Below are 56,900 nucleotides of genomic sequence, written 5' to 3'. Positions count from 1 at the left end.
ACCCATGGGCTGCGCCTGGGGCATGCGCACGTTCTGCGGTATCTCGCCGTCATCATCACCCTGCAGCTGGTCAACGCACTGGCCGTGATCCCCGGGGTCAAGGCGCTATTCACCTTGGCCTTGGAATCCTGCGGGCTGTCGAACCTCACCGATCGCAATTTGCCGGTGATGCTTGCGGACCCGAGCGCCGTCTTATTGCTCCTGTTGATCGCCGTCCTGGTGCTGCTCGCGATGGGCCTGCAGTTCTCTGCCCTCATCGTCATGGTCAATCGACAGCAAGCCGGCCTGCCACCAACCATGCGCGGCATAGTCAGCGAGACCTGCAGCGCCTTGGGCCGCTTTGCCCGGTACCCCTCGCCGCTGATCATGGCCTACCTATTCGTGGTGCTTCCGCTCGGTGGGCTCGGCCTGTCTTCCGTGCTCATCCAAGGCATCGATATCCCGCCGTTCATCACCCGGGAGTACCTGAAGACACCACTGAGCGGCAGCTTGTATGCCGCCATCATCGGCGCAGTGATCTACCTCAATCTGCGCCTGATGCTGACGCTGCCAATGTTCGTGGTGGGCCGGCGACGGCCCTATCGCGCGATCGTCGAGAGCCTGCGTGCCACCCGGCGGACTTTCTGGCGCTCCGCGGCGCTGCTGGGTGTTCCGGTGCTGGCTTCCGCCCTGTTGATGTCATTTATCGTCGAGTTCCTGGTGTGGGGCTCGGCCGCCGCTGGCGGATTCCTGGAGGCCGAAGGGGCGGCCTGGGCCGCTTCGCTCAGCATCGGTGTTGGCCAGGGCCTGGGATTCCTGGTCATTGGCGCAACGACCGTGGTCATCATCCAGGTGCTCGTGGCAGCTACCCGGTCCCGGCTCGGGCTGCCAAATGATTTGGCCAGCTTGCGGGAACCGGCGCCCGCCATTGGGTCAAGGCTGCTCCGTGCGATGGGAGCCGCGGCTGCCTGCGCACTGGTGCTCGCCGGAAGCGTGAATGCGGCCCCGGTTATGGCCGGCACCTTTTCGCGTGCCGCCGACACCGCCATTCTGGCGCACCGTGGATTCTCCGGCGGCGGAGTGGAAAACACCATCGGCGGGTTGGAAGCCGCCGCAAAGCTGCAGCCGGACTACGTCGAGGCAGATTTCCAGGAGACCAAGGACGGCCACTTCGTGGCCAGCCACGATACCAATCTGCTGGTTGTCGCCGGACGCAACGAGAACATTTATGACATGAGCGTTGCCGAGGTCACCGCCGTGACCCAATCCGTGGGAGGGTTCACCGGCAAGATTCCCACCATGACCGAGTACCTGAACCGGGCAGCGGAACTGCAGATCCCGCTGCTGGTTGAACTCAAGGTGACCGGGCATGAGTCCGCCGGCTACCTGGATCGTTTCCTCGCCGAGGTGGATGCAACGGGGAGTGCCGAGGCGAATATCTATCACTCGCTGGATCCAGAAGCCGTGCGCGAGATCAAGCAGCGCCGCCCGGAACTGCAGGTGGGGCTGACGATTGCCATGAGCATCGGAGCCATTCCCGACGTCGCAGCCGACTTCATCGTCGTGGAACAGGCCTCCTTCAATCCAGCGGTGCTGCGCGCGGCTCAAGCCGAAGGCAAACCGGTCTTTGTCTGGACGGTTAATGACGAGGCGACCATCCGCGAACTATTGAGCCTCGGAGTGGACGGCATCGTGACCGACAGCGTTGACGTGGCCTTGCACGACAGGGAACTGGTCTCCAGCAGCCCGCGCTCCGCCTACCGGGTGGGGGTAGCCCTGGCCCACCTGGATCTGTTCCGGTAGCCAGGACCCCCACCGGGCCAACCCGGGTGGGGCCTGCCCGGCAAGCGGCGGATCAGACGCGGATCGCGTCGACGATGCGTACCCGGGCGGCCACCAGGGCGGGCAAAACGCCGGTCAACGCGCCGACGGCAATGGACACGCCCATGCCCAGCAGCGCGGCCTGCACCGGGAACCCGGGCATCTCATCCAGCCCGGTGGCCATCACGGCATTGATCAGCTTCGGGTTTGAGACCAGGGCCACGGAGATCAGCACCCCGAGCCCGCCGGCCACGGCGGTGGCCACCACGCTTTCCATCATCACCGAGAAGAACACCCGACCGGTGGTGGCGCCGAAGCTGCGCCGGATCCCGACCTCGCGGATCCGCTGCTTCATCGTCACCATGGCCACGTTGAGCAGGCTCAGCGAACCCAGCAGCAAAATGATGCCGGCGATCGAGCTGACCACCAGGGCGAACTGCTTCAGGGACTCGTCGTTGCCCCAGGCCAAATAGTCCTGGCGCTGGGAATCGACGACGTAGCCGGGAAGTTCCGCCTGCATCTGCCGGGCGAAATGACTGGCCAGTTCCTCGGAGCCCTCGATGGGCACCCACATGGCATAGCTGACATCGCTGAGCGGGGCGGCGGCCGCGAACCAGTGCTCGTAGGTCTCGGGCAGCATCCACATTTGCCCCATCGATCCGTAGCCCCGTGTGGAGGTGGCGCCGATGACGGTGACCGAAACGTCGCCGCCGAGGCCGCGCAGCTCGATGGTCGCCGGCAGCGTGCCCTCTTCCATGCCCAGCGCGCTGAGCGTGGTCTTGTCCACGACCACCGCGGGGGAGAGGTTCTGCGCGTCGGCGTCCTCCAGCCAGCGTCCGTGCTGGGCGAAGATCCGGTGCATCGGGCCATAGTCCGGGTCGACCACCTGCATCTCGGTATCCACCGACAGGCCCTGGCGGACCGCCTGCGTCCCGAAGGTGCGGCCGATCAGCGAGGTGTACTCGATCTTGAAGCGCTCGCTGGTTTTCTCGAAGGCCGCGGTGATCTCCGCGGAGCTCTGCGGCGGTCCTTGGCTGGCGGGGTCCATGGCGTAGGTGCTGATCATCGCCGGACGCCCGTTGCGCTCGAGCTGTTCGGTCATCAGCTGCTGGGCCATTTGCGCTCCGGCCACCGCGGTGGTCAGCGAGGCCACCGCGATGGTCACCCCGATCAGCGAGAGCAGCACCCGCAGCCGGTGGATGCGCAGCTCCTGCCAGGCCTCGAGCAAGGCGGCGATGAATCCGGTGAAGATGCGGGCCAGGGTGTTCATCGCGCGGCCTCCTGGCTCAGCGGATGCAGCCGTCCGCCGTCGAGGCTCAAGCGCTCGCGGGCCAGCGCCGCAACATTGGAATCGTGGGTGATGGTGATCAGCGCGGCGCCGGATTCGACGGTGGCCGCATCCAATAGCTCCATCACCGCGCGGCCGGTGGCCACGTCCAGCGCGCCGGTGGGCTCATCGGCGAGCACCACGCGCGGGCGGCGGACCAGGGCGCGGGCGATGGCCACGCGCTGCTGCTCGCCGCCGGACAGGGTCTGCGGCATGGAATCGAGCCGGGCGCCAAGCCCCACCCGGTCCAGCGACTCGGCGGCCAGCCTGCGGCGTTGCCAGAAGTCGCGGCCGCTGGAGTACATCAGCGGCGCCATCACATTCTCCAGCGCGGTGCGTCCGGGCAGCAGGTTGAACTGCTGGAAGACAAAACCCAGGTCCCGGCCGCGGGCCGCGGCGGCCTGCCGGGCGCTGAGCTTCGTGGCGTCCTTTCCCCGCCAGGCCAGGGCGCCGGAGGTCGGCCGGTCCAGCAGTCCGAGGATGTTCAGCAGCGTGGACTTCCCGGTGCCCGAGCGCCCGACGATGGCGATATGGTCGCCCTCGGCGACGGTCAGGTCGATGCCGGACAAAATGCGCAGTTCGCTGTCATCGGGCAGCCGGACGCTGCGGGTGACGTTCTCAAGCTTCAGCAGCTGAGCAGAACTCATCAGGGGTACATCTCCATTCCCGGGCCTTCAGCCGGCTCGGGAGCGGAGCCCGGAACGTAGCGCAGCACCTCGGCTCCGGCCTCCAGCCCGGAAGCCACCTCGACGACCTTGCCGTCGGTGACCCCTAGCTGCACCTCGGTGCGGATCTCCTTGCCGTTCTCGTCGAGCAGCCACACGGCGCCGCTGCCGACCAGTCCACGGACCGCGGTGACCGGTACGGTCAGCACTTCTTCGGCGGTTCCGGCTTCGATGTCCATGGCCATGGACAGCCCATCGAAGACGACGGTGTCCGCCGGAACGTCGCAGGAAATTTCGCTGCCCGAGGCGCTGGAACCCTGCCCCTCGGAGGACATCGGACCCATCCCCGGGTCTGGCTCCTGCTCCGCGGAGTCGGCGTCCACCGTGGCCGAGGCGGTATCGCCCACGCTCAGATCCTTGCAGGTGAATGGCTCGGGCCCGCCCTCGATGGTGATCGTGGCTTCGAGAGTTCCATCCATGAGCCGGTAGCGGTCCAGCGGGCTGATCGCCCCGACCGCCTTGAAGTGCTGCGGTTGCACCTTGGCCAGGTCGGCGCCCTTGGTGACCTCGTCATCGAGCTCGATAACAAATTTGCCGACCTTGCCGGTGGCCGGGGCGTACACGTCGTGGTAAGTCACCACGGGCTCGGCGGCCTGCGCCGGTTCCTCCCCGGCGGAGGATTCTTGATCGGACTCGGTGGTCTCGGCGGCTTCGGGTTGGGATTCGGCGCGGATCTGGAAGATCCGGTCGCCCTTGCTCACGTGGTCACCGGGTTTCACGAAGGCCCAGTTCACTACGCCGTCGAGCGGGGCGTTCAGCGGCTGCGCCGCATCGAGCTTGATGCTCCCGGAAATCGACAGGGTGTTCTCCACGGTGCCAGTTTCCACCATGATTGTTTCGGCCGGCACCTCGCCGGTGGGATATAGCTGGTCCTCGGCGGCCGAGCTGCTGCCGGTGAAGGCGAGCTTGACGAGGCTGACGGCGATGAGGACGCCGATCAGCAGCCAGGCGGAAGGAAGGATGAAGCGGCGGAAGATGCGGCGTTGGCTCATGCAGTAACTCTTTTCACCATTCAATGAATAGCAAAGCGTCCAGCAAATACCAAGCTTATTTGCGGAATAAGCCCATCTTTAACCGAAAATGTTGGATTTTTACTCTACAGGTCAGCTACGACCTGCTTCTGGAGTAAAAGTACTGCGCCGCGGTTCACGGGTGCCGTTGGCGGTGGCGCGGCGCGCTGCGGGCGTCGTATCGCTTAAGCTGGCGACATGCATCATGAGCTCGTCGAGAATCTCACCTCCGTGTGGTGGATCGCCCTGGCCGCGGCGGTGGCCCCACTGCTGGCCATTGCGACCCGGCGCTATGCGCCCGATGTCGTGTGGCTTCTGGCCTTCGGCACCTTGATCGGGCCGAACCTGCTTGGCCTGGCCGAGCAAACCGAAGCGGTGGGATTCCTGCGCGAGCTGGGCATGGGATTCCTGTTCCTGCTGGCCGGATTCGAGGTCAACACCGCGGACATGCGCGCCGCGCAGGGCAAGCGGGCGGCTGCCACCTGGATGATTTGCGCGGCCCTTGGCATCGGCGCATCATTTTTCATCGTGCAGGGGGATTGGCCCGCCGCGATCGCCTTCGGCATCGCCTCGACCTCCACGGCGCTGGGCACCTTGCTGCCGATTCTGAAGGATTCGGGCACCATGGACACGGCGCTGGGCAAGGCCGTGATGGTGCATGGCGCCTATGGCGAATTGCTGCCGATCGTGGCCATGTCGTTGCTGCTGTCCACCCGGGGTACCTGGGTGGCGGCCGGGCTGCTCGTGCTCTTCGCGCTCATCGCCGTAATGGCCATCGCCATCCCGGCGCGTTTCTTCCGGCGCGTGCCCTTGCTGGCCCGCGCCTTCTCCAAGGCCTCGAATTCCACCATGCAGACGATGATGCGGCTGACGGTGCTGCTCCTGGTCTCGCTGATGCTGGTGACCGCGGTCTTCGAGCTGGACGTGGCCCTCGGCGCGTTCGCCGCCGGGATCCTGGCCAATGCGGTGCTCAAGGCGGTGAAGGCAGAGCATGCCGCAGAGGTGATGCACAAGGTGGAAATCGTGGGATTCAGCTTCCTGATCCCGGTGTTCTTCGTGACCAGCGGCATGAATATCAACCTCGCGCAGGTCGCCGCGCAATGGCCGATGCTGCTGGGATTTGTCGCGCTGATCATCCTCGTCCGCGGCCTGCCGGTGTTCCTGCGCGAACGGTTCGCGCCGCGCAGCTCGGGACGCGGCGGCACGCGCGAGTCGCTGGCCTTGGGTTTCTATGCCGCCACCGGGCTGCCCATTATCGTCGCGGTCACGCAGCTTGCGGCCTCCAGCGGGATTCTCTCCGAGGTGACCGTGTCCGTGATGGTCACCGGTGGTGCGCTGACGGTGCTGATCTTTCCTGCGGCCGCGAAGCTGCTGGCCCGCTGATTGATTTGCCCGGGAGCTTCGCGGCGCCGGAGAATCGCGCACCGCGTGCCTGCCCGATTCGGCGTAAGGTGGTTGCACCAGCGCGAAGTAATGCGTTTCGAGCTTTGAGCATTATGATGCTTGACTTGTGTCTTCAGCTTGTCCAATAATTCATCCAAGATTTGAGGAGCACCCGTGCGCCCCAGCCTCCCCCGCCGGTCGGCATCTGCCCGTTCACCCAAGCTCATAGTCGCCGCGAGCCTGGTTGCGACACTTTTGCTCGCCGGATGCGGCTCGGACTACCCGTTGGGCGAAGCGCAGCGGAATGCCGCCGAGGGCAATACCTCGAATCTCAAAGGCACGCTGACCGGAGGCGGATCCACGGCGCAGAACTCCGCCATGAACGCCTGGACCACCGAATTCGCCACGCTGCACCCCAAGGTCCAGGTGCAGTACGCCTCGGTGGGCTCCGGCGCGGGGCGCGCCGGACTGCTCGCCGGCGGCACCGAATTCGCCGGATCCGATGCGTACCTCAAGGAGGAAGAGGTCCAGCGCTCGATCGAAACCTGCGGTCCGCAGGGCGCGATCAACATCCCCGCCTATATCTCCCCGATCACCATCGCCTTCAACCTGCCCGGGATCAGCGAGCTGAATATGGACGCAGAGACCGTCGCCAGGATCTTCTCCGGCGAAATCCGCTCCTGGCAGGACCCAGCCATCACCGCGCTGAATCCGGGTGTGGAGCTGCCCGATGTCCCGCTCACCGGGGTGGCCCGCGCCGATGACTCGGGTACCACCGAGAACTTCACCGAGTACCTGCACAGCGTCGTCCCTGAAGCCTGGGACCATGAGCCCGATGGCGGCTGGCCGGATGCGACCGGCCTGGAAAAGGCCCAGGGCAACGCCGGCGTGGTGACCACGGTAACCCGTGCTGTGGGCGCGGTGACCTATGCCGATGACTCCCTGGTGGATGAGAACCTGGGCAAGGTGAAGCTGAAGGTCGGCGGCGAATTCGTGGCCGTCAGCGGCGAGGCCGCGGCCCTGGCGGTAGCCGAATCCGAACGCGTCGAGGGCCGCAAGGAGCACGACATCGCCCTGGAGCTGGACCGGAAAACCACCGCCGAGGGCGCCTACCCGCTGGTGCTGGTCTCCTACCTGCTGTTCTGCAGCAGCTATGCTGATGCGCAGACCGTGGAACTGGCCAAGACCTTCGGCCAGTACGTGGTCAGCGACAAAGGCCAGAAGGTGGCCGCCGACTCCGCCAAGAGCGCCCCGATGCCCGAACGGCTGGCCGAGGAAGCCCGCACCGCCATCGATTCGATAACCGCCAGCTCCTAGCCGCGGCGGACCCTAAGCATCCCGGGGCTGGGCCAGCGCGTGCAGGGAAACCACCCGGTGGGCCGCCGCAATGGTGTCCGGGCGATGGGCGATAAGCAGCGTGGCACGCCGAGTCGGCTTCTTCAAGAGCGCCATAATGGCCTGATCCGCGTCGGGATCCAGCGATGCGGTGGCCTCGTCGAGGATCAGCACCTTCGGGTTGCGCAGCAGCGCGCGGGCGATGGCGATGCGTGCGCGCTGCCCGCCGGAGACCCCCGACCCGTGCTCGCCCAGCACAGTATCCAGGCCCAACGGCAACCCGGCGTGCGCCTCGAGAAGTCCGGCGTCCCTGGCGGCCGCTTCGACCTGCGCCGCGCTGGCCTGCGGATCGCCCAAGACGATATTCGAGCGGATGGTTCCGCGCAGCACCGGCGAGGACTGGGGCACCACCGAAATCCCGGCGCGCAAGTCCCGCTCGTCCAGGCCGCGCAAATCCGCGCCGTCCAGCCGGATGCTTCCCGAGTCCGGGTCCCACAGGCGCAGCGCAAGACGCGCCACGGTGCTCTTTCCGCTGCCGGAGACCCCGGTAAGGGCCAGGATTTCACCCGGCGCCAGGTGCAGGTTGAAGTCCTTGAGCACCGGGAGGTCCGCGGTGTAGCCGAAGCCCACCTGCTCGAAGACCAGGCCTTGTTCGCCCGGCCGGGCGGGGGCCGCTAGATCCGGGGAAATCTGCGCGGACTCCGGGGCGGCGGAATCGAGCAGCTGCGCGATGCGCTCGGCCGCGGCGCGCAGGGTCCCGGTATTGCGCAGCAGATCGGAGATCTGCGCCGCCGGAGAGATCCCGGCCACGGCGATGGCGATGGCCAGCGGAATATCCGCGGCCGCGATGCCGGAGCGCTGGGCCAGGACCACCAGGATGGTGCCGAGCACGGATAGGCCGATCAGCAGCTCGCCGGCCGCGCGTTCGGCTCCGATCCGGGAGGCCTCGCGGAGCTGGATGCGCGCCAGCGCGCGGGTGTCCCCGGTCAGCGAGTCCCATTGCCGTTCCAGCGCGCCGGCACCGCTCAGCTCGCGCAGTCCGCGGACCGTGTCCACCAGATCGGCGCGCAGCCGCGCCGCGCCGGCGGCCAGCCTTGCGCCGTCGGTGCTGGCCCGGCGGTCGGTGAGCCAGGGCAGCACCGAGGCCAGGATGAGCAGCGGAACCCAGACCAGCAGCAGCCAGCCGCTGACCTGCACCGAGAGCACCACCCCGGTGCCCAGCACCAGCCCCGCACCGAGCAGTTGCGCCACGGTATGCGCGTAGAGCCATTCGAGCGTTTCGATATCGCCGAGCACCGTGGTGGCCAGGTCCCCGCTGCGCCGGGGGCGCCGGCGCTCGGGCAGGATGCGCGCCAGGACCGCGAAGGCCCGCGCGCGCAGCACCCCGATGATCCGGTAGGCCAGATCGTGGGACACCCAGGATTCCCGCCAGGCCAGCAATGCGCCCAGCACCCCCGCGGCGCAGAGCGCAGCCACTAATCCGGACAGCCCGGTCAGCTCGCCGGCGAGCGTGTGCCCCACCGCATAGGACAGGCCCAGCGCAATGCCCAGGGTGAGCAGCGCGCTGAGCACATTCCACACGATGGCTTCGAGAAAGAGGCCGGGGCGGGCGGCGATGACCGGAAGGAGATTCAGCACCGATTTCATGGGTTCGTCCTTGCCTGCAGGTCCGCGCCGGGGAGCGCTCCGTCGCCGGTGCGCAGCAGGCTTCCGGCGCTGAAGTAGGCCCAGCCGGTTGCGTGGCGCAGGGCGCTGGGCCGGTGCGCGATCAGCAGCAGCGTGCGTTTGCCGGCGAATTCGGCCACCGCATCCATGACCTCCGCCTCGGTGGCCGCGTCCAGCGCCGAGGTCACCTCGTCGAGCACGAGCAGCGGCGCGGGGCTGAGCAGCCCGCGGGCGATGGCCAGCCGCTGGCGCTGGCCGCCGGAGAGCTGCTCGCCGTTTTCGGACAATACCGTGCCGTACCCGGCGGGCAGCCGCCGGATCGTCTCGTGGATGCCGGCCGCCCGGGCCGCCGCTTCCAGCTCGGCGGCGCCGGCCGTGGGGTTGTAGAGGCGCAGGTTCTCCGCCACTGTCCAGGCGAAGAGCACCGGGTCCTGGGCGATGACCACCACGCTGCGCGCGCGGGCGGCCGCGGTGTAGTCGCGCAGCGCGACGCCGTCCAGGCTGATGCTTCCGGTCTGCGGGTCGATCTCCCGCTCCAGCAGCCGAGCCAGCGTGCTCTTCCCGGAGCCGGAGGGGCCGATGATGGCCAGCCGCTGGCCGGAGGCGACGTGCAAGTTCACCGCGTGCAGGCCGCCCCGGGTGCGCGGATAGCTGAAGGACAGCTCCGCCAGCTCAAGCCGCCCGGAGTGCGCCGGGTGCGGCCAGCTGCCGGTTTCCGCGTGCCCGGGGGTGCGGGAGAGCAGGTCCTCCAGCCCGTCCACGGCGCTGAGCCCCTGGTAGCCGGCATGCCAGCAGGTGCCCAGCTCCTGAATGGGGCGGAAGCATTCGCGGGCGAGCAGCAGCACGGTGAGCGCGCCGACCGCCTGGATCTGCCCGGACATCACGGCGGCCAGGGCGGCACCGACGACGAGCACGGTGCCCAGATGCAGGGCCATGGTGCTCAGCGCGGTTTCCACCAGGGACAGCCGCAGCTGGCGCATGGTGCGTCCGCGCAGCTCTTCGTCCTGCGCGGCCAGGCGCTGGCCGGTGCGGGCCGTGGCTCCGAAGCTGCGCAGCAGCGGGATATGCTGCAGGGATTCCAGGTAATCCGAAGAGAGCCGCGAGAAGGCCGCCCACCGCCCGCGCCCGTTCTTCAGCAGCCGGGCATCCCAGGCGCGCGGGGCGAGCACCGCCAGCGCGGCCGCGCCGCCCAGCAGCAGGCCGGCGGCCGGCGAGGCGAGCGCCACGAGCAGCACGACGGCGGCCGGAACTATGAGGACCGTGAGCAGCTGCGGCAGATACCGGGTGTAGTAGGCCTCCAGTCCGTCCACCCCGTCGATGATCGTGGCGGTGGCCGCACCGGTATCCCGTTCCGCGGCCGGCACCGCGTTCAGCTGGCCGAAAAGCCGGGCCCGCAAGCGGATCCGCACCCCGGCGCCGAGGTAGGCCGCCAGCCACTCGCGCAGCCACAAAACCGCGGAGCGGGCCAGCAGCACCACGCCGAGGAACCCGAAGGAGCCCAGCAGGTCCGCCTCCTCGGCCATCAGCGCCCGCAGCCCCTGCGCGGTGCCCCAGGCGAAGGCGATGTGCAGCGCGCAAATGAGCAGCGACAACCCCGCGAGGGCGAGGATGGCCGGCCGGATGGCTCCGGCCAGTTCGAGCAGCCGCCGGTGGATCATGGCCTAGAACGCCTCGGGATACAGCTGTTCGGCGATGTGGCTTACCGCCTTGACGTTGCCCAGCGTTCCGGGGAACACATCGGTGCTGGAGACCGCGATCAGCCGCTTATGCTTCACCGCGGGCATCTGCGGGAAGGTCCGGGCCAGGTATTCGCGGGTGCTCGCCTCATGCTCCGGGTCGTGCACGGTGAACACCAGCGCCTCGGGTTCTTCCGCGGCCAGGGCCTCCGGGGTGATGGTGGCGGCGAAGAATTTATCGAAGGCAGGCTGTTCGGGGGTGAAGATATTCTCCGCCCCGGCCAGGCGCAGGATGTCGTATTCGATGCCCGCGCCGATGCCCTGCAAGGTGGTGCCGTCCACGTAGACCTGCGCGACGCGCAGCTTCGCTACCCCCTCCAGCGCCTCGCTGACCCGCTCCAGCTGGGCGGTGCTGGTCGCGATGAGGTCCGTGGCCGCCTGTTCGGCGGCGAAAATTCCGCCGAGGTTCTGCAGATCGGTGAACAGGTCGGTGACCTCTCCGGTCATCCGCCGGTCCTGGCAACCGCCGGCGGCCACATAGACCGCGGCGCCTGCCTGTTCGAGCTGCTCGATGCTCGCGAAGCCCTGCTCGGCGGTGAACTCGTAGGTGGTGGGCGAGTAGACGAAATCGGGGGCGACCGCCAGCAGGTCCTCGCGGCTTGGCGGCAGCGCGCCGCCGATCTGCGGGACCTCGGCCAGCTGGCTGGCCACCTCGGCGGGCAGCTGCTGCGCGGCGGCCTGGCCCTGGCCGGCCAGCTTGTCGGCCTGCCCGAGCCGCACCAGCAGCTCGGTTTGCGCCGGGTGCATGCCCACCACCGACTGCGGGATCTGCGCGGTGCGCACCTGGCGGCCGCAATTCTCCAGGCTGCTGCCCGCGCCGGAAGCGGCCGGCTGCGTGGCGGGTGCGACTGCGGAGCCGCAGCCGCTGAGCGTGAGGAGGGCACTGGCCAGCAGCGCGGTGCCCGCGAGCAGCGGGCGAGGGGAGGAGAGCTTCATGAGGCGAGGTTGCTTTCTGCGCGGGGAGCGGATGTGGTGGAAATCGAATCGGGGGCCGGGCTCGCGCGGCGGCGGAAGGCGAAGACCGGATCCTGCGGTTCGCCGAGGATGCGCGCCTGCACGCCGTAGACGGAGGAGATCAGCTGTTCGGTGATGATGCGGTGCGGCGGGCCGCAGGCGATGATGCGCCCGGAGTCCAGGATGAGCACCCGGTCGCAGTATTGGGCGGCCAGATTCAGGTCGTGCAGGGCGGCGATGACCGTGCGCCCCAGCCCGCGCACGGTGCTCATCAGATCGTGCTGGTGGCTGATGTCCAGGTGGTTGCTGGGCTCGTCGAGCACCAGCACCGGGGTGCGCTGCGCCAGCGCCCGGGCCAGCATGACGCGTTGGCGCTGCCCGCCGGAGAGGGTGGCGACCATGCGCCCGGACAGCTCGGTGATTTCCGTGCGTTCCATGGCTTCCCGGACGATTTCCAGGTCTTCGGCGGAGTCCTTGCCGAAGGAGTTCTGGTGCGGGGCGCGGCCCAGCAGCACGGTTTCGGCCACGCTGAGGTCGAAGTCGGTCGGCGGGTCCTGGAGCATTACGGCAATGGAGCGGGCAGCCTGCTTGCCGGAGAGCTTTTGCACGTCCTGCCCGTCCACGCGCACCGTGCCCTGCCGGGGCTTGGCCGCGCGGTAGAGCGTGCGCAGCAGCGAGGACTTTCCGCTGCCGTTGGGGCCGAGCACTCCGAGGACCTCGCCGGAGGGGATCTCCAGGCTGGCCGCGTGCACCACGTCGCGGCCGCCGAGGGCCACGGTGACCTGGTCGAATTGCACCTTCATCGGGAGAACCCCGCACGGTCGGCGCCGTTGCGGCGCATCAGCCAGAGGAAAAACGGTGCGCCGACGAAGGCGGTGAGAATGCCCAGCGGAATCTCGGTCGGCTCCGCGACGGTGCGGGCCAGAAGGTCCGCGGTCATCAGGAATGCGGCGCCGGCGAGCACCGTGACCGGCAGCATCCGGCGGTGGTCGGCGCCGACGATGATGCGCGCGATATGCGGAATCACCAGCCCCACGAAACCGATGCCGCCGGCGACCGAGACCACCGCCCCGGTGAGCAGCGAGGCGATGACCAGCAGCAGCGCACGCAACCGGGTGGCGTTGATTCCCAGCGAGATGGCCGATTCGTCGCCGGTCATCAGCGCGTTCAGCGAGCGGGAGAGATAGCCGGTGGCGAGGCCGGCGATCAGCAAGGCGATCGCCGGGCCTGCGAGGCTGGACCAGCTCGCCGCGGAGACGCTGCCGAGCAGGAAGAACAGCACGCTGATGACGTTCTGCGCGTCGGTGGAGATGGTGAGATAACTGGTCACGGCGCTGAGCAGGGTGCCCAGCGCCACCCCGGCAAGGATCATCCGGGTCGGGGAGAGCGTGCCGTTGATCCGGGCCAGCGCCCAGACGCCCAGGCAGGCGCTCAGCGCCCCGGCGAAGGCCGCGGCGTTCATCGAAATGCCGCCGACGGCTGCCGAGCCGAGCACGATCACCAGTACCGCGCCCACGCTGGCTCCGGAGGAAACCCCGAGGATATAGGGTTCGGCTAGCGGGTTGCGCACGGTGGCCTGCATCAGCGCGCCGGCCAGGGCCAGCCCCGCTCCGGCCAGCCCGGCCAGCAGCGCGCGCGGGAGCCGGAATTGCCAGACCGCTTGGTCCTGCAGCGCCGTGAGGCTTCCGTCGCTCATCCACGGCATGCCCGGGATCAGGTGGCCCAGCACGATTTGGGTCGCCTGCCCGAGGGTGACCGGTACCGCGCCGACGGCACCGGAGATGACCACCAGCAGCGCGATCAACGCTGCGGTGCCGGCGCACATGAGAAGCGTGCGCCGGTGCATGTTCCGCTGCGGAAGGCTCGGTGGATCGGCGGGCGCGGGCGCCCGGAGTTGCGGGGTAGCTGAAGTCACAAGGACTAATACTAATGAGAATCATTTGTATTAGCAACCGGGTGGATGAAGGCTCGGGGCCATCTGGCCCGGAGCGCGCCGAAGGCCCGCGGACCCAAGGGATTTTAATGCAGTTTTCCGGTGGGCAGGCGCTGCTGCAACCCTTGTAGAACTATGAAGACAGGCCTAATATCGGGGCTAGGGAGTCGTTCCAAGTCCGGCGCCGAGCGCCCGAATATGTGCAGGAAAATGCTCCCAGACACTCGCTATATCGAGGAGGAGCAATGACTGCAGCAGCTTCCGCATCGGGGCGTATGACGCCGGAACAGAAAAGAGTCGCCGGTGCGACAATGGTGGGCACCACCGTGGAGTGGTACGACTACTTCATCTATGCCAATGCCGCGGCGCTGGTCCTGGCCCCGCAGTTCTTCACGCCGGCCGAAGGATCGCTCGGTTCGATCATCGCCTTCGCCACCGTCGGCATCAGCTTCCTCTTCCGCCCCTTGGGCGCCGTGGTCATGGGCCGGGTCGGCGACCGCTATGGCCGCCGGGCGGTGCTGATCACCACGCTGATCATGATGGGCGTGGGCACCACGCTCGTTGGCCTGCTGCCAACCTATGCAACCATCGGCGTCTGGGCCCCGATTCTCTTGATCTTCCTGCGCATCGTCCAGGGATTCTCGGCGGGCGGCGAATGGGGCGGGGCCGCGCTCATGGCAGTGGAGCACGCCCCGGACAATGCCCGCGGAAAATTCGGCGCCTTCCCGCAGCTTGGCGTTCCGGCGGGCATGCTGCTGGCCTCGGCGGTCAGCGCGATTATCGCCGCGGTGCTCTCCGCGGAACAGTTCATGGCCTGGGGTTGGCGCATTCCTTTCCTGCTCAGCTTCGTGCTGATCCTCATCGGCCATTACATCCGCGTGAAAGTCCAGGAGTCCCCGGTCTTTCACGAGCTGGAGAAGACCAAGCAGACCGAGACCGCCCCGCTGTCCACGCTGTTTAGCAAGCACCCGAAGAAGGTCGTGCAGGCGACCTTGGTGTTCATGGGAAACAACACCGCAGGCTACATGCTCACCGGCGGTTTCATTCTCGGCTATGCGACAAACAAGCTGGAATTGAACGCCGGAGACATCCTCAATATCATCACCATCGGGTCGGTGGCCTGGCTGATTTCCACCTGGTTCGGCGGCGTGCTTTCGGACAGAATCGGGCGCAAGAAGATGTTCATCATCGGCTGGGTGCTGTTGCTTGCCTGGCTCTTCCCGCTGTTCTTGCTCATCGAAACCGCCAACCTCGCCTGGGTGACCGTGTCCCTGGTGGTCTTCGGTGCCTTCATGGGCTTCTCCTACGGGCCGCTGCCGGCGCTCTACGCCGAGCTGTTCCCGGCGCGCATCCGGCTCAGCGGTGCCTCGATCAGCTATGCGCTGGGTTCGGTGGTCGGCGGCGCGTTCGCGCCAACGATTGCCGCCGCGCTGGTGGGCAAGTTCGACACCACCGTTGCGGTATCCACGTACCTGTTCATCTGGGTGGCCGCCTCGCTGCTCGCGACCCTGACGCTGAAGGACCGCACCGGAGCGGACCTGTATCCCCACGATGCGGACACCGAGAACGTTGATCTTGGAAAGCGGAATGAGACCGGCCCGGAAAACCTCTGAGCTGAAAGCGGTCCCTATTCTCGGGTGAAAGTATCCGCGGCCGCGCCGTCGGTGGCCGGATCTTCCAGATCCGCTCCGCCGATGGCTTGCTCTTGCCACTGAGTGGCACGCCAATTTCCGGGGGAGCCCTCGACGATGATGGCCCCGGTGTTGGACACCGAATGCTCCGCGGAGAACGCTGCATCCAGGTTCTCGCACCGGGCTGCGGCCCAGACGCGGATGATGGCCCCGTGGGTGAAGATTGCCGCGGTCTGCGCTCCGGAGGCTGCCACCTCCGCCACGGCTTCATCGAAACGCGCCAATTCGGCTGCCCCATCCGGGCCGCCACCGGGCATCGGGGTTTCCAGCTTCCCGTCGGCCCATCCGAGCGCGATGGAGAGGTAGGTCTGGACGGACTGCTGATCGTTGGCCATCTCCAGCGCACCGGCGGAGATCTCACGCAATCCACTGCGCACTACGACGTCCAGGCCGAGGGCATCCGCCAGCGGAGCCGCAGTCTGCTGGGTGCGCACCAGGTTCGAGGCGTAAATGGCCTCGATGCCGGTTTCGCCAAGCAGGGCCACCAGGGCTTCGGCCTGCTGCTGCCCGAGCTCGGTCAGCGGCGCTCCCGGTTCCGCCGTGTCGAGGTGGTGCCCGACGTTCGAGGGGGTCTGTCCGTGGCGAATGAGGAAAAGGCGCATGGGATCATTGTGCCCATTGCGGCGATGCCTTGGGTAGTGCGCCACGCGTTGAAGGCTCGACGGTGTCATGGCGGCGGTGCTCATTTATGGCGGCGGCTGGTGGGTATCCTAGGCGTGCTGGATCGAGTTCAGCGGCGAGTTCTTGGGCAGCAGAACCATGACCATCGCCAAGCCCAGCGTCCCGAAGAACGCGCTCACCCACCAGGTGGAAGACCATCCGCCGGTGAGGACCACCAGCCAGGCGACGAGCATCGGCCCGGTGAAGTTTCCGATATTGAATATCTGTTGCATGAGGCCCATGGCGGCCGGGGCCGAGCCGCCCTCCGGTGCCAGATCAACCGCCAAGCGCGTCATCGTGGCCGGAACGGCGGCACCGCAGAGCGAGAACAGCCCCACGCAGAGCACCTGAACGAGCACCAGCGATGCCGGGTAGTCGATCGCGAAGGTCAACAGGGCCATCACGGCCATGACCGCAAAGGAGGCCAGCAGCATTTTCTTGCCGGCGATTCCGCGGTGCAGCAGCAGCCCGGTGATAATCGCTCCGAGCGCGTTCAGCCCGCCGACTACCGCCGAGAATAACCCGCCGAGGATTGGCGACAGCCCGTCTTCGCGGAAAATGGTGGGCAAGAATCCGACGATTGCCATCCACTGCACGGTGTAGCAGCCGAAGATGATGCCGCTGATCCAGATACGTCCGGAAGCTGCGGTCACCACGATTTTCCTCAAGGCTTCCTTGGCGCTGGTGCCTCCGCCCGGGGCAGAGGCGGAGACGAACTTGAGAATCAGCAGGATCGGGAGCACGGTCAGCACCGCAAGAATGAACCACCAGCTCTGCCAAGAGATGAAGCGCAGGGCAACCGCGGTGCCCAAGACGCCGAAGAAGGTGGCGATACCCATGAAGGCGGCCCACCAGCCCACCGCCAAATTCATGCGTTGCAGCGGCGCATGGGCGCGCACCAGGCCGGGGCCCATCACGCTGCACATGATCACCCCGGCCCCCTCGATAATTCGCGTGCCCAGCAGCATCCCGGCGTTGGGGGAGAAGGAGCCCATTGCCGAGCCGAGAATGAGCAGGAGCAGGCCGAGGATCATGATTTTTCGCTGGGAATAGATTTCGGCGAGCAGCGACATGGCCAGGCCGCCGAGCATGCCTGCGACCTGGACCACCCCCAGCAGCACGCCGGAGAGGATCAACGAGATGTGCAGCTCCTCTTGCAGCACCGGAAGCGCCGAAGGGAGCTTCCAGATATGCAAGGCCGCCATAATGCCCGCAAAGACCGTTGTTATCCAGGCCGCATCCGTGCGCTGATGCGCGATAGCCGGGGTGGGTCCTGTCGCCATGCCACGTCCTTCCACGCTGGATCACGCGCAAAAAGTTCCGTGATCCGAGACATACGCATGGATTCTTTCATGCTCCGCCGCATCAGGCGCCTTTGTAACGCTTGATGTTGCACCGTGCACGGCCAGGCGGGGCCGGATTGCGCCATTACGCGCCTGCCTGGTGGCCGTCGGGAGTGTGCGGCGGCCTGTGGTGAGCCAAATGAATTCGTCATTGACCGGCAACCTGGGATATTGACAATCATCGATGTATTGCCGAAGATTAGATATCGATAGTCATCGATGTCTAGCGACGTACGTGTTGATGGTTAAGCGAGATGGACCATGCTCTTCCAGAGCTGACGAGTTTGCCGTGGGTGTTTTTTATGCCGCCGGTGTCAAAAACGCCTTGGATAAATCACCGATCTTCACAAAGTTGCTGCGTAGCGATGAGTTGCCAGCTGAGAAAAAGGAATAGGGCAGTTCACATGACTTGGACACCGAACGACACCGATCCCACCAAGGACACCCACGTATTGGGCCGGATGTCCGAGCATTTAGCCGAACGCTACGCGGGCACGTTCACTCCCGAGATGATAGAACGCTATGTCTTCGAGTCGTATGCCACCTTGGGGCGTACCGCACGTGTGCGGACCTACCTGGCGGCCATTGCCACCCGCTTCGCCGATGACAGACTGCGCGCGCTCGCTCAATCCATGGGCAGCATTGCCAAGGACAATCCACAGGTATTATTCGTTTGCGTGCAAAATGCCGGGCGTTCGCAGATGGCCGCCGCATTGCTCGCGGAAGTATCCGGCGGGCGGGTGGAGGTCCGCTCCGCGGGCTCGTTGCCCGCCGGAGAGATTCAGCCATTGGCGGTGGAGCTGCTCAAGGAACACAATATTAGCTTGGAAGATGCGTTCCCCAAGCCGCTCACCGATGACGTGGTGCGAGCCGCCGACTATGTCATCACGATGGGGTGCGGTGACACCTGTCCCATCTATCCAGGCAAGCAATACCTGGACTGGGACGTCGCCGATCCGCAGGATATGACGCTTGACGAGGCGAGGGGAATCTACGCCGACATTGAGCATCGCGTGACCGAGCTCTGGGAACGCATCCAATCCTCCTAAGCAGCCGGACCGTCGCGGCCGCGTCGCGCTATGCTCCCGAAATGCCTGCCGGTGCAGGTTCCGCGGTCTTGGCCTCGGCACGGGCCGGCTTTTGCGGCGCGCGCCGCATCCCGGCCACGGCCACCGCGCATACGGAGGTCAGCACCAAGGCAATTGCCGGGGTGAGCGTGGTCCACGGGGCACGCTCCACGTAGCCGATGCCTTCGGCGAGCAGCAGCCCCCACTCCGGCATGGGCGGCTGCGCGCCGAGACCCAGGAAGCCGAGCGCGGCAAGCGCTAGGGCAACGCCCGGAAGGCGCAGCATGCCGTGGCGCAGCAGCGCCGGAAGCGTTGCGGGAAGAATATGCCGGGTGAAGATCTCGAAGCGTGACATCCCGGCCAGCGGAAGCCAGCGGATGTGGCCCATGGCCCGCGCCTCGTCGATCAGCGAGGCGGCATGCGCGGTCAGCGGCGGCCAGGTAACCCACAGCACCGCAAGCGCGGCTCCGCCGACGGAGGGGCCCATCAGCGCCGCAATGATCACCCCGGCAAGAATCGGCGGCGTGGCATTGGCGATTTCTGCCGGGCCGCGGGAGATGTCGCCGAGCACCGCCAGCAGCAGGCCGATGATGAGGGCGCACAAGACGATCAATACCGCGGGGGTGATCGTCCCGAGCGTTCCGTGGGCGACCCGCGCAAGCAGATCGCGTCCGCTGGAATCGGCCCCGAAGGGCAAGGAGAGACTCGGCGCGGCCAGTCGCTGATGCTCAATCGCATAGGGGTCCCGGGGCAGGCCGAAGGCGAGGATCGCCAGCAGCGCGGAGCAGGTAATTATTGCGGTGAAGCGTGCGATCCGCCCATTGCCGCGCGCCTCGGGTGCCGGAGGCAGTGAGCCCGGTGGAAGCGGTCCGCCGCGCAACCAGCGCCTGGCCAAGGCGGTGAGGGTGCCGATGAGCACCGCGGCCCCCGCCATGAGCAGCACCCCGGCCTGCAGGGCCGGGATGTCCTGGGCATTGGCCGAACCGAGCAGATAGCGGCCGAGTCCGGGAATCGCGAATACCTGTTCCACGGCTACCGCGCCGCCGAGCAGGCCGATGAATACCAGACCCAGCTGATCGATGATTGTCGCGGCCGCCCGGCGCAGCACCCCGGACAGGATGACCGGGGCGCCGGCTCCGGCCAGACGCCAGACGTCCACCCAGGATTCCTCGCCGGCCCCGGAGATCGCATCCGCGAGCAAGCGTCCGAGCAGGCCTCCCGCGGGGATGCCAAGGGCAAGGGCCGGGAGGATGGCGGTCTCGAGGCCGGTCCAGCCGTAGGGCGGCAGCCAGCCCAGCTGCACCGAGACGATGACCAGCAGGATGCTTGCCAGCAGGAATTCGGGCAGTGCGGTCAGCGCAACCCCGACCGGCCCGGAACCGCGGTGCTCCAGGCCGCGCAGCGCACGCACCGCGGCCGGGGCGATCAGGCAGCTGGTGACGAGCAGCGCAACGATGATGGCGAAGGCGGTGAGCGTGGCGGAGACGGATACCGCCTGCCACACGCCCGGACCGATTTCGGCCCCGCTGACCCAGGAATTGCCCAGATCCCCGCGCAGCACCGCGGACCACCAGCGCAGGCTGGAGGCCAGCGGGCCACCATCGAGCCCCAGCTGCTCACGTATGGCCGCCAGGGCTTCGGGCGTGGGCTCCAGTTCTGCGTAGCGCGCCCGCAGCACCGCGGCGGCCGGGTCGGTACGCGAGAGCCAAGGCAGGGCGCCGGCAATCAACAGCAGCACCACGCCGCTGAGCAGGCGTGAGACCAGGGAAAGCAGCTTGTTTTGCCGCCCGCCGGGACGTCTGTTTTTCATCGGGCAGTTGCCTTACTCGGCGCCGAGCCGGGTGGTGGCGGTGATCAGCTGGCGTTCGCGCGGATCCCGTGAGGCATCCTGAAGGTCAGGAACTTCGCCCTGGATGACACGTTCGTGCAGCAGTGGAATTGCGGCATCGGTGCCCAGAATCCTGGCTTCGGCCAGCATGATCTGGTGCTGGCGTTCTTTGCCGGCTTCGGTTTCCGCGGCGGTCTCAATCCCCTGGTCAACTTCCGCAGAGCAGAGCTGGGAAATGGCGAAGCCGCCCTCGCAGCTGAAGTCCGAGGCGAAGTAGGCCACCGGATCCCCGGAGTCCAGCACGGTGGCACGGGAGAGGATGAAGGCGTCAAATTTGCCGTCGAGGGCATCGGCTTCGATGTACTGGTATTCGCGCACATCTTGGCTCACCTCGAACCCGGCGGCTTCCAGCTGCTGTTCCAGCAGCACGGCGACCTCGGGAAGCTCCGCCCGATCGGTGAAGGTGCCGAGATTGATCTTCACGCCCTTCACCTTGGCCGGTTCCGCCCGGCCTGCCAGCAGCTGCTGGTAGTCGGCATCTTGGCGGTAGCCGGCCGCGTAGGGCAGGGCCGGGCCCAAGAGGCCGTCGGCGAGATCGGCCCGGTTCTCATAGACCGATCCGACGATGGCGGCGCGGTCGATGGCCTCGCGTGCCGCGGCGCGCACGGCCGGATCCTTAAATGGCCCCTGCTCGGTATTCAGATAGAGCGTATTGGTGCGCGGCATCGGCACCTCGGTGAGCAGTTCCTGATCCACCGAAGCGGCCTGCCCCGCCGGGATTGCCTCCACCACATCGGCTTCCCCGGTGCGCAGCGCCGCGGCACGGGCGGTTCCGTCGGGGACGAACTTCACGTCGATGCCCGAAGCCTTGGCCGCCTCGCCCCAGTAGTCATCGAAGCGGTCCAGGGTGGCTCCGGAGACGCCGTCTACGGCCACAAGCTGGAATGGTCCGGTTCCCGTGCCCAGCGGGTTCACCCCGGATTCCGTGTAGGCGGCCGCGTCAAAGATGGCCAGCTGCGGGCTGGAGAGCCGCTGGGGCAGCAGCGGGTCCGGGTCGGCGGTGGTGATGCGAATGCCTTGCTCTCCGTGGGCTTCCACGCTCAGCTGCGTGCCGTTCAGGATGCGCGGTACCGGGGTGGAGTCGATCGCGCGGCGCAGCGAGTTCACCACCGATTCTGCGGTCAGCGGCTGCCCGTTGTGGAAGCTGACCCCTTCACGAATGCTGAAGTTCCAGATCAGCTCGCCTTCACGGGTCCACTCGGTGGCCAGTCCAGCTACCGCGTCACCGGCATCATCCAGGTTGACCAGGGTTTCCGCGGCGGACCAGCGGGAGAGCTTAAAAGCGTCGTCGCTGAGCGGGCTGAGCCCGGAACGCGGCGGCTGCATATGCGCCACGGAGATGCGGTCCGCGGCGGCTTCTCCGGGGCTGGCAGTGGAAAAGCACCCGGTGAGCGTGAGTGCACCAACCAGGGGGAAGAGAATCAGTGCGAGGGATCTGGCACGTGGTCGAATCATAGGTTGTCTATTCCTTGGCTAATTGAGGCGACTTTGGGTGGGTGCACAGATGCGCACCGTGCGCGAACACCGCGCGGCAAGCTGGGGGTCATGGGTTACGAGAAGCAGCGCCACACCCGAAAGGGCTATGGTCGCGAGCAGATCGGCGGATACCGCACACGCAGTCTGCGGATCCAGGGCGCTGGTCGGTTCGTCGGCCACGAGCACCGCCGGGCGCACGGCCAAGGCCCGGGCAAGGGCCGCACGTTGCGCTTGGCCGCCGGAAAGCTGGCTCGGACGCCGCCCGAGCAGCGCCGGGTCAAAATGCGCGAGCTCGGTGGCTTGCGCTATCAGATGCTCGGCGGATTCACCTGGCAAGAGCCGCTCGATGGCATGTGCCATTGACCGGCGAATCGTCCAGCGCGGCACCAGGGCGGCCGCCGGATCTTGCGGAACTCCCTGCACCAGCCGGCGCCGCTCCGTGCAGACTAGCTTGTGCGGTGCGGCCCACTCGTGGCCCTGGACATTGATCCGGCCGGAGGATGGTGCGCGCAACCCGAGGACCATCTCGGCGAGCGTGGTTTTTCCGGATCCAGAGGCGCCCACTACGGCGATTGATTCACCGGCCGAAATCTCAAAAGTTGTCGGAGCGAGCACCTGCCGCTCCTTGGCGCCGCGCCCGTAGGTTGCGCTGACCTGCGCTACTTCCAGTACAGCCCGGCTCATGGCCGTGCTCGTTCCATGGTGGGCCCGGCGAGTTGGCAGATCTTCCCGGATTCCAGCGCGAGTCGACGAGTCGCCAGCGCATTGGCTACCGCAGGATCGTGCGTCACCACCACGAGCGTCTGCCGAGCGGTGATGACACGGTCAAGCAGGGCCAGGGTCTGGTCCCGCGATTCGTGGTCAAGGGCACTGGTCGGTTCGTCGGCGAGAATCAGCGGAGCATCGCTGAGCACTGCCAGCGCGACCGCAGCGCGTTGCGCCTGCCCGCCAGATAGTTCCGCGGGCCTGCGCTGGCTCAGTGCCGGGTCGGTCAGCCCCACGGCGGCCAGCGCCTCGTGGACCTGCTGGGTGCTCTTGCCGGTGACCTTGCGCAGCTGTCGCCCCAGCGGGAGAAGCGGGTGCAGAGCATCGAGCCCGCGCTGCGGAATGAATCCGATGCGGGTGAAATTCGCCGTGCGGGTGCCGGTGAAAGCCAAGCCCGCGGCCCACCGTCCGGTGAGCGTGGCCAGCAGCAGGGACTTGCCGCTGCCGGAGGGGCCAGTGATGACAATGCGCTCGCCGGGGAACAGCGCAAGCTCATCGATTTCGAGCAGGGACTGCTGAGTTCGCGCAGCGGCCACGCGGGCGTTTTTGAGGCGGATCAGTGGGTCGGATGGGGCAGCGAGCCCGGTGTTGGGCTGTTGCCCAATCGCGTGGCCATTCGTGGCGTGCTGAGCGAGGGTGCTCTTAACTGTCATAATGAGAATGATTATCACTTAGATTAGACTATTGGCGCAAATCCTGCGTGGGTCCGCCGGGCAGCATTGCCTGCGGAGCAACTGCTTGGGGACCGGGCCAGCGACGCGCTCAGTGAATCCAGAATGGGGTCAGGACCGTTCGAAGCGACATAGTTTCTGCAGGTATTCGTGGAATTTAGCGGTGGGCAGCAAGCGGAAAACGAAAATCGTCACCGAAACGTGCGTTTTGCCAGCCAGTTCCGATATTCCATGTTTAGACTTGCCAAACTGGGTAGCGGTGGAGGTCACACCGCATTCATTTTGCCGAGCACTTGTCAGCAGGATTTGTCACCGCCCGAATGCGAGTAATGATCATGGATAGTGTAGGAACTTTGAGTCCTTTCAACTCACCAACGGTGAAACTGGACAGGCTTTTTGGCACGCCTCGTGTTGAGGTTTTTGCGAAACTGGATTTGCTGCAGCTCTCCGGGAGCACCAAGGAGCGCACCGCCGGAAGCCTGATCGACGCCTTCATGCGATCTGGTGAGTTGCAGGCCGGCGGCATGGTCGTCGAGTCGACATCCGGAAATTTGGGGATCGCCTTATCCAGGCAGTGCGTGGTGCGCGGGATCAAATTCGTGGCTGTCGTCGACGAGAACGCCAATAAGTCGGCGCTGGAGATCATGCGCGCCTACGGTGCCGAGGTTGATCTGGTGCTTGACCCGCCGGACGGGAACAAGCTCGCCGCCCGCCGCCGCCGGGTAGCGCAGCTGCTCGCCGAAAATCCGGGCGCCGTGACTACCAACCAGTATGGTTCACCGCATAACCCCGAGGCGCACTATGCGACCACCATGCCTGAAATCATGGAAGCGATGGACGGGCGCCTGGACATGCTCTTCGTTGCAACGAGCACCACCGGCACTCTTCTCGGCTGCCAGCAGTACGTGCGTGAGCATGGCCTGGCCACCGAGCTGGTGGCCGTGGACGCGCTGGGTTCGGTGCTCTTCGGCGGCGACTCCGGCAACCGGCGGCTACCCGGACTCGGGGCAGGGATTGTCCCGGCGTTGGCCCTCCAATCCGAACCAGATCGAGTGTGCCGAATTCCGGAGATCCAGATGGTCCGCGGCTGCCGGCGGCTCGCCCGACGCGAAGGGATTCTCGCCGGAGCGTCAACCGGTGCGATTGTCTCCGCCATGGACCAGCTGCTCCCGGAGATTCCGGATGGTTCACGCATCGCCTTCTTGGTTCACGACTCCGGGGTGCCCTACCTGCAAAGCGTCTACAACGATGACTGGGTCCGCGACAATCTGGGCGAGGAGCCGGATCTGGATTCTTCGCAGTCGTTGGAAGACTCTCCGGCCCGATGACCCGCATTGCCATGATTGGCGGCGGCCCGAAGTGCCTGTTCGCGTTGCTTGAGCTCAACGACGCATTGACAAGCATTCAGGAAACTCCGGTTCGGGTTGACGTCTATGATCCTTATCCGCCGGGGGCCGGCAGGGTCTGGAATACCGGCCAGCCGCGTGAGCTGCGGCTGAACGTCAATTCCCGCATTATCGATGCGTCATCCACCCTGTGTCTGCAGAGCTTCGATCAGTGGCGGGCCGTTAGCGGCGAAAACGCTGGAGGGGAGGACACCTACCCCGCGAGAGCCCTGGTCGGGGAGTACTTGCGCGAGCAATTCGAGCGGCTCGTCGAAGACGGGTGCCTGAACCTGGCACACCGGCCTTCGGTGGTCACGGGGATCGTGCGCCAGGGAGCGCAGTGGGAAGTTTTCTCCGAGCAAGGATCCGAACTCTACGATGAGGTGGTGCTCGCGACCGGGCACGGACTGGCCGGATACCGTTCGGAAGGCATGCTTGGCGGGGCGCTCAGCGCTACGCAACTGACGGTTGAACGCGAAGCCGATGCCATGGGCAAGGTGCCGCCGGGAAGCAAAGTTCTCATTCGCGGCGCGGCACTGACCGCCTATGACGTGGTCCTGGCCCTGACCGAGGGGAGGGGCGGGCGCTGGGAACAGGTAACGCGCAACGGGTTAGCCGCGGTGCGCTATCTTCCCGGTGGGCAAGAACCGGCGCGCATCACCATGACTTCGCGTAGCAATATCCCGATGAGCCCCAAACCGCAGCGCATTCCAGGGCCGCTGCGCGAGGTTCTGGATGATTTCCGAACTCGCATTCGCCGATGGGGCGCGGCGAACGCGGCACCCAGCGGCAAAGCCACTGACCGGCCCGAAGCTGATCTGGATGCGCTGTGGCAGATGCTGCTGGCTTGCGCCCTGCGGTGCGCGCGGCATAGCGGCATCCGCGCCTCCGCCACGGAGCTGTGCAACACCGTCCTAGCCGGACAGTCCCAGGCCTTTTCGGCCATCAATTCTCCCGCCGAAAAGCTGCGTGCGAGCCTCCGGGCCAACCGCAGAGTGGATCCTGCCACCCACGAATGGATCTGGTCCATTGTCTGGTCAGGACTTTATGCGCAGCTGGTTCAGGCGCTGTCCAGAATCCAGTGGCGTACCGGGGACCGCGAGCGGTTCAACCGCCTGGCCGCAAATCTCGAACGCATGGCTTTCGGACCGCCCGAGCCCACCGCGTTGAAGCTGCTGGCACTGTTCGATGCGGGAATACTCCAGCAAGAGCCATCCGCCGATGCCGTAACTGCAGAGGCAATCGTGATCGATGCGGTGACCGCACCGGTCGGGGTGCTCAGCGGCCCGGCACCGGAGGGCCGTCCCGCTCATTCCTTGTTCGGCAGCCTGCTCGCCAACCAAGAAATCCAGATCCGCCGCGCAGAACGCGGGCTGCTGACGGACACCGACGGCACCTGCCTGAACGCCCGAGGCGAACGGAGCGAGTCGCTGGCTGCCCTGGGCAGGCCCACCGAAGACCCCACGCTGGGCCATGACACCTTGAACCGCACCCTGCACCCGGAATACCGGGCTTGGGCTCAACGAATAGCAACGAAGATTACCTCCGCAAGCCAGAAAGTAGCTCCCTGATGCCACCACTGATGCACGGAACCGCTCCGCTCACCGCTCGTCTGGAACCTTGGATGGAACGGCTCCTGGCCGACCCGGTGCTATGCCAAGAATTGATCGAAGAGCACGGCTCGCCGTTGAACCTCCACGATTTTGCGCCGATGAGCCGGAATATCGGTGAGCTGCGCCAAGCCGCGGAGGAACACGGGATCGATTTCCAGATCTATTTGGCGCGCAAGGCAAACAAGACGATCGGCGCCATCGACCAAGCCGCAGCCGAGGGTTGCGGCGTCGACGTGGCGAGTTTCAACGAACTCGACCAATGCCTGAAACGAGGCGTGCCGGCAGAGCGGCTGATCGTCACCGCAGCGGTTAAGTCACCGGCACTGCTCAAGCTGGCGGTGGACAACGACGTGATGCTGAGCCTGGACAATGTCGACGAGGCGCTGGATCTGCTGGACATTGCAGAGCGGTCCGGGCGCCGAGTCCGGGTCGCGCTGCGCCTCGCCTCGGCGAACCCACGGATTGCTCCAACACGATTCGGTCTTAGCGCGGAGCGGTGGCTAGACTTTCTCGACTCTGCGGACCGAGCCACCGGCTTGGAGGTGTGCGGCATCCACTTCCACCTCAACGGGTACAGCGGAGAGCAGCGGGCCTTGGTGCTGGCCGAATCGTTGCGGCTCATCGACGCGTTGCGGGAATTGGGCCATGCCCCGCAATTCGTGGACATGGGCGGCGGGATCCCGATGTCCTATCTGGATGATGCCGCGCAATGGGCCGGTTTCTGGGAGGGCCTTGCCGCCCTGCCCGCCGGAGATGAATCCTTGACATGGAAATCCGACAGGCTGGGCGCCACGGGTGCCGAGCCAATCGGCTTAGTATATCCGTACCACCAGAAATTGATCCGCGGAGAATGGCTGAATCAAGTTCTTGCAAGCCATCCGGAAGGCGGGAATGAGTCCGTAGCGCAGATGCTCAAAGAACGAGGCATTCAGCTGCGCTGCGAACCAGGTAGGACGCTGCTGGACGGCTGCGGGATGACGCTTGCAATGGTGGCTTTCGTCAAAACCCGCAGCGATGGGCTCCCGCTAGTGGGCCTGCATATGAACAGAACGCAATGCCGCTCAACGTCGGCGGACTTCCTGGCGGATCCGTTGCTCCTCCATACAGGAACGCCCCGAAGCGAGCGTGCGGCGCTCAGCGCGTTCCTCGTCGGGGCCTATTGCATCGAGGAAGAGCTGATCCTGCGGCGTCGATTCGAATTCCCGCAGGGTGTGGCCGCCGGGGACCTCGTAGCTTTTCCCAATACCGGCGGATATCTCATGCACATCATCGAAAGCGGATCCCATCAGCTGCCCTTGGCACGCAACCTCTGCTGGGACGCCGGCGAATGGGTCCAAGACCTTGGAGATCAGCAGCGCAACGCTATCGCGGTGAAACTGTATGCCCGTCAACGTGGAGGCATCATGTGACCGCCTCGGACAGGCATTCGGCCAAGTCTGCGGGTGGCAAGAGAAGCAGCCTGCGCCATGTTATGCAACGCTCAAAAAACTTTTAAAGTTTTTTGAAAGTTCTGTCGATCCTGGCTCTTCCCGTTCGACGTCTTGTATGAGAGGGTCAAAAAAGCTGGCCCCGGATTCAAGGAGGAACACCATGAAATTCATGCTGATTATGCGTGCAACCGATGAGGGCGTGAAGGCCTACCAGGAAATTCCCTTCGAGCAGATCATCGAAGATATGGGCAAGTACAACGAGTCCATGATGAAGGCTGGGGTGATGCTTGCCGGCGAGGGACTGTCCGATGCCGCGGAAGGTTCTGTTGTCGACTTCTCTTCCGAGGAACCATTGGTCACAGACGGTCCCTACGGCGAGACCAAGGAACTGTTCAACGGTTTCTGGATCATTGAAGTCTCCTCCAAGGAAGAGGCCATTCAGTGGGCCAAGCGCGCTCCACTCGGAACCGGCGCACTTTTGGAAGTCCGGCGTGTCCACGGACCCGAGGACTTTCCGGCCGACAACGAGTGGATTCAAAAAGAAGAAGGCTGGCGCGAGGAACAGGCTCAGCGCGGCCAAGCCTAAGATGAACAATTCGCACGATGAAGCGACGGCGCGCTCAACCGAATCTCACAGGGTCGAGCGCACCGTGGCCGCGATCTGGCGGATCGAATCCGCGCGGATCATCGCCACCCTGACCCGGCTCACCGGCGATTTCGGCTTGGCAGAGGATCTGGCGCAGGAAGCGGTCATCGATGCGCTGCGCCAATGGCCCGAGCAGGGCGTACCGCGCAATCCGGCGTCCTGGTTGACCGCCGTGGCCAAGCGCAAGGCCATCGATGGGTTTCGCCGCCGCGAGCGGCTGGATCAGCGGCTCGCCGTGATGGGCCAAGAATTGGAACGTGAACAAGAGTCCGCGGTGGACGAGCTGCCATGGGACCCGGATGAGATCGATGATGACGTGCTGCGCCTGGTGTTCATCTCCTGCCATCCGGTGCTGGCCCGCGAGGCGCGGGTTGCGCTGACGCTGCGCGTAGTCGGCGGATTATCGAGTGAAGAAATCGGGCGGGCGTTCCTGCTGCCGGTCGCGACGGTGCAGCAGCGGATAGTACGTGCGAAGAAGACCCTGGCGGCGGCTCAAGTCCCGTTTGAGGTCCCCAGCCACGGCGAGCTGCCCGAACGTTTCGGTTCCGTACTGGGTGTGCTGTATCTGATCTTCAACGAAGGGCACACCGCCAGCAGCGGAACCGACTGGATGCGTCCAGAACTCGGCCAGGAAGCGGCCCGACTGGCCCGCGGACTGGCCGCCCTAATGCCCAAAGAACCGGAAGTCCATGGGCTGCTCGCGCTCATGGAACTGACCGCGGCGCGATTCCCGGCGCGAGTGGATGCCAAAGGCGAACCGGTGCTGCTTGCCGATCAGGATCGCCAACGCTGGGACCAAGGAAAGATCAGCAGGGGACGCCAAGCGCTGGAACGCGCGGACGCCCTTGGACGGGACCGCGGAGCGTACTGTCTACAGGCAGCAATCGCCCGCTGCCATGCTCTCGCGCCACACATCGAGGAGACCGGCTGGGACCAGATAGTGGTTTTGTATGAGGCGCTGGGACGGCTGGCGCCCTCGCCGGTGGTTGAGCTGAACCGGGCGGCGGCTGTGGCGATGGCCACCGGACCGGAATCCGCGTTGCGGATTATCGATGGGATCCGGGCAACCGGTGCGCTGCGCAGATACCACCTGCTGCCTGCCACCCGAGCGGAGTTGTTGCTGCGCCTGGGACGGGAGGAAGAGGCCCGGCTGGAGTTCGCGCTTGCCGCCTCGCTGGCCGGAAACGAACGCGAGCGTGCACTCCTGCAGGCGAAGGCTGCCGGAAGTTGAACTTATTCGGTCGTTCGGGGTTTCCGGTCGCTTTGAACCGTGGACCGGTCGCTCGGCGGGCGTTACGCTGAAGCCCATGACAGCGCTCATTTCCCATACGACTTTTGACAGCATCGATGCCTTCACCCAATCGGTATTCTGGGGCCAAGTTCTCGGTTTTCAGGAAGACCCGGATGACCCGAACCTTGCCGGCGAGGAGGAATGCATGATCTTCTCCGCTGACGGTACGCAGCGCTTGCTGTTCATCGAGGTACCCAATGCCAAACAGCTCAAAAACCGTGTGCATCTTGATCTGAAACCAGCGAATGGCACCCTCGACGAGGAACTAGCGCGATTGCTGGCCCTAGGGGCGCGGGAAGTCGATGATCTGCGTAATCCGGACGGAACCGGATGGGTGGTTCTTGCCGATCCGGAAGGCAACGAATTCTGCATCCTGCGAAGCGACGCCGAACGCAGAATTTAAGAGCACCGTGAGAACTTGCCGGTCGAGAGGTCTAATGTAGGGCCATGACACAACAAAGCAAAGTCACCCTCGGAGCAATCAACCTAGAGGCAGAGAATCCCCAAGCCCTGGCGAATTTCTGGGCCGGCGTGACCGGAAGCGAAATTTCCGGTGGCGGAGACAGCTTTTATTTGCCGCCCAATGGAGCCGGCGGGTTTGGCATGTTCTTCCAGCCGAGTATGCGGCCGCGTCCCGAATCTCAGGTTGCACACTGGGACCTGACGGTCCCCTGGGGTTCACGCGCCGAGGAAGTTCAGCGAGTAATTGCCCTGGGGGCGACGCACAAGTGGGATGTGCTCGAAGAAGTGGCGCACGTTCAGTGGAGTACTCTCGCTGACCCGGAAGGCAATCTTTTCTGCATCGCCGAACATCCACCGGTCAATAGGTAGCCGGTAGCCGGTGTCCTCATAACAGGGAAGTACCCTCGGGTGGATCTATTCGCCCAGGTGCTTTCCGACATTGTATTTTCGAGATTCCGTTCTTCGGCACCGGGCGCCGAGCAGCGTCGCGTTGCTGGTAGTTTGCGGGCTGTTCTTCACCATTTGGCCGCGCGGGTTGAACATCCGCGGCAAGCGCAAGCAACCGCACGCTCTGGGCGGCATTCTGGATGTTCGTCGCCGGGTACTTCGCTATATCTACGAAGATGGGCCCAGTGCCTGCTGAGGGTGGATTTCCGGCAGGCCCATGTACTACCTGCGCAACGGCATGGCCTACCTGGGCCATCACGCGGGGCACCATCGCCGGGAATTTCCTGACTGAGAACGGCTGTCTAGGGGTGCTCACCGTGCACCCCACGGACGGCCCGGCCGCGATCGTTGAAATTGTAAGTACGGACTTCAACACGAAGGGCGTTGCCGGCTGCGCATCTGGACCCGGAAGATCCGTCCATTGCGGCCCTGCCGCTGGGGGAGATCACCCGGGCCGCAGAGGTCGCCGAGCTGGCCGCATTCTTGGCCAGCGGACGGTCCCGACACGTCACCGGAGCGACAATCGATATTACCGGCGCCGACTACGTACGCTAGAGGGACCAGTCAACCTAGCCTTTCGGTGCCGATACCCCAACTATTGCGCACGGTGGCCCCAGCGATCCTAAGGAATTCATGTCTAACCAGCTCACCGCGGTGACTAGCTCACCGGCCCAGTTGCACCGCTTCATCGTGGATTCTATGCAGGCAGTCGACGCATCCGTCACGGACGCTGAGTACATGGCCGGGCAGCTGATTTCCTCCGAATTGGCGGGGCACGCCTCGCACGGGCTGCGCCGTCTTCCCGAATATGTGGATCGTGCGGTTGCAGGACACGCCAAGCCTGGCGCCCAGGCGACCGTGGACCTGGACAGCGGCGCCTTGGTGCGGCTGGACGCCCACGAAACCTATGGGCACTTTGCGCTGCGCGATGCGACCGCGCTCGCCGTAGAGCGATCCAAGAAGTACGGAATTTCGGCGGTCGCGGTGCACAGCAGCGAATATGCCGGGCGGCTGGCGCCCTTCTGTGAACAGGCCGCCGATGCCGGTGTGGTGACGCTGATCTTTGGCAACAACAATGGTGCCGGACAGATTGTGGTGCCGCCCGGTGGAACCCAAGCGAGGCTCTCAACCAACCCGTTGGCAGCCGGGGTGCCGCGCGCCGAGGCACCGCACCTGGTGATCGACTTCGCGACCAGCGCGGTGGCCAGCGGCCGCCTGGCCGAGGAACGGGATCGCGGCAACACGTTGTCCAAGGATTGGGTGGGCGCCGACGGGCTGTTGAAGCCTTTTGGCGGTTTCAAGGGCTTCGGTTTGGGGTTGCTGGTTGAGGCGCTGGGTGGAGCCCTCTCGGGTTCGCAGACGGTCTCCGAGCGGAAAACCGCAGACCACCAGGGGACGCTGATCATCGCCATCGATGTGGCTCAGCTGCGTGACCTGGAGGAGTACACGGCACAGGTAGAAGAGTTCATCAGCTACGTCAAGGGCAGCGAGTTGCAGGATGAGACCGAACCCATCCGGGTGCCCGGGGAACGCGCGCCGGTTCCAGCGCAGATCGAAGCGGCCACGGCCATCGCCTTGAACGTGAAGACCTGGGAGAACATGCAACGCGTGGCCTCCGCACTTGGAGTGGAGATGCCAACGGAGATTTGAGAGCAGCCAACGGACACCGCGATACTTTTCCTAGCTGGCCGCGCCATGATTGATTAACGGTTATGAGACCGCCTCGTCATCGTCGCTGAACCATTGAGTCCGGTTGAAGCCCGGAGCGCCGGATCCTGCCAAGAGGATTCTAGGATCTCTCCGGGTAGGTACCGTCTCCCAGATCCGGATTCGCCAAGGACTGCAACGGATCATTGATGAAGATCCGTCGCCCGTCCATGCGCAGCCTGCGCAATCCTTCAAGTGTCATGCGGCGGGCGACGTCCGTGAAGGAATGCACGCGGGACATATCAACGTGGACGTCGCTGAGCGAGGTGGAATCGGCCATGAGGTCTAAGAGCTCCGCGGCCGCAGTGAATTGCACGTTCCCCTGCAAGGTGAATACCTCGCGGCTGCTCTCTCGTTGCACTCCGACGACCTCCAGCCGGCCGTGGCTTGGCGCAAAAAGATGCAGCCCCATGTCCGCGGACAAGCGCTCAAAGGCACGCCGGGCGCGCTGGCTGTTGCCGTGCTCGTCCAGCCGCGGCGAAAAGCCGCCGATCCCCACCTGGTCGGGAAGCACCCCCACCAGGCCGCCGGCCACTCCGCTCTTCGCGGGAATGCCGACCCTGGTGAGCCAGTCTCCGGCACCGTCATACATTCCGGCGGTAGCCATCACCGCCATGACCTGGCGGGCTACATCCGTGTCGATGACGCGCTCGTGGGTGCGCGGTTGTACCCCGCCGTTGGCGAGGGTGGCCGCCATCATCGACAGGTCGGCCACGGTCACCAGAATTGAGCATTGGCGCGTGTAGCCGGCGACTACCTCATGCGGGTCGCTGGTGAGGATTCCGTAGCTGCGCAGCATATGCGCGGTGGCAAGGTTTCGATCCGCCGTAACGAGCTCGGAGGCGCAGACGCTTTCGTCGATGCGTAGTTCCCGGCCGGCAAGCTGCGAGAACATGCTCAGCGTGCGCGCCACACGTGCTTCGGGGTCCGCGCGCTCGCCGACGAGCAAGCCGTGCGTGGCGATGGCGCCTGCATTGATCATCGGATTCTTCGGGCGGTGCGTGTCGCCTTCGAGGGACAGCTCGTTGAAGGCTTCGCCCGAAGGCTCAACGCCAATGGACTCCAGCACTCGGTCTATTCCGCGGTCCATGATCGCCGCGGCGTAGGCGAAGGGCTTGGAGATGGACTGGATGGAGAATTCTGTGTCAACGTCACCGGCCGAATAGGTGCTTCCCGTGCCGGTGGTGACCGCCAAAGCAAACAGATCGGGGTTGGCTTCTGCTAGTTCCGGGATATAGCTTGCCGTCGCGCCTGTGGTGTCTTCGCGGAGCGTGCTGAGAACTTCGTTGAGGTAGTCAGGGATGGGAGTTTTCATGGCTTGGATCCTCATCGTCAGAATTGAACTAGCGGCGATTGGCTCAACATGGTGCGTTTAGAAACGGGTAAACTATTCCTGCGTTTCCAACCTAGCGCTTTAACCAAGGCATTTCATGCACCCGCGGGCTTTTCCACGCAGACCGTCGCTTGCCGTTCGGAGCGGATCCGCGGGTTCGACTTTCCCACCCAAGACGATACTTTGGCGGGGAAGCAGGTACGGGTTTAGCCGAGACGTGCCTGACCAGCGGAGGCCACGCAGCGTTCGAGGATGGGCTCCACCGCTTGGGAAGTTTCATCCGCCAGCCCGCGGACCGTTGCCGCGCCGATTAGTTCGGGATGCTGGAGCAGAGCGAGCCGGTGACCCGCTAAGTCTCGGGGATCAGATGGCACCCATGGGCGGCCTGCTTGCTCGGTGTGTCGTCGGAAGGCCGCTGGCAATGCCATAAAGGCAAGAGTACTCCCCAGATCTGGACCGTCAGTTGCCAGATTCTGGGGAGTACTCTTGCTATTTACAGCGGGGTTACGTAGGCTCCTGCGATGCCGCCGTCCACCAGGAACTGGCTCGCGGTGATGAAGGAAGAATCATCGGAGGCAAGGAAGGCTACCGAGGCCGCCAACTCATCTGGTTCCGCGAAGCGTCCCAATGGCACATGCACCAGGCGGCGAGCGGCGCGCTCCGGGTCCTTGGCGAAGAGCTCTTTCAACAACGGGGTGTTCACCGGTCCGGGGCACAAGGCATTGACGCGGATGCCCTGCCGGGCGAATTCCACACCGAGCTCACGGCTCATGGACAGCACCCCGCCCTTGGAAGCCGAGTAGCTGATCTGGCTGGTCGCCGCACCCATGACCGCGACGAAGGAAGCGGTGTTGATGATGGAGCCCCGGCCTTGTTCCTGCATGTACGGCAGCACATGCTTGCAGCAGTAGTACACGCTGGTCAGATTGACCTCCTGCACCTTGCGCCAAGCGTCGATGCCGGTATCCAGGATGGAAGCATCGTCTGCCGGGGAAATCCCCGCGTTATTGAATGCGATATCCACCGAGCCATAGGTCGACTTGGCTGTGGCGAACAGGTTCTTGACGTCGTCCTCATTGGTGACATCGGTGCGGACGAAAAGCCCGCCGACTTCCGCGGCGGCTTTCTGGCCGATGTCCTCGGCACAGATATCGCCAATGACCACCTTGGCACCTTCATGGGCCAAGCGCTTGGCCGTGGCCAGCCCGATGCCGGAGGCACCGCCGGTAATAGTGGCGACTCTTCCGGCAAGCCGATTGGTGACCAAGCCGTTGTATGGGGCCGTTTCGCTCATTTGATGGTTCTCCTTGCTAGTGATTTGTTTTAGTTGGATGATGCTTTGCGGATAAATCAGCTTTCGGTGTCAATGAAGACGTTCTTGACCTCGCTGAAGGCTTCCAGCGCATCCGGCCCCAGCTCGCGGCCGAGTCCGGATTTCTTGTAGCCGCCGAAAGGCGTGGAATAGCGCACTGAGGAATGGGAGTTCACCGACAGGTTCCCGGCCTCGACCCCGCGGGCCACGCGCAGGGCGCGGCCCACATCCCGAGTCCAGATGGATCCGGAGAGCCCGTACTCCGAGTCATTGGCAATGCGGATAGCATCGGCCTCGTCCTCGAATGGGATCACCGCAACGATCGGTCCGAAAATCTCTTCGCGCAGGATCCGGTCCTGCGGATCTTCGGGAACCACGACCGTAGGCGGGAACCAGTAACCCTCGCCCTGGGGGATCTTTCCCTGGTAGGCGATATCGCTGCGTGGGTTTCCTTGTTCATCGAGCAGGAACGAAGACACCGTTTGCAATTGCTTGGCGGAGACCAAAGGGCCCATCACCGTAGCTTCGTCGCTCGGGTCCCCAACGGTAACCGCCGCGACAGCCTGGGTGAATCGCTCCATGAACTCATCCAGAACGCTGCGCTGCACCAGGATCCGGGAACGCGCACAGCAGTCCTGTCCGGCGTTGTCGAAAACTCCACCCGGTGCCTGGGCGGCTGCCTTGTCGAGGTCTGCATCGGCGAAGATGATATTGGCGCTCTTGCCACCCAGCTCCAGTGTGACCCGCTTTAGCTGATCCGCGCATCCGCGCATGATCCCCTGGCCCACTTGGGTGGACCCGGTGAAGACCACCTTCCGGATGTTGGGATGGGTGACAAAGCGCTCGCCGACTACAGAGCCCTTGCCCGGGATGACGGTGAAGACGCCCTCCGGGAGGCCGGCCTCACGGGCTAGCTCGCCCAGGCGGATGGCGGTCAACGGGGTCAGCTCGGCTGGCTTGAGCACGACAGTATTGCCTGCGGCCAAGGCCGGGGAGAATCCCCACCCTGCGATAGGCATCGGGAAATTCCACGGCACAATGATTCCGACGACACCCAGGGGTTCGTGGAAGGTCACGTTCACTCCGCCTGCGACGGGAATCTGCTTGCCGAAGTTCCGTTCCGGGGCTGCTGCGTAGTAGTTCAGCACATCCCTGACGTTTCCGGCCTCCCATCGGGCGTTGCCGATGGTGTGCCCGGCATTGAGCACTTCCAGCTGAGCCAGATTCTCCAGGTCGCGGTCTACTGCGGCCGCGAATCTGCGCAGCAGCGCGGCGCGCTCAGCAGGAGCGATCTGGCTCCAGGCGGGAAAAGCCTCGGAGGCCCGGGCAATTGCGGCATCCGCCTGCGCGGTATCAGCCAGCGCGACGTCCTGGACTGCTTGCCCAGTCGCCGGGTTGATCACGGTAAAGGTGTCTTTCACTGCGGTATCAGTGCTCATAGCGCTTCCTGTGGTGTCGAAATAGATTTGCTGGTGGCGTAGTCATGCGCAGCCTGGACGAAAGCCTGCATGAGCCGGATATCTTCCAAGTTCTCTTCCGGGTGGAATTGCGTGCCCAGAACCCAGCCTCGGGCCTGCGGCATTTCAACTATTTCCACCGTCCCGTCGCTGGCGCGGGCGGTGACCTCCAGACCTTTGGCTACCTCCAGCAGAGACTGGTGGTGGTAGCACGGAGCACTGGCCTGGTTGCCCAGGATCTGCTCCGCCAGAGAACCATGCGCGGTGGTGAAATCCACTGTGCCGAAGACCCCGGGAGCTGGCTGGTACTTTTCGGCAGCATCCGGAAGGACATCGGGCAGGTGCTGGTTCAGGGTTCCGCCTTGCTGCACGTTGAGCACCTGGGCGCCACGGCAGATGGCGAACAGCGGAACGGCCCGCTCCAGCGCGGCGGCGGCCAAAGCCATGTCGTGCAGGTCCCGCTCCGGCTGTGCCGCCGTGCGCGGGTGCGGTTGATGCCCGTAGTTAGCAGGATCCACATCCACGCCGCCGATGACTATCAGCCCATCCAGGACGTCCAAGACGGAGGCGTCGGTGGCAACCGGTGGCAGGAGCATTGGCGTACCACCGGCTGCAACCACTGACTTGATGTACTTGCCCGGGACAATGGCCGAGGTACTTTCCCAGACACCCCATTTGGCTTCCTGCCAGTAGGTGGTCAGCCCGATGCGCGGCCTGTGCTGCGCTGCTGGGTCCGATGGATAGTTCACTTGTAGTGTCCTTCGTGATCAGTGGCGCTCGAAACCGCGGGAAACTTCCCAGTCGGTGACCGCCGCGTTGAACTGCTCGATTTCCACGTCCGCGTAGCGGGTGTAGTGCTCCACTACTTCCTTGCCGAAGATTTCCATGGCGATTTCCGAGTTCGCGAAGAGCTCTCGGGCCTCAGCCATGGTTTGGGGCACATGCTGGGATCCGGAGTCGTAGGCGCTTCCGGTCACCATCTCGGGCAGCTCCAGCTTCTTCTCCATGCCGTAGAGACCGGCCGCCAGCATGGCGGCCATGGCCAGGTACGGATTGGCATCCGCGCCCGGCAGGCGGTTCTCCATGCGTGCGCCGTATCCCTTGCCCACCAGCCGGACCGCGCAGCTACGGTTGTCCATACCCCAGGCAACTGCGGTAGGTGCGAAGGACCCCTTGGCGAAACGCTTGTAGGAGTTGATATTCGGGGCGTAGAACAGGGTGAACTCCCGCATGGTGGCCAGGACTCCGGCGATGAAGTGGTTGTACATCTCCGTGCGTTCTCCGCGGGCTTCGTCCCAGAAGGCCAAGGATCCGTCGAGCTTTCGCAGCGACATATGGATATGGCAGCTGGAACCTTCGCGCTGGTTGGGCTTGGCCATGAAGGTGATGGATTGCCCGCGCTGCGAGGCCATGTGCTTGGCCGAGAGCTTGTAGAAGGTGTGGTTATCGCCAGTGGTGACAACGTCGTCGTATTTGAAAGCGATCTCGTGCTGCCCGAAGTTGCACTCGCCCTTGGCCGATTCGACGATCATGCCCGATTCGTACATGGCGTTGCGGATATCGCGCAGCAGCGGCTCGACGCGCATTGAGCCCAGGATCGAGTAGTCGACGTTGTGCTGGTTGGCAGGGGTGAGGTTCCGGTAGCCGCGCTGCTGCGCATCTTCGTAGGAGTCGTTGAAGATCAAGAACTCCAGTTCCGTGCCTGCCATGGCGCGCAAGCCCAGCGCAGCGGCTTTCTCCTGCTGCGCCTTGAGCAGGGACCGCGGGGCCACTGGAACCGGCCGTCCGTCCGTGGTGGCCAAGTCGGTCTGGATCAGTGCCGTGCGTTCCAAGTACGGGACCGGGCGGATGGTGTCGTAATCCAGCACGAACTCCATGTCGCCGTAGCCGGTGTCCCAGCTGGTCAGCGAGTAGCCTTCCACGGTGTTCATTTCGGTATCCACTGCCAGCAGGTAGTTGCAGGCTTCGGTGCCGTGGTTCAGCACGGTGTCCAGGAAGAACTGCGCGTGGACGATTTTTCCCTGGAGCCGGCCCTGCATGTCGGTGAAGGCCAGGATGACCGAATCATAGACTCCGGTGCGGATGCCCTCGGTCAGCTGTTCAACGCTCAGCATGCGTTCGTTCTTGGCGGCCTTGACGAGTTCTTGGATGTCTTGCATGGAGAATGTTCCTTCGATTGTCGGGATTTGGTTCATTGGCTTGGGACCGGTTTATTTCAGGGCATTTTCTTCGGACTCCAGAATGGCGAATTCTTCTTCGGGTGCGCTGGCCACCAGGCGATGCCGGCTATAGAACCAGAAGTAGGCGAGCGCCAGGGCGAAGACACCTGCGGTGATTCCTGCGGCGAGGATGTCCACGACGAATGTTGCGATGAGAGCGATGACAGCGAGTACCAGTGCAATGGATGTGGTGACGATGCCGCCGGGGGTGCGATATCCGCGGGGCAGATCGGGTTCCTTGATCCTCAGGACAATGTGGCTCAGATTCAGCAGCACGTAGGAGACGGTGGCTCCGAAGACGGCGATATTGATCAGTTGGTCGCCATTGCGGATGACTGCGGCCAGGATGAATCCGATGGTGCCTGGAACCAGCAGGGCGACCCAAGGAGTATGGCGGGAACCGGTCAGCGACAGGACCCGGGGCAGGTAGCCGGCGCGGGAAAGGGCGAATAGCTGCCGGGAGTAGGCATAAACAATGGAGAAGAAGCTGGCCACCAGACCCGCCAAGCCTGCGTAATTCACGAAGTTCGCCAACGCCGAATTCTGTCCGTAGGCTTCGCGCAGGGCCTCGGGAAGCGGCGATCCGGAGACGCTCATGGCCTCGGCGCCCGCGACTCCTGGGACCAGGACGAGCACAGCAGCACCGGAGAAGACCAAGAAGATGACTGCGGTAATGATGCCTTTGGGCATATCGCGTTTCGGATCTTGCGATTCTTCGGCAGCCAGAGGAACGCCCTCTACTGCAAGGAAGAACCAGATGCCGAAGACAAGTGCAGCGAGGGTTCCGGAAACGCCGAAGGGCATGAACGCGGAGGAACCGACTGAACCATCTGGAACGATGTCGAAGAGGTTGCTCGGCTCAAAGTGCGGAATTAGACCAAAGACTGTGACCACTAGTGCCACGATGGCGATAGCGGTGATGCCGAACATCAACTTGAGCGCTTCGCCCACGCCCCACATGTGGATGCCGATGAAAACGATGTAGGTGACCAGATAGACGGGCCAGGAATTGGTCATCCCGAACAGGCCGAGAGCTTCGATGTAGCCGCCAATGAAGGTAGCGATGGCGGCGGGAGCTACGGCGTACTCGATGAGCACCGCCATGCCGGTGGCGAAGCCGCCTAGCGGGCCCATGGCCCTGCGGGCGAAGCCGTAGCCAGCGCCGGCGGTGGGCAGCGTAGAGGACATTTCTGCCAAGCCGAACACCATGCAGGTGTACATGATGCCCATCAGCACGAAGGCAATGAGCAGTCCGCCCCAGCCGCCAGCGGCCAAGCCGAGATTCCAGCCTGAAAAATCACCGGAAATAACGTAGGCGATGCCCAACCCGGCAAGCAGGATCCAGCCTGCGGCGCCCTTCTTGAGCTGCCTATGTCGTAGGTAGTCTTTGTCAACCGATGCGTAGTCGATATGTGAATTCTTGGTCATGTGAGCTTCCTCGGTCCATGAGTCCTGAATCTAATGGACTGAAATCAGTCCTTTGCATGCGCTCAACTGTGGCAGGGGTCACGGAGGAAAGTCAATAGGTTGATTAGAAATTGCAACTGACAAGAAGAAACGATAGGTGTTTTCTTGAACCAAATAGTGTGACATTCTTGGATCATGGCCGAAACTAAACCATTGGATTCCCGGGAAGGGATGAGGTTCCTCGGGCAAGTTCGCCGAGGAAACGTCTTCGAGGAGACCCTCGGGCAACTTTTGCGCGCCATGAGGCTCGGCGTCTTCCCGCCCGGCGAAAAGCTGCCCGCAGAAAGGGAGCTTGCGGAAGCCCTGGGTGTTTCGCGTGCAACGTTGCGCGATTCTTTGGCGGAACTGCAGAGCGCCGGCTACTTGCAGGTGCAACGCGGCCGCTACGGTGGAACAGTTGTTGCTGCCCATCCGAACACGCACGAGAATCCATTGGATGATTCGGACCGTGCACGCATTGAAGATGTGCTGGCCTTCAGATCGGTTGTCGAACCTGCTGCAGCGGAATTAGCCGCAGGAGCGTCGCTCACTGCTACTCAGCGAAACAATTTGATGCTGGCGCACGAAGCTGTCAACTCAGCTGACGAGTCGAACTACCGACCGCTGGATGCCCGGCTCCATGTCATGATCGCCGATTTATCGGCCTCTGGCATGCTGGCAAAATCCGTCGCAGAGGCGCGCGACGCAACCAGCGAACTGTTGGACCGCATTCCGTTCCTGAAACCGAATATCGCCCACTCAAGCCGTCAGCATGAGGACATCTTGAACGCCATACTCCGCGGCGATGGGGAGAGCGCGAAGAAGCTGATGCAAGAACACCTTGATGGCACTGCGACTCTGCTGCGCGGTTTCTTGGACTAGCTGTTGTACAAGAACGGCAGTTGCGAAGTTTTGGATTTTTGCCTTGATCCCGCCTCGATATCCGTGATTATCCTAGGCAGTGGGGCGTTCCACACCTGAATGCGTGCAATGACCATGGGAAGGCAGGGGCAGAGTGCGGGTGTCCTCTTGTGGTTGAGGAATGCAGGAAAGCCGCTGGCTGGCAATATTCGTTCAATGGGAAAAGGACGGTAGGTCTTTGAACCCCAAGCGGTGCGCGTTTGCGTTCTCGCCTGCCGATAATGCCCATTGGCCCAGCACCAGGGGTTCGGAGACACTGGCAGTAGGCCCTGCCAACACAGGGAAGTCTTGCCATCTGAAAGGACGAGAACATGTACTTTATTGTCGTTAAATTCCAAGTTAAGCCCGACTGGTCAGAACGCTGGCCGGAACTGGTACGCAACTTCACCGAAGCAACCCGACAGGAACCGGGAAACCTCTGGTTCGATTGGTCGCGTAGCCTGGAAGACCCGAACGAGTATGTGCTGGTTGAAGCATTCCAAGATGATGCCGCTGGCGTCCATGTCGGCAGCGACCACTTCAAGCAATCCATGATCGACATGGCCCCGGCCCTGGTTGAGACCCCCCGGATCGTGAGCCGGCAGATTGAAGGGGATACCTGGGACCGCATGGGCGAGCTGGAGATCGACTAGCACGCGCATCGCTTGAGTTCTGGAATACTGCGGCAAGGCCAGATGCGGCTGCGACTCAATATTGAAGTTCGCGGCACGCATCGACAAGATGGGGACATGGGATACAACGATTCACTAGCTGGCCTTGCCTCAGTTCAGAAGGCTTTCGCCTTATTGGACGTGGTGGCTGCTCATAACCGGGGCATGGCAGCCAAGGAGATCGCGGCAGCATTGCAGATGCCTCTGCCTACCGTTTACCGCCTGCTCAAGACGCTGACAGTGTCGGGCCATCTGGTCCACTTGCGCGACGAGGGCCTCTACGCGTTGGGCTACAAGCTGCATGCCCTGGATAGTTCCCTGCGCCGGCAGGTGGGAACCCCGCCGTCGGTGGCCCGGTTGATCCGGGAACTTCATACGCGGGCGGACGCCGCCGCTTACTATGCGGTGCACCGTGGTGAAGATATTGTCGTCGCGCACGTCGTTGAGTCGGCGACCCGTCCGCGGATCACCCCCATGGGGTTCGGCTTCAACAATGGTGCCCATGCGACCGCTTTCGGCAAGGTGCTGCTGGCCGCCATGGACGCCGAACGCTGCAGCGCCTACCTGGAAAAGCATGGCATGCCGGGGATGACCTCTGCGACGATCTGCGATCCACAAAGCTTTGCCATCGAGCTGGATTCCGTGCGGGAGACCGGCATCGCCATCGAACAGGAAGAGTTCATCCGGGGTGCATCGTGCATGGCTGCTCCGGTCACCACGCCCGGGGGACAGGTCATTGGCTCGGTCGCGGTCTCGATGTCCCCGGCAGAGTTCCAAGCCAACCGGCAGGAAGTCTCCGTCTTGCTGCGCGATGTGGCCTCACGGGTTAGCCGTGCCCTGCGCGGTACTTCGCTACTGGGCGCAGCCAGCGCCGAGTAGCGAAGCACCGCAGCCAGCTAGAGCTTGGCCTGGGCCATTTGCTGGATGATGTATTCGGCTTGGCGAATGGCCAGGGCCACGATGGTCAACGTCGGGTTGGCGGCGGCTCCGGTGGTGAATTGCGAACCATCGGAAATGAACAGGTTCGGCACGTCATGGGCCTGGCCGTACGCGTTGACCACCCCGTCCTCGGGACGATCGCTCATGCGCGCGGTTCCGAGATTGTGCGTTGAGGGGTACGGGGGCGTGTGGTGCGTGGAGCGTGCGCCGACCGCTTCGAAGAGCAGCGAACCTTGCTGGTAGCCGTGCGTTCGCATGGCGACATCGTTCGGGTGGTCATCGAAATGGACATTGGGCACGGGCAAGCCCAAGCGGTCGGTCACGGTGCTGTTGAGCGTGATCCGATTGCTTTCCTGCGGCATGTCCTCGCCGGTGATCCACATTCCCGCGGTGCTCAGGTAGTCATCCAAGAGCGCAGTGAATTCCGGCCCCCAGCCGCCGGGCTCCACGAAGCTGGCGAGGAAGGCTGGCCCCAGCGCGATGGTCTCCATGTAGTAGCCGCCGCAGAATCCACGGTCCGGGTCATGCCGGGACTCATCAGCGATCAGCCCGGCCATGGTCTCCCCGCGGTGCATATTCACCGGCTGGTCGAACTTCGCATAGACGCTTCCGGTGGTGTGGCGCATGTAGTTGCGCCCCAGCTGGCCCGAGGAGTTGGCCAGTCCGTCGGGGAACAGCGGGGATGCTGAAAGCATCAGCAGGCGCGGGGTTTCGATGGAATTGCCGGCAACGGCCACGATGCGGGCCCGTTGCTGTTGCGGATTTCCCTCGGAGTCGATGTAGATGACTCCGTCCACCTTGCCGGCCGCGGTGTGGGTGACCTGCACGGCGTGAGAGTCGGGACGCAAATCCAGCAGACCGGTGCGCAAGGACTTGGGGATTTCCGAGACCATGGTGGACCATTTGGATTTGTTCTTATCGCCCTGGAAATTGAAGCCATCTTGGATCGACGCCGGACGACCGTCATAGGGCTCGGCATTGGTGGCATAGGGCCCGGTGGCGTATTGGCGGTAGCCCAGGCGCTGAGCTCCGTTGGCAAATACCTTGTAGTTGTTATTCGCTGGCAGTGGTGGACGGCCATGGCGGTGGGTGCTGCCCATTTTCTGCTCGGCGCGGTCGTAGTACGGTGCCAGATCTGCCAAGGTGATCGGCCAGTCCAGCAGATTGGCCCCATCAACTCGTCCGTAGGTGCTGCGGGCCTTGAACTCGTGGGCTTTGAACCGTGGGGTGGCTCCGGACCAGTGGGTTGTGGTTCCACCGACGGCCTTGACGATCCAGGCTGGCAGGTTCGGGAAGTCGCGCGCCACCCGCCAGGAACCCGAGGTGGTGCGTGGATCCAGCCAGGCCATCTGGTTGAAGGCGGCCCATTCATCCTGGTGGTAGTCCTCGTTTTTCAGGTGCGGACCAGCTTCCAGCAGGACAACTTTGACCCCCTTGGACACCAGTTCGTGGGCCAAGGTTCCGCCGCCGGCACCCGAACCGATGATGACGACCACAGAGTCGTCATCATGATCGTGCACGGCTGATTTTTCTTCGGCGCTCATCGAGTGCTCCCTTCCTCAAGGATTCCTGAATCACCCAGGACATTGCCCACGGGCGGAGTGTTTGCTGCAGGTGCATAAGCGGTCACGGCGTACGGAAGCGGGCCCAGCTCCAGCACGGCCTCGTCGCTTTCCTCAATACGCGGCTCGGGCAGCCAGTTCAGATCATTGAAGCCACGGTTGATATAGCCACCTTGAGAGAATGATTCACCTTCGTAGCCCAGCGCCTGATGCACTTCCGGGTCATCGTAGAGATTGAGGACTACGGTACGGCGAATAAAGGCGAAAAACTCCAGATCCGCAATGCGCTTGAGCACCGCCAGGGCACGGTCATCAGGCAGGTCCAGGAAATGCTCTTCGCTGAGCGTATCCAGGGTCATCAAGCCCTGGGTCAAGGCCATGCGGAACCAGCTGGATTCAGCCGAAGCCTCAATGATTTTCTCGGTCATGCGCTCATAGGGCCCATCCGGGAATTGCGCATGCGGAAAGGAAACCCGGATGATCCGGGTTAAGATCCGACGTGCCTCATCAGAGAGCTCAAGAGCGTTAAGAGATGAATATTTTGCGGGGAACACCATCGTTGTCACCTCATCTACTAGACGGTCAGGTCACGGCCCGTGCCGGTTCCAACGGGGAACCGGCAGCGAAGCCTTAACTGAATTGTGTATCCTGCGTCACAGTACCGCTAGGGCTGTTATCAACTGGTGAGAATGCCTTCCGTGGGACCTTGCGGCGAGCAGGTGCGCTTTATCGCTCAGTGAGAACGGTGCTATCGCGACGCTGGGAGCAGGGCACAAGCTGGGCACATTCGACGGGCTAGCCAGACCGCCGACCAGTTTGAGCAGTATCCAACAGGAGGAATCACCATGGCAGAATCCACTGCAGGCGTAGCGCTGATCACCGGAGCGGGACGAGGGATCGGCCGGGCCATTGCCGAACGCTTGGCTGATGATGGGCAGGATATTATCGTCGCTGACATCGCAGGAGCCCAGGATAATATCGATGCAGTGGTGGCCGCGGTTGAACAGCGCGGGCGCCGCGCGGTCGGGGTGACGGGAGATGTTTCGAACCCCGAGGATGTGCAGCGCATGATCGCTGAAGGCACCGGTGCCCTGGGGGGACCTGACGGTGTTCGTGGCCAACGCTGGCATTGCGCAGGTGGACGAGATTTTGGATGTGAAACCCGAAGCGCTGGATCGCATGCTTGACGTGAACATCAAGGGAGTCTTCTACTCCTACCAGTTAGCGGCCAAACGCTTCATTGAGCAGGGTACCGGCGGGAAGATCATTGGTGCGGCTTCCATTGTCGCCTTCCGTCCATTCCCCATCCTTGCCTCCTATTCGGCGACCAAATGGGCGGTGCGTGGGCTGACTCAAGCGGCCGCCATGGAGTTCGCCAAGCACGACATCACGGTCAATTCCTATGCCCCGGGGGTGGTGGGAACGGCAATGTGGGACCTGATCGACGAGCGGCTCACCGCCCGTGATGGAACTCCGCGCGGCAGCGCTCTGCAGGCGCAGGTAGACAATATCTTGGCCGGACGCGTCTCCGAGCCAGCAGACGTTGCCAAGCTGGTGTCGTATTTGGCTGGCCCGGATTCGGATCATATGACCGGCCAGACGGTCCTGATTGATGGCGGGATCAACTTCTCCTGACGCGCAAACAGGAAGGGGATCCGCCGTGGAGTACCTTTGCTCCACAGTGGATTCCTTGGCCTGATTCGGCTGGCGGGTGCATACGGGATCAAGGCCAGTCACGCAGCTCCCTGCCAGAGCATTTACAAAGCCGACTATCACCTGACGGGCAATGAAGCCCATTAGCTTGGCCACGCCGAGCAAGGCGATGATCAGAACGCTGGCGCCACTGGCCGTGGTGACGATCTCGGTCTTGAGCAGTCGCGGGGAATTGAGCGTACGCAGCACCGGTTGCCGCTCGGTCGGACTCAGGGCGGAAAGTTACGCCCTCGTGTAGGTGCTCGTGAGGTGAGCTCCCTTCGTATCAAGTCATTAAGCTGCGGCACGCACAGTGCGTGGAAATCTAGGGGGAAGCTATTGTGCCCCGGCCCTTTCTGAAACGCTGGCCGGAGGATTATCCCGGAGCCGAGGGGCAGGAGGTTGGGTGATATAGCCCTGGACCTATTGTTGAGCAGGCGCTTTAGGCGATGGAGGAGGGTGAAATTCTCCATGTGGGCTCATTGGCCAGCGGGGAGGTGACTGCTGACCGACTTGCTCCCCGAAAACTGTCCACCTGTGGTCAGATCTAGGGTAACAGCACCAATGGCCGCAGAGGTGGCCTTGTACCAGCGGTAATGAATGAGACCACCTTTGGTGTCCCGCGTATAGACGGACCCCGCTCCCAGACGCTTGGCCAGTATCGAGTCCAAACTGCATGGACTTTAGATATCTTCAACGGCTATCTGTTGGTGGAGTGGTGTTCCCAGTGTGCGTATTCTCATCAATTCCTCTGGAAGCAGTCAGTTGGATTACAGCTTGAACATTCCTGGTGATCTGCGACCAATAACCTGAGCTCTCCAATCAGGGCAACTTGTCTTATGGAGCTTGCTAGAAAGTTTTCCCTGAGTAGCCGAGTTTGCGTGAAATCTGTGCGGCGGTAGACCCCATAACCGCTTTGAGGGCCTTCATGCGTTCCTCCGGCATATAGGGATTTGTTGCAGACAAGCTGATCGCGGCGATGATTTTTCCGCTGCCATCGCGAATGGGCGCTGCCACGCACCTGATGCCCGGTTCGTTATCTTCCAAATCCAGTGCGATTCCTTCGCGGGCGTATGTCGCCATGCGACGTAGGAAGGCGTCTTTAGTCTGATGCGATGATTGCTGAATAGGGGATTCTGAATCGAAGGTTGTCTCCCATCGATCGGCACTGTCCAGAAGCAAGGCTTTTCCGATTCCGGTTCGGCTCAAGGGCATGCGTTGCCCCACTCGAGAACGCATTTGCGCGCCCCGTGTTCCAGGCACTTTATCCACATAGAGCACTTGCGATTCATCTTCAACCGCCAAGTGCACGGTGTCTTGATACTTGCGGGCAAGCTCCTCGAGGATTGGTTTTGCGATCACTGGAACAGGGCTCTGGTACAGAGCATTAAACCCTAGTTCTATCAGCGCCGGACCCAAGCTGAAGTCGGTGCCATGCGTGCTGCGCAGAAATCCGCGTTGGACAAGAAGTGTCACCATTCTGTGGGCAGCGCTTTTACCAATAGTGGCTGCGGCCGCGACCTCATTGAGGTTTGTTGCGCCTTGCCCGACTGCCCGCAAAATATCCAACCCACGAGCGAGCGTGAGTGTGCCCGGGGGAGGCCCCTCAACAGTGTTTCCATTGCTCTGTCCGGCATCGTGCGCCATCAGAAGTTCCTATCGTGTCAGCGGCCATCAAAAATCTTCATCCCACTATCTACAACACTCTTTGAAGTATTGGGACGACTACGACAATATTCACATGTGAATGGGACCACATTCAAATTAGCTCGTGCGACGCACGAGATGAAAACAGGAGTTATGACAAACATCGCCGAAGCCCAGCTGATTGCCCTTGACTGGGGAACCACTTCCGCACGTGCTTACCTCATGGGCCGCGGCGGAAGCATCGTGGCAAATCGAAGTGCGTCCCTTGGAATCATGCAGGTCGCGGCACAAGCCAAAGAAAACTCTCTCACCCTGGACGCGGCCTTCGAGCAAGCGCTCGCCGAACTATGTGGGGAATGGATGGAAACCTACCCGCTGATTCCAGTTATTGCCTGTGGAATGATAGGCAGCCAGCAAGGCTGGGTCGAAGCCACGTACCGCGCGGTGCCCGCCAATCTGGCGGCCCCAGAATTCGAACTAGCTTCGGTCGAAATCTCTCCTGGCCGGCGCATGCACGTCATTCCCGGTGTACTGGATCTCAAGACACTGCCCGATGTGATGCGGGGGGAAGAAACGCAGATTTTAGGTGCAGTTGAACTAGGTGGCACCGATTCGCGATCGGAAATGGAGCAGTTGTTCCTGCTGCCCGGTACTCATTCAAAGTGGGTTAAGGTCCAAGGCCGAACGATCACCGAATTCTCCACCTCGATGACAGGGGAGACCTTCGCGCTGCTTAGTTCGCAGTCGATTCTGTCCAAAATGATCGAGTCGTCAGAGTCAGTTAGCTGGATTGCCTTTGAACGCGGGGTTCAAGTGTCCCAATCAGCAAACGGTGCCGCTGATCTCATGCTGACAGCATTTTCAGCACGCACTTTGGTGCTCACCGGGCGGCTGCAGCGAACAGAGGTCAGCGACTACCTCTCGGGCTTGATGATCGGTGCCGAAATCCGCTCGGTCATCGGTGCATGGGACGGTTCAGTGCTTCCTCCGCTGACTATTTGCGGGAATAAAGAACTCAGCGCACGATACAGGCGAGCACTGAAGAATTTCGGCATCACCGAAGTTCGCGAACTGCAAGGCACGGCGCCCCGAGGTGTCTGGGCAGTGGCTTGCGCACTAGGGCTACTCCAAGCTTCGCCGGTCTAAGTATTTCCCTCCGCCAATGACTTTTATAGAAAGGCTCACGCCGTGAATGAAACCCCATCCCCGTTGCATCCTTCCGGACTTGTCGCCATATTGCGTGGCCTGGATCCTGCCCAAGCGCAAGCAGTTGGCGAGAGCCTTTACGCCAGCGGTTTCCGAGCTTTGGAAGTGCCACTGAATTCGCCAGAACCGCTGAAGAGCATTGAAATTCTGCGTCGCGTACTTCCTGCGGATGCCGTTGTCGGCGCCGGAACCGTTCTCACCGTAAGCCAAGTCCGCGCCTGCCATGGAGCAGGTTCGCAGATCATCGTTTCCCCAAATACGAACCTCAAGGTCATCGAGGAAACCGTCGCTCTTGGCATGGATTCATTCCCTGGTGCAGCGACTCCCAGCAACGCCTTTGACGCGATCGAAGCGGGAGCTCAGAACGTCAAGATTTTTCCAGCCGAACAGGTTGGCTTGGTCGGTTTCAAAGCCTGGACCGCAGTGATACCCAAAGAAATTCGTCTTCTGCCGGTCGGTGGAATTACCGAAGAAAACATGCAGGTATGGGCTGAAGCCGGGGCGACCGGATTTGGCATTGGCTCCTCGCTCTACAAGGCGGGACGAAGCCTAGAAGATTTGAAAACCCGGGCAGACAAGCTTGTCCACGCCTACCGAACGATCCATGAGATGAGGAAGTCTGCATGAAAATTACAAAACTGACCACCTATATGGTGCCGCCTCGATGGCTGTTCCTAAAGATTGAAACCGACGAAGGGATCGTCGGCTGGGGCGAGCCAGTCCTCGAAGGGCGTGCCGCGACGGTAGCCGCGGCCGTGGAAGAACTTTCCGACTACCTCATCGGCCAGGATCCTCGGAACATTGAAGATCTGTGGACCGTCATGTACCGCGGTGGCTTCTACCGTGGTGGAGGCATCATGATGAGCGCCCTGGCCGGCATCGACCAGGCACTTTGGGACATCAAGGGTAAGGCTTTGGGCGTGCCAGCGTATGAGCTACTTGGGGGCAAGGTCCGCGACAAGATCCGTGTGTACTCATGGATTGGTGGCGATCGCCCATCCGATACTGCCGCCGCCGCGAAGGCTGCTGTGGATCGTGGATTCACTGCGGTGAAAATGAACGGAACCGAAGAGCTGCAGTACATCGATTCTTGGGATAAGGTTCAGAGCTGTTTGGAGAACGTTCAGGCCGTTCGGGATGCCGTGGGTGAGAACGTGGGCATCGGTGTCGATTTCCATGGTCGTGTGCACAAGCCAATGGCGAAGGTACTGTTGCGTGAGCTTGAGCAGTTCAAGCTGATGTTCATTGAAGAACCAGTGCTCAGCGAGAATATCGGGTCAATGCTCGAACCGCTACGCAACTCCAGCACCCCGATTGCTCTGGGCGAGCGTCTCTTCTCCCGGTGGGATTTCAAAGACGTGTTGGCCAGCGGAGCTGTGGACATCATTCAGCCAGACCCTTCGCACTGTGGCGGCATCACGGAGGCGCGAAAGATTGCGTCCATGGCTGAAGCCTATGACGTCGCCGTTGCTCTTCACTGCCCACTGGGCCCCATTGCGTTGGCCGCCAACCTGCAGATCGATGCCGGTGCTTACAACGCATTTATCCAGGAACAGTCCCTGGGAATTCACTACAACGAATCCAACGACCTCCTTGACTACGTCAACGACCCGTCGGTCTTTGCCTACGAAGATGGCATGGTCGCCATCCCTGAAGGCCCGGGTCTGGGTATTGACGTCAACGAAGAATACGTCATTGAACGCGCAGTGGAAGGACACCGCTGGCGCAATCCAATTTGGCGGCACAAAGATGGGTCCTTCGCAGAATGGTAAACCATATGTCACACTCGACAGCGTTGTCAGCGCCCACCACTACGGGGACTGGCAAAGCCACAAAAATGCGCTATGTCGTAGCGTTCATGTTGTTCCTTACCGTTGTTATCAACTACATGGATCGTTCCAACCTTTCGGTGGCGGCCCCGCTCATTGCCGACGAATTTGGCTTAGATACCGCACAACAGGGCCTATTGCTCTCCGCGTTTGGCTGGACCTACGCTGCTATGCAGTTGCCCGGCGGTTGGCTGGTCGACAAAGTTCAGCCACGACTGCTGTACCCAATTTGCCTGGTGCTGTGGTCCGTAGCGACCATCTTCATGGGAATGGCTGGCAGCTTTGTTGCACTGATTGTCCTGCGCATGGCGGTGGGTGGCTTTGAAGCACCGGCTTATCCAATCAACAACAAGGTGGTTACCGCATGGTTCCCTGAACGTGAACGCGCAACCGCTATCGGTTTCTACACCTCGGGCCAGTTCATTGGACTTGCACTGCTGACCCCAGTTCTACTGTGGTTGCAGCACGCATTGACCTGGCACTGGGTCTTCGTAGTTACCGGTGGAGTTGGCGTGGTGTGGGGCCTCGTTTGGTACGTCGTCTACCGCAACCCGGTCGATTCGAAGCGAGCCAATGCTGCCGAAGTGGACTATATCCGTGAAGGTGGCGGACTTGTTGACCTCGGCAGCACCAAGACCAAAGAAGTCAAGCCAAAGCTGAGCAAGGCAGACTTCGCTTTGGTATTGGGTCGTCGCAAACTGTGGGGCATCTATATCGGTCAGTTCTGTCTGACCTCAACCCTTTGGTTCTTCCTCACTTGGTTCCCGACATACCTAGTGACATACCGTCAGATGGACTACATCAAGACTGGATTCTTAGCCTCCCTTCCTTTTATCGCTGCGCTGGTAGGCGTCCTGATCAGTGGCGTGCTTTCGGATCTGATGCTCAAACGTGGTGCAAGCCTGGGCACGTCGCGTAAGCTGCCAATCATCGTGGGCTTGTTGCTCTCCATGAGCATGATTGGTGCGATTTTTACCGATAGCACAGTAATGGTCATCATGTTCATGTCCATTGCCTTCTTCGGAAATGGCTTGGCCTCGATTACATGGTCATTGGTATCCGCCATGGCTCCGTCGCATCTAATCGGGTTGACCGGAGGCATGTTCAACTTCATTGGTAACTTGTCTTCGATTGCGACGCCTATCGTGATTGGTTTGCTGGTGTCCGCCACTGACTTCGGTCCGGCTTTCATTTATATGACCGTCATTGCTGCTATCGGCATCCTCGCCTATGTCTTTCTGGTAGGTAAGGTACAGCGTGTGGAGAGCTGAAGAGCTCACTTACTGAAAGGTCAGACCCAAGAATCTGAATAGCCGAAAGGGCCGGATCACGCGGCAATGCGTGAACCGGTCCTTTTGCAGCTCAATAACTTGCTGTTGACAATGGAATGAACTAGACGCCTGCGATGCTGTTTTTCGCGAAAAACTGGTTGACGGTAGTAATGGATGAATTATCCGAGACGAGAAGGGCTGTCGCCCGGGCAAGAACGTCACGGTTCGGTGAAGCGTTCCAGGGGCACGTGTCCTAGACATCAGACGGCACGCTCTGGGTTCTCGGCCACGTGCCTCGAGAACAGGGGGTGCCCCTATGTAAAAAGTCAAGCAATTCTCAGCTCTGGAACGCCATAGAGTGACCCGTCCCGGAGCATGGCGAACAGGACTGTGAGGCGGCGGTGGGCTAGTGCGATGAGCGCTTGGTTGTGGCGCTTTCTCCGGGCTCGTGTCCGGTCGTAGTGGGATCGGCTGATCGGGCCGAAGCGGATGGATGCGAACGCTGAGAGGAACAATGCTCATTTCAAGTCGTTTGCTGCCTGAATGGCTGACGCGTTCGGACTTGATCGAGGTGTCCGACTGGCGCGTTGTCGGCGCTAGCCCGCGGATTCCTGTGCTGGTCTGCGTGATTTGGCGAGACAGGTCCGGGTCGAAGCCGGTGAGTATCGCTCAGAGACCTCGATGATGCGCAGAAGGCCGATTTTCTCCAGCACCGGAATCCATCAGGATGGCACGCTACAGGCAGGTGGGCATACTATCGTGGAAGGGGCGGCAGTAGACCTGGCCGTACCGGCCATCCTGCGATCACGCGCCAGCTGCCGATGGCACATTTCGCCGCTCTTCCGAATGACCTACGTGAAAGTACCTCAGATCTGGGCTTGCCAAAGGTGGTGCGTCCTGCCTCTGTAGCGGCTTCCGTACAGCCGCTGTACCTTGGAACAGATCTCTTTGCCTATACCTCTTTTTTATTTCTTTGTCTAACAACTCTCAACCCGTAGTATGGGATTATAGTTGTAACAGGTGGTGGGTTATGAGTCTTGATGTAGTCTCCCTTCTTCGCGAATTGGATTTCCGTATCGATGGAGGAACTGAGGAGCGGTCGTGGTTGCTGCGCTCGCCGGAGAACGCAATCTTTTCAGTGGCGATGGTGCCTTCGGCGGAACGAGTCTCTGCGCGCACCATTCGTAACTTTATTGCTCATCAAGGTTCTCCGGTACGTCCCCTGTTTGCGGGCCGCACAGCCACCGATGGTGTTCTTGAACAAGCTCGGGCCGGGCAGGTTGATGTGCTCACGGAGCATCCGCTGCAGCTGATCCTCAAAGGCACAGTTTTCACTCCTGAGGCTTTCGAACAGGCCACTCCTGTTCAGCGGAAGAGCTCGCGCAGAATGGCGTGGGGGCGTTGGGCCATCGAACGGTGCCTTTTGTTGGCTGATACGCCAATGCATCAGTCGGAGATCGCAGGGTATGCGGGTGTGAGCCAGCAGATGGTATCGCGCGTTTGCAAGAATCTCGGCCCTCTGGTCACTAGCACCATTGACGGTGTGGAAGCTCAGAAGCCGGTAAAACTACTAGAACGGTGGGCGGCAGCTTACCCTGGGGCGGGTGGGCAGCAATTTGGCTGGTACAGCTTGGACCCCATTGTTAAGCAAACTCTGAACGCTGTTGAAGAAGCACGCTTGCTCGACGTGCATCCGTTGGTGAGTGGGGACGTGGCAGCTGACCGGCTGATGCCGTGGAAACTCCCTACCCGCGGTCGGATCTACGTCGACAGCCCGATCGACTTATCAGGCCGTGGCTTTGTCGCTGCCCCGTTAGAAGAAGCCACACTCATCACCTGCATCCCCGATGATCCAACTACTTGGCGTCTGACCGAGATAGGAGCTTTTCCCATATACGAGGACCTGGATCTTGCCGATGCGGCTCTGGTCTACTGGGATGTCCTGAACAGCAACGACGTTGACAGCCGCGAGGCTGCGGAACAGCTCGCTGCTCTGATCACCACGGCTCTTTCGCTATGACCAAGCCGCACAAGATCTACGCCCTCGCTACGAGTGCCGCTGACGCCCTGGGGTACCGGGGGCAAAAGGCTGTTGCTGAGGCGGCCGAAGGCAACGACTACCGGATCGTGGGTGGGCACATGGTGCGTCTGCTGCTGCATGTTTATCCCGCCGCAAACGCGGTCCCTCGATCAACGACAGATGCCGATACTGCCATCGGCAGTCTGGAAATCGCAGCCCCTATGATCAGGAACTTCCTCGCCCAAAACTTCACTAAACAAGGAGGGAACCTGTTCTACCAGGAACTCGCTCCAGAACAACGAGTAGAGATCAACCTTCTCGCTCCACGCACCGGCAACGCGCCTGGTATTCGTCCACAAACCGTTCCAGGCGTTGGCCAAATTGATACCCTGATCGAACTGGCCTATGTCTTCAACCACCCACCGCTGATCATTGACGTCGAAGCCGACCTGGGCGACGGAGAAACCCTGAACTACCAGACCCGCATTCCCAACCTTGAAGAAGCTCTTGTCCTCAAAGCCTTTGCCTGGAGCGAACGCCGAAAAGACAAGGATCTTGCTGACTTGAACACGCTGCTTGAGATTCGTGAAGCCCACCCAGAAGTACCTTGGCGTCTCAACGAGTCGAACCTCATTGGATTCCGCAAAGACACCGTGCGGATTCTGCAACCGTTGACCGGTGCGCTCTCAAAAAAACGCACGCGCTTCCCGGTGCCCGAGGCTCTGGAGAAGCTTCGCTTCGCCGCCCTGATCACCAAACACTGCAACGGCACCTAGGTACTCGGACAGGCAGACAAGAATCCGGCAAATACGCTCGCCGGCTCTTGCCTCCGAAGGCGCAGTTCTTTGTTCACAATAAAGGCTTTGTCATGGGGTGAAAAAGGAGGGGCTATGCGTCATGATCAAAGTGCTGAAACAGATGCAGCCCCATATCTGTAGACAAGCGCTCAAAGGTACGCCGGGTACGTTGGCTGTTGCCGTATTCATCAAGCCGAGGCGAGAATCCGCTAATACCCCCGATACCAGACGGTCGCGTCATCCCTCGCGCGGTTCGATCGCTGCCACTTCGACGGTTTCCAACCTCGGGTGCAGATGGTCTTGGTGCTCCACCACTCCGGTGACCCAGCTGATCACCAGCCCGTCCTCGGTGTCCTGAAGGATGGCTAGGTTGTTGTCGAACCACGGCCCCAAGATGCCGTCCCAGCGAAAGGGCGGATCCGGCACGTGTGAGGTGCGAGCCATCCAAGCCCCGAAGGGGACGGCCGGACCCAAGGCCAAGGCTGCGGCAAAGTAGCGCATCAACCGGGGCAGTGGGTTGCGGATGGGCGAACACACAGCTTGTATGATCCTGCTCCCGGTCTCGCGTTCGACTTCGGAGACATAGGAGAAATGCACGTCCCCGGAGAGGAAGGTGACGGTCTGCGGGGCTGGTCCGCGCTTACCATCGGCAACCTCGGTGGCCCACCGGGCCACGTCCTGGAAGCTTTGCTGGAACGCCGCCCAATGCTCAAGGTCCACGGCCCGGCGCAGCCGTTCGCCGAGCCACGCCCGGGCCGGGCCACGTTCCCCGGAGGAGTAGACCTCGTTCCACGCTTCCACGTGATGCAGTCCCATGGGTAGCAGGAAGGGCAGTGAGGTAGCGACCAGCATGTGGCGGAATCCACCTTGCATTTGCTCGTCAAGCCACGCACTTTCCGGTGGATCAAGCAGGGCACGCGCTTCGGGGTCAAGGCTGCGCGCGGCACGGGAGTCCACCACGATCAACCGCACCGTATCCCAGTCGCGGCAGTAGCTCCACCTGTATTCTTCCGGTGCGGCATCGACGCGCTCGGCGAACCGGTCCAAGTCGGCAGTGATATCCAATTCTTCGGGGCCGGTGTGGGCCGCGATGCGTTGCCACAGTGGATCTGCAGCCCGGCCTTCGGGAGAGAGGTTGCCCAAGTGCTGATAGATCCAGTAGGAGCCGAGGCCCGCAACAATGCGTTCATGCCACCAGCTTCTCTGCTCCATGTCCTGTTTCCAACTGTGCGAGGAGTTCCAATCGTCGCGGATGTCATGGTCGTCGAAGATCATGGCGCTGGGCAGGGTGGAAAGAAGCCAGCGGTTGGCCGGGTCCGACCAGGCCAGCCGGTACAGGTGGGCGTATTCCTCGAAGTCCTTCAGCTCCGCCCCGGGTTCTTCCCTGATATCGCGCCGGCTGCGGATGAACTCGCGCATCTGGTCACTGGTGGAGTCCGCATAAACCTGATCCCCGAGGAAGAGCATCAGATCCGGCCACGGTCCATGATCCGGGCCCGCCATGGACAGGGCATAGGCGCGCATCGCGTCCACCCCGTGCTTGCGGTTGCCCGCCGCGTCATGCGGAACGCTGGTGCGGCAGGACCCGAAGGCCAGCCGTGGATTCTTGGCGGGGTCGATGGTGGTGATCATGGAATCGGGGAAGCCATCATCGCGCGGCCAGGCTCGTTCCCCATCCAGATGCACGCTGTAGGGATAAACGCTTCCAACCTCCAGCCCCGTCACCTCAACTAATGCATAGTGGTGGCCGTGGGCACCAAAAGTCGGCGCACTCCAGATGTCTTCACCGCAACGGACCTCGACGGTGCCAGACCGAGCTGTCTCCACCCAGATACTGGCGGAGCTAGCATCTACGTGGCGGAGCATCGGGCCAAGTAAAAGGTCCGGATCGCTTCGGTGGCTCATCGATTTCCCTTCCTGACTGGTGCAGGTAAACCCAGAATGGCACAACAACATCGTTGGGGATAGGCCCGGCCGCCGGGCACCGGATCAGATGATGCATAGGATGGGCTGATGAATAAATCCCCGTATCGCCAAACCCGCAGCCGCCTCGTGGCCGCCGCGCCTTCAGAGATCTTCGAACTGCTCAGGGATCCCGCCATGCACCCGGTCTGAACCGTCCCTGATTTGATGCCGCTGTCTTTCGAGAGAAAGATAGAAACCATGCCCAAGAAGTATCCTGCCGAAGT

50 protein-coding genes and 1 pseudogene (1 of these 51 running past the window's edge) are annotated in these 56,900 nt (G+C 62.8%); 25 read left to right on the top strand and 26 right to left on the bottom strand.

The window, feature by feature from the left end; translation table 11 throughout:
- Nucleotides 1-1,782: the 3' portion of a glycerophosphoryl diester phosphodiesterase membrane domain-containing protein gene (locus CQ015_RS14755; protein WP_105650493.1), read on the top strand. It extends 120 nt beyond the left edge of the window; only the last 1,782 of its 1,902 coding nucleotides appear in the window; the start codon falls outside the window, past its left edge; the stop codon is at nt 1,780-1,782.
- A gap of 52 nt (nt 1,783-1,834) precedes the next feature.
- Here CQ015_RS14755 and CQ015_RS14750 read toward each other — a convergent pair whose 3' ends face one another.
- The 3 genes from CQ015_RS14750 to CQ015_RS14740 are packed head-to-tail and all read right to left on the bottom strand — an operon-like array spanning nt 1,835 to nt 4,844.
- Nucleotides 1,835-3,070 carry an ABC transporter permease gene (locus tag CQ015_RS14750; RefSeq protein WP_096288389.1) on the bottom strand — a complete coding sequence of 412 codons (1,236 nt, stop codon included), beginning with the start codon at nt 3,068-3,070 and terminating at the stop codon, nt 1,835-1,837.
- Nucleotides 3,067-3,774 carry an ABC transporter ATP-binding protein gene (locus CQ015_RS14745; protein ID WP_105650492.1) on the bottom strand — a complete coding sequence of 236 codons (708 nt, stop codon included), beginning with the start codon at nt 3,772-3,774 and terminating at the stop codon, nt 3,067-3,069. The genes CQ015_RS14750 and CQ015_RS14745 overlap by 4 nt, the downstream gene beginning before the upstream one ends.
- Nucleotides 3,774-4,844 carry an efflux RND transporter periplasmic adaptor subunit gene (locus CQ015_RS14740; RefSeq protein WP_105650491.1) on the bottom strand — a complete coding sequence of 357 codons (1,071 nt, stop codon included), beginning with the start codon at nt 4,842-4,844 and terminating at the stop codon, nt 3,774-3,776. The genes CQ015_RS14745 and CQ015_RS14740 overlap by 1 nt, the downstream gene beginning before the upstream one ends.
- A gap of 216 nt (nt 4,845-5,060) precedes the next feature.
- Between CQ015_RS14740 and CQ015_RS14735 the strand changes: the two genes are divergently transcribed.
- Entirely contained in the window at nt 5,061-6,245 is a 1,185-nt protein-coding gene (locus tag CQ015_RS14735) for a cation:proton antiporter (RefSeq protein WP_105650490.1), read from the top strand.
- 174 nt (nt 6,246-6,419) lie between these two features.
- The gene (gene pstS, locus CQ015_RS14730) at nt 6,420-7,562 is read left to right on the top strand and encodes a phosphate ABC transporter substrate-binding protein PstS (protein ID WP_105650489.1); all 1,143 of its coding nucleotides are present in this window, start codon (nt 6,420-6,422) and stop codon (nt 7,560-7,562) included.
- 12 nt (nt 7,563-7,574) lie between these two features.
- Here pstS and CQ015_RS14725 read toward each other — a convergent pair whose 3' ends face one another.
- The 5 genes from CQ015_RS14725 to CQ015_RS14705 are packed head-to-tail and all read right to left on the bottom strand — an operon-like array spanning nt 7,575 to nt 13,850.
- Entirely contained in the window at nt 7,575-9,227 is a 1,653-nt protein-coding gene (locus CQ015_RS14725) for an ABC transporter ATP-binding protein (RefSeq protein ID WP_105650488.1), read from the bottom strand.
- Entirely contained in the window at nt 9,224-10,903 is a 1,680-nt protein-coding gene (locus CQ015_RS14720; RefSeq protein ID WP_105650487.1) for an ABC transporter ATP-binding protein/permease, read from the bottom strand. The genes CQ015_RS14725 and CQ015_RS14720 overlap by 4 nt, the downstream gene beginning before the upstream one ends.
- 3 nt (nt 10,904-10,906) lie before the next feature.
- A complete protein-coding gene (locus CQ015_RS14715; protein WP_105650486.1) occupies nt 10,907-11,917 on the bottom strand; it encodes an ABC transporter substrate-binding protein in 1,011 nt (336 codons plus the stop codon).
- On the bottom strand, nt 11,914-12,738 hold the full coding sequence (locus CQ015_RS14710; protein ID WP_105650485.1) for an ABC transporter ATP-binding protein: 825 nt from the start codon (nt 12,736-12,738) through the stop codon (nt 11,914-11,916). The genes CQ015_RS14715 and CQ015_RS14710 overlap by 4 nt, the downstream gene beginning before the upstream one ends.
- Entirely contained in the window at nt 12,735-13,850 is a 1,116-nt protein-coding gene (locus CQ015_RS14705) for an iron ABC transporter permease (RefSeq protein ID WP_258138616.1), read from the bottom strand. Before CQ015_RS14705 ends, CQ015_RS14710 begins: the two co-directional genes overlap by 4 nt.
- 263 nt (nt 13,851-14,113) lie before the next feature.
- Here CQ015_RS14705 and CQ015_RS14700 point away from each other — a divergent pair, with 263 nt between their 5' ends.
- Nucleotides 14,114-15,481, top strand: a complete 1,368-nt coding sequence (locus tag CQ015_RS14700) for an MFS transporter (RefSeq protein WP_181150438.1) — start codon at nt 14,114-14,116, stop codon at nt 15,479-15,481.
- Between the two features lie 14 nt (nt 15,482-15,495).
- Here CQ015_RS14700 and CQ015_RS14695 read toward each other — a convergent pair whose 3' ends face one another.
- Nucleotides 15,496-16,161, bottom strand: coding sequence for a histidine phosphatase family protein (locus CQ015_RS14695; protein WP_105650482.1), 666 nt, complete (start codon nt 16,159-16,161; stop codon nt 15,496-15,498).
- Between the two features lie 108 nt (nt 16,162-16,269).
- Nucleotides 16,270-17,502 (bottom strand): CynX/NimT family MFS transporter, encoded by a 1,233-nt coding sequence (locus tag CQ015_RS14690; RefSeq protein ID WP_105650481.1) that lies wholly within the window; start codon nt 17,500-17,502, stop codon nt 16,270-16,272.
- Between the two features lie 464 nt (nt 17,503-17,966).
- On the opposite strand from CQ015_RS14690, the gene CQ015_RS14685 reads away from it, so the two are divergent.
- Nucleotides 17,967-18,611 carry a low molecular weight phosphatase family protein gene (locus tag CQ015_RS14685; protein ID WP_096288403.1) on the top strand — a complete coding sequence of 215 codons (645 nt, stop codon included), beginning with the start codon at nt 17,967-17,969 and terminating at the stop codon, nt 18,609-18,611.
- A gap of 28 nt (nt 18,612-18,639) precedes the next feature.
- On the opposite strand, the gene CQ015_RS14680 is transcribed toward CQ015_RS14685, so the two are convergent.
- Genes CQ015_RS14680 through CQ015_RS14665 form a run of 4 tightly spaced genes read right to left on the bottom strand, consistent with a single transcriptional unit; the run spans nt 18,640 to nt 23,411 of the window.
- Nucleotides 18,640-20,439: an ABC transporter permease subunit gene (locus CQ015_RS14680; protein ID WP_105650480.1), complete on the bottom strand. Its 1,800-nt coding sequence runs from the start codon at nt 20,437-20,439 to the stop codon at nt 18,640-18,642.
- Nucleotides 20,440-20,451: 12 nt separating this feature from the next.
- A complete protein-coding gene (locus tag CQ015_RS14675; protein WP_105650479.1) occupies nt 20,452-21,972 on the bottom strand; it encodes an ABC transporter substrate-binding protein in 1,521 nt (506 codons plus the stop codon).
- An 18-nt stretch (nt 21,973-21,990) separates the two neighbouring features.
- Complete coding sequence (locus CQ015_RS14670) at nt 21,991-22,677, bottom strand: ATP-binding cassette domain-containing protein (protein WP_105650478.1); 687 nt, start codon at nt 22,675-22,677, stop codon at nt 21,991-21,993.
- Entirely contained in the window at nt 22,674-23,411 is a 738-nt protein-coding gene (locus CQ015_RS14665; RefSeq protein ID WP_105650477.1) for an ATP-binding cassette domain-containing protein, read from the bottom strand. Before CQ015_RS14665 ends, CQ015_RS14670 begins: the two co-directional genes overlap by 4 nt.
- A gap of 371 nt (nt 23,412-23,782) precedes the next feature.
- Between CQ015_RS14665 and CQ015_RS14660 the strand changes: the two genes are divergently transcribed.
- From CQ015_RS14660 to CQ015_RS14620, 9 genes are all read left to right on the top strand, one after another.
- Nucleotides 23,783-24,757, top strand: coding sequence for a pyridoxal-phosphate dependent enzyme (locus CQ015_RS14660; RefSeq protein WP_181150437.1), 975 nt, complete (start codon nt 23,783-23,785; stop codon nt 24,755-24,757).
- A complete protein-coding gene (locus CQ015_RS14655) occupies nt 24,754-26,385 on the top strand; it encodes an FAD/NAD(P)-binding protein (protein ID WP_105650475.1) in 1,632 nt (543 codons plus the stop codon). Before CQ015_RS14660 ends, CQ015_RS14655 begins: the two co-directional genes overlap by 4 nt.
- Nucleotides 26,385-27,836 (top strand): alanine racemase, encoded by a 1,452-nt coding sequence (locus CQ015_RS14650; RefSeq protein WP_219844317.1) that lies wholly within the window; start codon nt 26,385-26,387, stop codon nt 27,834-27,836. The genes CQ015_RS14655 and CQ015_RS14650 overlap by 1 nt, the downstream gene beginning before the upstream one ends.
- A gap of 181 nt (nt 27,837-28,017) precedes the next feature.
- Nucleotides 28,018-28,443, top strand: coding sequence for a YciI family protein (locus tag CQ015_RS14645; RefSeq protein WP_105552594.1), 426 nt, complete (start codon nt 28,018-28,020; stop codon nt 28,441-28,443).
- 1 nt (nt 28,444) lies between these two features.
- Nucleotides 28,445-29,734 (top strand): RNA polymerase sigma factor, encoded by a 1,290-nt coding sequence (locus tag CQ015_RS14640; protein ID WP_105650474.1) that lies wholly within the window; start codon nt 28,445-28,447, stop codon nt 29,732-29,734.
- A gap of 76 nt (nt 29,735-29,810) precedes the next feature.
- Nucleotides 29,811-30,197 carry a VOC family protein gene (locus CQ015_RS18805; protein ID WP_146112422.1) on the top strand — a complete coding sequence of 129 codons (387 nt, stop codon included), beginning with the start codon at nt 29,811-29,813 and terminating at the stop codon, nt 30,195-30,197.
- Nucleotides 30,198-30,241: 44 nt separating this feature from the next.
- Nucleotides 30,242-30,625: a VOC family protein gene (locus CQ015_RS14630; RefSeq protein ID WP_105552597.1), complete on the top strand. Its 384-nt coding sequence runs from the start codon at nt 30,242-30,244 to the stop codon at nt 30,623-30,625.
- Nucleotides 30,626-31,087: 462 nt separating this feature from the next.
- Complete coding sequence (locus tag CQ015_RS14625) at nt 31,088-31,258, top strand: SDR family oxidoreductase (protein WP_219843908.1); 171 nt, start codon at nt 31,088-31,090, stop codon at nt 31,256-31,258.
- Between the two features lie 78 nt (nt 31,259-31,336).
- Nucleotides 31,337-32,353 carry an Ldh family oxidoreductase gene (locus tag CQ015_RS14620; protein ID WP_105650473.1) on the top strand — a complete coding sequence of 339 codons (1,017 nt, stop codon included), beginning with the start codon at nt 31,337-31,339 and terminating at the stop codon, nt 32,351-32,353.
- A gap of 139 nt (nt 32,354-32,492) precedes the next feature.
- On the opposite strand, the gene CQ015_RS14615 is transcribed toward CQ015_RS14620, so the two are convergent.
- The 7 genes from CQ015_RS14615 to eat all read right to left on the bottom strand — a co-directional run bounded on the left by CQ015_RS14615 (nt 32,493) and on the right by eat (nt 40,159).
- Nucleotides 32,493-33,725, bottom strand: coding sequence for a glutaminase (locus CQ015_RS14615; protein ID WP_105650472.1), 1,233 nt, complete (start codon nt 33,723-33,725; stop codon nt 32,493-32,495).
- A 224-nt stretch (nt 33,726-33,949) separates the two neighbouring features.
- Nucleotides 33,950-34,171 carry a hypothetical protein gene (locus tag CQ015_RS18800; protein ID WP_146114073.1) on the bottom strand — a complete coding sequence of 74 codons (222 nt, stop codon included), beginning with the start codon at nt 34,169-34,171 and terminating at the stop codon, nt 33,950-33,952.
- 65 nt (nt 34,172-34,236) lie between these two features.
- The gene (locus tag CQ015_RS14610; RefSeq protein ID WP_105552600.1) at nt 34,237-35,037 is read right to left on the bottom strand and encodes a 3-oxoacyl-ACP reductase; all 801 of its coding nucleotides are present in this window, start codon (nt 35,035-35,037) and stop codon (nt 34,237-34,239) included.
- A gap of 56 nt (nt 35,038-35,093) precedes the next feature.
- Complete coding sequence (locus CQ015_RS14605) at nt 35,094-36,494, bottom strand: aldehyde dehydrogenase (protein ID WP_105650471.1); 1,401 nt, start codon at nt 36,492-36,494, stop codon at nt 35,094-35,096.
- Nucleotides 36,491-37,261, bottom strand: coding sequence for a gamma-glutamyl-gamma-aminobutyrate hydrolase family protein (locus tag CQ015_RS14600; protein ID WP_258138611.1), 771 nt, complete (start codon nt 37,259-37,261; stop codon nt 36,491-36,493). Before CQ015_RS14600 ends, CQ015_RS14605 begins: the two co-directional genes overlap by 4 nt.
- An 18-nt stretch (nt 37,262-37,279) precedes the next feature.
- Nucleotides 37,280-38,671 (bottom strand): glutamine synthetase family protein, encoded by a 1,392-nt coding sequence (locus tag CQ015_RS14595; RefSeq protein ID WP_219844316.1) that lies wholly within the window; start codon nt 38,669-38,671, stop codon nt 37,280-37,282.
- Nucleotides 38,672-38,722: 51 nt separating this feature from the next.
- Complete coding sequence (eat, locus tag CQ015_RS14590) at nt 38,723-40,159, bottom strand: ethanolamine permease (RefSeq protein ID WP_105650470.1); 1,437 nt, start codon at nt 40,157-40,159, stop codon at nt 38,723-38,725.
- A gap of 174 nt (nt 40,160-40,333) precedes the next feature.
- Between eat and CQ015_RS14585 the strand changes: the two genes are divergently transcribed.
- The 3 genes from CQ015_RS14585 (at nt 40,334) to CQ015_RS14575 (ending at nt 42,627) form a co-directional block, all read left to right on the top strand.
- Nucleotides 40,334-41,059, top strand: coding sequence for a FadR/GntR family transcriptional regulator (locus CQ015_RS14585; protein WP_258138607.1), 726 nt, complete (start codon nt 40,334-40,336; stop codon nt 41,057-41,059).
- A 350-nt stretch (nt 41,060-41,409) separates the two neighbouring features.
- Nucleotides 41,410-41,730 (top strand): putative quinol monooxygenase, encoded by a 321-nt coding sequence (locus CQ015_RS14580; RefSeq protein ID WP_105650468.1) that lies wholly within the window; start codon nt 41,410-41,412, stop codon nt 41,728-41,730.
- Between the two features lie 96 nt (nt 41,731-41,826).
- Nucleotides 41,827-42,627: an IclR family transcriptional regulator gene (locus CQ015_RS14575; RefSeq protein ID WP_105650524.1), complete on the top strand. Its 801-nt coding sequence runs from the start codon at nt 41,827-41,829 to the stop codon at nt 42,625-42,627.
- A 17-nt stretch (nt 42,628-42,644) separates the two neighbouring features.
- Here CQ015_RS14575 and CQ015_RS14570 read toward each other — a convergent pair whose 3' ends face one another.
- Together CQ015_RS14570 and CQ015_RS14565 are read right to left on the bottom strand one after the other, a co-directional pair.
- A complete protein-coding gene (locus CQ015_RS14570) occupies nt 42,645-44,231 on the bottom strand; it encodes a GMC family oxidoreductase (protein ID WP_105650467.1) in 1,587 nt (528 codons plus the stop codon).
- Nucleotides 44,228-44,806, bottom strand: a complete 579-nt coding sequence (locus CQ015_RS14565) for a hypothetical protein (protein ID WP_181150436.1) — start codon at nt 44,804-44,806, stop codon at nt 44,228-44,230. The genes CQ015_RS14570 and CQ015_RS14565 overlap by 4 nt, the downstream gene beginning before the upstream one ends.
- A 288-nt stretch (nt 44,807-45,094) precedes the next feature.
- Here CQ015_RS14565 and CQ015_RS19420 point away from each other — a divergent pair, with 288 nt between their 5' ends.
- Nucleotides 45,095-45,436 carry an SDR family NAD(P)-dependent oxidoreductase gene (locus CQ015_RS19420; protein WP_258138601.1) on the top strand — a complete coding sequence of 114 codons (342 nt, stop codon included), beginning with the start codon at nt 45,095-45,097 and terminating at the stop codon, nt 45,434-45,436.
- A complete protein-coding gene (locus tag CQ015_RS19415; RefSeq protein ID WP_258138599.1) occupies nt 45,387-45,884 on the top strand; it encodes an SDR family oxidoreductase in 498 nt (165 codons plus the stop codon). Before CQ015_RS19420 ends, CQ015_RS19415 begins: the two co-directional genes overlap by 50 nt.
- A 906-nt stretch (nt 45,885-46,790) precedes the next feature.
- Here the strand turns inward: CQ015_RS19415 and CQ015_RS14555 are convergent.
- Nucleotides 46,791-47,588, bottom strand: coding sequence for an IclR family transcriptional regulator (locus tag CQ015_RS14555; protein WP_105650466.1), 798 nt, complete (start codon nt 47,586-47,588; stop codon nt 46,791-46,793).
- Here CQ015_RS14555 and CQ015_RS14550 point away from each other — a divergent pair.
- The 4 genes from CQ015_RS14550 (at nt 47,580) to CQ015_RS14535 (ending at nt 51,894) form a co-directional block, all read left to right on the top strand.
- Nucleotides 47,580-48,734: a 2-dehydro-3-deoxygalactonokinase gene (locus tag CQ015_RS14550; protein ID WP_146113345.1), complete on the top strand. Its 1,155-nt coding sequence runs from the start codon at nt 47,580-47,582 to the stop codon at nt 48,732-48,734. The two genes, CQ015_RS14555 and CQ015_RS14550, sit on opposite strands and share 9 nt — an antisense overlap.
- Nucleotides 48,735-48,776: 42 nt before the next feature.
- A complete protein-coding gene (locus tag CQ015_RS14545) occupies nt 48,777-49,421 on the top strand; it encodes a 2-dehydro-3-deoxy-6-phosphogalactonate aldolase (protein ID WP_105569440.1) in 645 nt (214 codons plus the stop codon).
- Nucleotides 49,418-50,566 (top strand): galactonate dehydratase, encoded by a 1,149-nt coding sequence (gene dgoD, locus CQ015_RS14540; RefSeq protein WP_105569441.1) that lies wholly within the window; start codon nt 49,418-49,420, stop codon nt 50,564-50,566. Before CQ015_RS14545 ends, dgoD begins: the two co-directional genes overlap by 4 nt.
- Nucleotides 50,567-50,631: 65 nt before the next feature.
- Nucleotides 50,632-51,894, top strand: coding sequence for an MFS transporter (locus CQ015_RS14535; protein WP_181148342.1), 1,263 nt, complete (start codon nt 50,632-50,634; stop codon nt 51,892-51,894).
- A gap of 326 nt (nt 51,895-52,220) precedes the next feature.
- Here the strand turns inward: CQ015_RS14535 and CQ015_RS14530 are convergent.
- Nucleotides 52,221-52,497 (bottom strand): annotated as a pseudogene (locus tag CQ015_RS14530) (transposase); the annotation flags it as partial.
- A gap of 427 nt (nt 52,498-52,924) precedes the next feature.
- Between CQ015_RS14530 and CQ015_RS14525 the strand changes: the two are divergent.
- Together CQ015_RS14525 and CQ015_RS14520 are read left to right on the top strand one after the other, a co-directional pair.
- Nucleotides 52,925-53,914, top strand: a complete 990-nt coding sequence (locus CQ015_RS14525; protein ID WP_105569443.1) for a type IV toxin-antitoxin system AbiEi family antitoxin — start codon at nt 52,925-52,927, stop codon at nt 53,912-53,914.
- Between the two features lie 119 nt (nt 53,915-54,033).
- A complete protein-coding gene (locus CQ015_RS14520) occupies nt 54,034-54,690 on the top strand; it encodes a nucleotidyl transferase AbiEii/AbiGii toxin family protein (protein ID WP_181150435.1) in 657 nt (218 codons plus the stop codon).
- A 258-nt stretch (nt 54,691-54,948) separates the two neighbouring features.
- On the opposite strand, the gene CQ015_RS14515 is transcribed toward CQ015_RS14520, so the two are convergent.
- Complete coding sequence (locus CQ015_RS14515; protein WP_258138596.1) at nt 54,949-56,616, bottom strand: alkaline phosphatase D family protein; 1,668 nt, start codon at nt 56,614-56,616, stop codon at nt 54,949-54,951.
- Nucleotides 56,617-56,900: the final 284 nt, after the last annotated feature.

The sequence above is a fragment of the Arthrobacter sp. MYb221 genome, assembly GCF_002979835.1.
In the GTDB taxonomy this organism is placed as follows: Bacteria; Actinomycetota; Actinomycetes; order Actinomycetales; family Micrococcaceae; genus Glutamicibacter.
This window is presented reverse-complemented; position numbering and strand designations above follow the sequence as displayed.

What these genes read in the sequence shown, in the direction of transcription:
- CQ015_RS14520 (WP_181150435.1), top strand. Translation starts at nt 54,034, where the DNA reads ATGGTGCGTCTGCTGCTGCATGTTTATCCCGCCGCAAACGCGGTCCCT.
- CQ015_RS14615 (WP_105650472.1), bottom strand. Translation starts at nt 33,725, where the DNA reads ATGAAAACTCCCATCCCTGACTACCTCAACGAAGTTCTCAGCACGCTC.
- CQ015_RS14650 (WP_219844317.1), top strand. Translation starts at nt 26,385, where the DNA reads ATGCCACCACTGATGCACGGAACCGCTCCGCTCACCGCTCGTCTGGAA.
- CQ015_RS14670 (WP_105650478.1), bottom strand. Translation starts at nt 22,677, where the DNA reads ATGAGCCGGGCTGTACTGGAAGTAGCGCAGGTCAGCGCAACCTACGGG.
- CQ015_RS14735 (WP_105650490.1), top strand. Translation starts at nt 5,061, where the DNA reads ATGCATCATGAGCTCGTCGAGAATCTCACCTCCGTGTGGTGGATCGCC.
- CQ015_RS14720 (WP_105650487.1), bottom strand. Translation starts at nt 10,903, where the DNA reads ATGATCCACCGGCGGCTGCTCGAACTGGCCGGAGCCATCCGGCCGGCC.
- CQ015_RS14655 (WP_105650475.1), top strand. Translation starts at nt 24,754, where the DNA reads ATGACCCGCATTGCCATGATTGGCGGCGGCCCGAAGTGCCTGTTCGCG.
- CQ015_RS14535 (WP_181148342.1), top strand. Translation starts at nt 50,632, where the DNA reads ATGCGCTATGTCGTAGCGTTCATGTTGTTCCTTACCGTTGTTATCAAC.
- CQ015_RS14745 (WP_105650492.1), bottom strand. Translation starts at nt 3,774, where the DNA reads ATGAGTTCTGCTCAGCTGCTGAAGCTTGAGAACGTCACCCGCAGCGTC.
- CQ015_RS18805 (WP_146112422.1), top strand. Translation starts at nt 29,811, where the DNA reads ATGACAGCGCTCATTTCCCATACGACTTTTGACAGCATCGATGCCTTC.
- CQ015_RS14580 (WP_105650468.1), top strand. Translation starts at nt 41,410, where the DNA reads ATGTACTTTATTGTCGTTAAATTCCAAGTTAAGCCCGACTGGTCAGAA.
- CQ015_RS14700 (WP_181150438.1), top strand. Translation starts at nt 14,114, where the DNA reads ATGACTGCAGCAGCTTCCGCATCGGGGCGTATGACGCCGGAACAGAAA.
- CQ015_RS14585 (WP_258138607.1), top strand. Translation starts at nt 40,334, where the DNA reads ATGGCCGAAACTAAACCATTGGATTCCCGGGAAGGGATGAGGTTCCTC.
- CQ015_RS14610 (WP_105552600.1), bottom strand. Translation starts at nt 35,037, where the DNA reads ATGAGCGAAACGGCCCCATACAACGGCTTGGTCACCAATCGGCTTGCC.
- CQ015_RS14570 (WP_105650467.1), bottom strand. Translation starts at nt 44,231, where the DNA reads ATGAGCGCCGAAGAAAAATCAGCCGTGCACGATCATGATGACGACTCT.
- dgoD (WP_105569441.1), top strand. Translation starts at nt 49,418, where the DNA reads ATGAAAATTACAAAACTGACCACCTATATGGTGCCGCCTCGATGGCTG.
- CQ015_RS14710 (WP_105650485.1), bottom strand. Translation starts at nt 12,738, where the DNA reads ATGAAGGTGCAATTCGACCAGGTCACCGTGGCCCTCGGCGGCCGCGAC.
- CQ015_RS14565 (WP_181150436.1), bottom strand. Translation starts at nt 44,806, where the DNA reads ATGGTGTTCCCCGCAAAATATTCATCTCTTAACGCTCTTGAGCTCTCT.
- CQ015_RS19420 (WP_258138601.1), top strand. Translation starts at nt 45,095, where the DNA reads ATGGCAGAATCCACTGCAGGCGTAGCGCTGATCACCGGAGCGGGACGA.
- CQ015_RS14725 (WP_105650488.1), bottom strand. Translation starts at nt 9,227, where the DNA reads ATGAAATCGGTGCTGAATCTCCTTCCGGTCATCGCCGCCCGCCCCGGC.
- CQ015_RS18800 (WP_146114073.1), bottom strand. Translation starts at nt 34,171, where the DNA reads ATGGCATTGCCAGCGGCCTTCCGACGACACACCGAGCAAGCAGGCCGC.
- CQ015_RS14685 (WP_096288403.1), top strand. Translation starts at nt 17,967, where the DNA reads ATGACTTGGACACCGAACGACACCGATCCCACCAAGGACACCCACGTA.
- CQ015_RS14620 (WP_105650473.1), top strand. Translation starts at nt 31,337, where the DNA reads ATGTCTAACCAGCTCACCGCGGTGACTAGCTCACCGGCCCAGTTGCAC.
- CQ015_RS14715 (WP_105650486.1), bottom strand. Translation starts at nt 11,917, where the DNA reads ATGAAGCTCTCCTCCCCTCGCCCGCTGCTCGCGGGCACCGCGCTGCTG.
- CQ015_RS14515 (WP_258138596.1), bottom strand. Translation starts at nt 56,616, where the DNA reads ATGAGCCACCGAAGCGATCCGGACCTTTTACTTGGCCCGATGCTCCGC.
- CQ015_RS14640 (WP_105650474.1), top strand. Translation starts at nt 28,445, where the DNA reads ATGAACAATTCGCACGATGAAGCGACGGCGCGCTCAACCGAATCTCAC.
- CQ015_RS14665 (WP_105650477.1), bottom strand. Translation starts at nt 23,411, where the DNA reads ATGACAGTTAAGAGCACCCTCGCTCAGCACGCCACGAATGGCCACGCG.
- CQ015_RS14630 (WP_105552597.1), top strand. Translation starts at nt 30,242, where the DNA reads ATGACACAACAAAGCAAAGTCACCCTCGGAGCAATCAACCTAGAGGCA.
- eat (WP_105650470.1), bottom strand. Translation starts at nt 40,159, where the DNA reads ATGACCAAGAATTCACATATCGACTACGCATCGGTTGACAAAGACTAC.
- CQ015_RS14605 (WP_105650471.1), bottom strand. Translation starts at nt 36,494, where the DNA reads ATGAGCACTGATACCGCAGTGAAAGACACCTTTACCGTGATCAACCCG.
- CQ015_RS14750 (WP_096288389.1), bottom strand. Translation starts at nt 3,070, where the DNA reads ATGAACACCCTGGCCCGCATCTTCACCGGATTCATCGCCGCCTTGCTC.
- CQ015_RS14645 (WP_105552594.1), top strand. Translation starts at nt 28,018, where the DNA reads ATGAAATTCATGCTGATTATGCGTGCAACCGATGAGGGCGTGAAGGCC.
- CQ015_RS14575 (WP_105650524.1), top strand. Translation starts at nt 41,827, where the DNA reads ATGGGATACAACGATTCACTAGCTGGCCTTGCCTCAGTTCAGAAGGCT.
- CQ015_RS14690 (WP_105650481.1), bottom strand. Translation starts at nt 17,502, where the DNA reads ATGGCGACAGGACCCACCCCGGCTATCGCGCATCAGCGCACGGATGCG.
- CQ015_RS14525 (WP_105569443.1), top strand. Translation starts at nt 52,925, where the DNA reads ATGAGTCTTGATGTAGTCTCCCTTCTTCGCGAATTGGATTTCCGTATC.
- CQ015_RS14675 (WP_105650479.1), bottom strand. Translation starts at nt 21,972, where the DNA reads ATGATTCGACCACGTGCCAGATCCCTCGCACTGATTCTCTTCCCCCTG.
- CQ015_RS14595 (WP_219844316.1), bottom strand. Translation starts at nt 38,671, where the DNA reads ATGCAAGACATCCAAGAACTCGTCAAGGCCGCCAAGAACGAACGCATG.
- CQ015_RS14680 (WP_105650480.1), bottom strand. Translation starts at nt 20,439, where the DNA reads ATGAAAAACAGACGTCCCGGCGGGCGGCAAAACAAGCTGCTTTCCCTG.
- CQ015_RS14740 (WP_105650491.1), bottom strand. Translation starts at nt 4,844, where the DNA reads ATGAGCCAACGCCGCATCTTCCGCCGCTTCATCCTTCCTTCCGCCTGG.
- CQ015_RS14695 (WP_105650482.1), bottom strand. Translation starts at nt 16,161, where the DNA reads ATGCGCCTTTTCCTCATTCGCCACGGACAGACCCCCTCGAACGTCGGG.
- CQ015_RS14555 (WP_105650466.1), bottom strand. Translation starts at nt 47,588, where the DNA reads ATGGCGCACGATGCCGGACAGAGCAATGGAAACACTGTTGAGGGGCCT.